Genomic DNA, 53,529 nt, shown 5'->3' with positions numbered 1-53,529 from the left:
ACGCCCGGCCGCAGCCCGCCGGCCATCGCCGCGAGCCGGGCGAGCCGGGCCGGGTCGTCACCGTCCGTGTGCAGGTCGACGGCGCAGCCGTGGCGGGCGGCGATGTCGAGTACGGCCTCCACATGGCCGGTCGGGTCGGGGTCGAGGTCGGGGCAGCCGCCGATGACCCCGGCGCCCATCTTCACGGCGTCCCGCAGCACCGCCAGGCCGTCCGCCCCGGCCGCGCCGGTCAGTACCCGGGGCACCGCCACGGAGGACAGGTCGGTGAGCCCGCGCAGCGCCTCCCGGGCGCTCAGCACGGCCTCCAGGGACCGCAGCCCGTGCACCCCGCCGATGGGTACGTGCGTGCGCAGCGCGGTCGCCCCGTGGCCGAGCTGGAGCAGGGCGGCCTCGGTGGTGCGGCGCTGGACGTCCTCGGGCAGATACGAGACGGGCCCGGGGGCGTCGGCGGTGAGGGCGGTGTCGCAGTGGGCGTGCGGCTCGGCGGGGGCGGGGAGCAGCAGATAGCCGTCGAGGTCGAGGCGGGTGCCGGGGACCAGGCTGCCCGCCGTGCCGACCGCCTCGATGCGCCCGCCGCGGACCCGTACGTCCACGGTCCGGCCGTCGGCGAGCCGGACGCCGCCGAGCACCAGGGCGGGGGCGGCCTCGGGCGCCCGGCCGTCGTGCGTGGGCGGCTGCTGCTGCGGATGGCTGTCGGGCATCGCGCTCCTGGATGTCCGGTGGGATGTCCTGTGGCTGTCCTGGGCTTTCAAGATCGCTCGGCGTGGTCAGAGGCCGAGCCTAGGGCGCGCCGCGGGCGGCTTCCGGGAGGAGCCGAATAGTCGTACCGGTGTGGTGCCTGAGCGGGCGGTGGCGGACCGTGACGACGCCCGGATACGGATTTCACCTTCGGCGCCCGAGCGTGTAATGTCTTCATCGCTCGCCCCAATAGCTCAGTCGGCAGAGCGTCTCCATGGTAAGGAGAAGGTCTACGGTTCGATTCCGTATTGGGGCTCTGATGTGTGAGGTGTCCCGCTCGGCTCCGGTCGGGTGGGGGCCAATCGCATCGAAGCGGTGTAGCTCAGTCGGTAGAGCAAGCGGCTCATAATCGCTGTGTCACCGGTTCAAGTCCGGTCACCGCTACACACCGTAGCCGATTGTGGGGTCGGTCCTTCGATCGGCTACTATTTCTGCGTTCATCCATCCGTTCGTCAAGGAGCACTCACGTGGCTGCCACCGACGTCCGCCCGAAGATCACGCTGGCCTGCGTGGAGTGCAAGGAGCGGAACTACATCACCAAGAAGAACCGGCGTAACGACCCGGATCGTCTTGAGCTGAAGAAGCACTGCCCGCGTTGCAACGCGCACACCGCGCACCGCGAGACGCGATAAAGCGCGACGATCAGATAGATCGAACCGCACAGACCGTATTCAAGGTCGCCCCCCATACGCGGGGGCGGCCTTGTTTCGTTCCGTAAGCACATCCCCAGCAACATCAACCGCAGGACTACCGCAGGAGGTGCCGAGTCGATGGCGCTCGACCAGTCGTTCGTCGGGCGGTCCTACCCGCCCACCGCGCCTTACGAGGTCGGCCGGGAGAAGATCCGCGAATTCGCCGAGGCGATCGGCGACACCAATCCGGTCTACACCGATCCGGAGGCGGCCAGGGCATTCGACCACCCGGATGTGATCGCCCCGCCGACGTTCGTCTTCGCGATCACTTTCAAGGCCGCCGGGGAGCAGGTGATCGAGGACCCGCAGCTGGGCCTGGACTACAGCCGGGTGGTGCACGGCGACCAGAGGTTCGTCTACACCCGCCCGGTGCGCGCGGGCGACCGCCTCACGGTCACCTCGACGATCGACTCGATCAAGTCGCTGGCCGGCAACGACGTCCTGTCCGTCCGCGGCGAGGTGCACGACGAGGCCGGGGAGCACGTGGTGACCGCCCACACGACCCTCGTCGCCCGCGCCGTCGAGGCCCGGGACACCCCGGCGCCGGCCCAGGAAACCCAGGCAGCGGAGGACAACGGATGACAGCCAAGGTCTCGTACGACGACGTCGAGGTCGGCACCGAGCTGCCCGGACAGGAGTTCCCGGTGACCCGCGCCGCGCTCGTCCAGTACGCGGGCGCCTCCGGCGACTTCAACCCGATCCACTGGAACGAGAAGTTCGCCAAGGAGGTCGGCCTCCCCGACGTCATCGCCCACGGCATGTTCACCATGGCCGAGGCGGGCCGCGTGGTGACCGACTGGGCGGGGGACCCGGCGGCCGTGCTGGAGTACGGGGTGCGCTTCACCAAGCCGGTCGTCGTGCCGAACGACGAGAAGGGCGCGGTCATCGAGGTGACCGCGAAGGTCGCCGCCAAGCTGGACGACGAGGCCCGTACGGTCCGTGTGGACGTCGTGGCGACCAGCGCGGGGCAGAAGGTGCTGGGCCGGGCCCGCGCCGTCGTCTGCCTGGCCTGAGGCCCTGAGGGGCCCCGAGATACGCGAGGCGCGCCCCGTGCCCCGTGGGCCGCGGCACCGCCGCCCGGCCCCGCCGGGGCGCCCCCTTACGACCTGGGGGGCGAGAGGGATCGGCGTCGCGACGCCCTGCACGGCCGCTCGCGGCGTTGCCAAAAAGCCCTAGTAGCTCCGCTACGAGGGCTTTCCGGCGCCTTGCGACCGTCCTCCCCCAGCTACCGCTGGGAGGTGCCCCCAGGACGCCGCTCCTTCTCCCGATCCCCCTCGCCCCCCAGGTCGTTACTCTTGAGCGCGTGCAGGAACTCCACGACGCGCCCCTGGCCCCCTTGACCACCTTCCGGCTCGGCGGCCCGGCGGGCCGGCTGCTCACGGCCACCACCGACGACGAGGTGATCACGGCGGTCCGGGAGGCCGACGCGGCCGGGACCCCGCTGCTGGTCATAGGCGGCGGCAGCAACCTGGTCATCGCCGACAAGGGCTTCGACGGCACCGCCCTGCGCATCGCGACCAGCGGCTTCGCCCTCGACGGCGACACGCTGGAGCTGGCCGCGGGCGAGAACTGGTCGGACGCGGTGGCCCGTACGGTCCGGGCCGGTCTCGCCGGGATCGAGTGCCTGGCCGGAATCCCCGGGTCCGCGGGGGCGACCCCGATCCAGAACGTGGGGGCGTACGGCCAGGAGGTCTCGGCCACGATCACCGAGGTCGTCGCCTACGACCGGCGCGCCGAGACCGTCGTGACCATCCCGAACGCCGACTGCGGCTTCGCCTACCGCCACAGCCGCTTCAAGGCCGATCCGCAGCGCCATGTGGTGCTGCGGGTGCGCTTCGCGCTGGAGGACGCGGGCGGCCTGTCCGCGCCCGTCAAGTACGCGGAGACCGCCCGCGCCCTCGGCGTGGCGGTCGGGGAGCGGGTGCCCGTCGCCACCGCCCGCGACACGGTGCTGAAGCTCCGCGCCGGGAAGGGCATGGTCCTCGACCCCGACGACCACGACACCTGGTCCGCCGGCTCCTTCTTCACCAACCCGGTCCTGGCCGAGGACGCCTACGCGGCCTTCCTGGCCCGCGCCGCCGAGCGCCTGGGCCCCGACGTCACCCCGCCCGCCTACCCGGCCGGCGAGGGGCGGATCAAGACCTCCGCCGCATGGCTGATCGACAAGGCGGGCTTCGCCAAGGGCTACGGCACCGGCCCGGCCCGCATCTCCACCAAGCACACCCTCGCCCTGACCAACCGCGGCGCCGCCACCACCGAGGACCTGCTCGCGCTCGCCCGCGAGGTCGTCGCCGGGGTCGAGGCCGCGTTCGGCGTCACGCTCGTCAACGAGCCCGTGACGGTCGGCGTCAGCCTCTGACGCCCGCTTCCCCGGTCACCCGGCCGCCAGCCAGCCGTCGATGTCGGCGAGCAGCCGCGCGGTCACGTCCTTCGGGGCCGCCGAGCCGCGCACGGACTGCCGGGCCAGCTCGGCCAGCTCGGCGTCCGTGAAGCCGTGGTGCTCGCGTGCCAGCTCGTACTGGGCCGCCAGCCGCGACCCGAACAGCAGCGGGTCGTCGGCGCCCAGCGCCATCGGCACCCCGGCCTCGTACAGCGTGCGCAGCGGCACGTCCTCCGGCTTCTCGTAGACCCCCAGGGCCACGTTCGAGGACGGGCACACCTCGCAGGTCACGCCCCGCTCGGCGAGCCGGCGCAGCAGCCGCGGGTCCTCGGCGGCCCGCACGCCGTGGCCCACCCGCTGCGCGCCGAGGTCGTCCAGGCAGTCGCGGACGCTGCTGGCACCCGACAGCTCGCCGCCGTGCGGGGCCGCCAGCAGGCCGCCGTCCCGGGCGATGGCGAAGGCCCGGTCGAAGTCCCGGGCCAGGCCGCGCCGCTCGTCGTTGGACAGCCCGAAGCCGATCACGCCCCGGTCGGCGTAGCGGACCGCCAGCCGGGCCAGCGTGCGCGCCTCCAGGGGGTGCTTCATGCGGTTGGCGGCGATCAGCACGCGCATCCCGAGCCCGGTGTCCCGGGAGGCGGTCTCGACCGCGTCCAGGATGATCTCGATCGCCGGGATCAGGCCGCCGAGCCGAGGGGCGTACGAGGTGGGGTCGACCTGGATCTCCAGCCACCCGGCGCCGTCCCGCACATCCTCCTCGGCGGCCTCGCGCACCAGCCGCCGGATGTCCTCGGCGTCGCGCAGACAGGACCGCGCGATGTCGTACAGCCGCTGGAACCGGAACCAGCCGCGCTCGTCGGTGGCCCGCAGCCTGGGGGGCTCGCCGCCGCTCAGTGCCTCCGGCAGGTGGACGCCGTACTTGTCGGCCAGTTCGAGCAGCGTGGCGGGGCGCATCGAGCCGGTGAAGTGGAGGTGCAGATGCGCTTTGGGGAGCAGATGTACGTCACGTGCCATCTGGAGATATTGCCCCACCCCGGCGCGCCCCGGTACCGCTTTCGCCGAACGGGGCCTTGCCCGCACATGAATCCGAGGTGCCGGGCAGCCCGGCACCACGCCCCGGGCCGGGACAGCCCGGGAAAAGCGGAAGGCGGGCCGGGGTGCCTTTCAAAGGCACGGCCGGCCCGCCCGGGGGAGCGCACCGTCAGGCGCGCGCCTCGCCCAGCAGCTTCTGCAACCGGGAGACGCCCTCGACGAGGTCCTCGTCGCCCAGCGCGTACGACAGACGCAGATAACCCGGGGTGCCGAAGGCCTCACCCGGGACGACCGCGACCTCGGCCTCCTCCAGGATCAGCTCGGCCAGCTCCACGGAGCTCTGCGGGCGCTTGCCGCGGATCTCCTTGCCGACCAGCCCCTTCACCGAGGGGTAGGCGTAGAAGGCGCCCTCGGGCTCCGGGCACTCCACGCCGTCGATCTCGTTCAGCATCCGCACGATGGTGCGGCGGCGCCGGTCGAAGGCCTGGCGCATCGTGGCCACGGCCTCCAGGTCGCCGGAGACGGCGGCCAGCGCGGCGGCCTGTGCGACATTGCTCACGTTCGACGTGGCGTGCGACTGGAGGTTGGTCGCGGCCTTGACGACGTCCTTGGGGCCGATGACCCAGCCCACGCGCCAGCCGGTCATGGCGTACGTCTTCGCCACGCCGTTGACCACGATGCACTTGTCCCGCAGCTCGGGCACCACGACCGGGAGCGAGTGGAATTCCGCGTCCCCGTAGACCAGGTGCTCGTAGATCTCGTCGGTGAGCACCCACAGCCCGTGCTCGGCCGCCCAGCGCCCGATCGCCTCGACCTGCTCGCGCGAGTAGACGGCGCCCGTGGGGTTGGACGGGGAGACGAAGAGCACCACCTTGGTGCGCTCGGTGCGGGCTGCCTCCAGCTGCTCCACGGAGACCCGGTAGCCGGTGGTCTCGTCGGCGACGACCTCGACCGGCACGCCGCCCGCGAGCCGGATCGACTCGGGGTAGGTGGTCCAGTACGGCGCGGGGACGATGACCTCGTCACCCGGGTCCAGGATCGCCGCGAACGCCTCGTAGATCGCCTGCTTGCCGCCGTTGGTCACCAGCACCTGCGCCGCCTCGACCTCGTAGCCGCTGTCGCGCAGCGTCTTCGCGACGATCGCGGCCTTGAGCTCGGGCAGCCCGCCGGCCGGCGTGTAGCGGTGGTACTTGGGGTTGCGGCAGGCCTCCACGGCGGCCTCGACGATGTAGTCGGGCGTGGGGAAGTCGGGCTCGCCCGCGCCGAAGCCGATCACCGGGCGCCCGGCGGCCTTGAGGGCCTTGGCCTTGGCGTCGACGGCCAGCGTGGCGGACTCGGAGATCGACCCGATACGGGCGGAGACGCGGCGCTCGGTCGGGGACTGTGCATGGGGAGAAGCAGCGGTCATAGGTGCATGGTCCCAGACCGCCGAATACGGCGGCACGCGGGTTTCCGGGCGCCATGAGGGCTATTCGTTCGACGCCCGGCCCCGGACCACGTACACTCATCCGTCGTTGGCCGCTCAACAGCCGTTCCGTCCCGCGCACTCCATGGAGCCGGGTGGATGCGGTAGGTTGGGTGGAGCCGCAAAGGGTCGTAGCTCAATTGGTAGAGCACTGGTCTCCAAAACCAGCGGTTGGGGGTTCAAGTCCCTCCGGCCCTGCTACCACGCACGTTTTTCAAGGTGCGTGCGCGCGTAGTGAGTAATGAATGCACCGCTGTGCGGCCGGCCGGACGCGGCACGGCCACGACCCGGATTCAGGTGAGGACGAGTGACGGAAGCCCTAGGCTCCACCGCGACGCCTGAGAGCGGCCGTCCCGAGGACGAGGTGGCGGCCAAGAAGGGCCGCCGTGGTGGAAAGCGGGCGAAGAAGGGCCCCCTCGGCAGGCTCGCGCTCTTCTACCGCCAGATCATCGCTGAGCTGCGCAAGGTCGTGTGGCCCACGCGTGGCCAGCTTTCGACGTACACCACTGTGGTGATCGTCTTTGTGCTCATCATGATCGGCATCGTTACCGTGATTGACTATGGGTTCAACCAAGCCATCAAGTACGTCTTCGGCTGAGCCCTCGAAGGGTGGCGCTGTTTCCGAGTTGCCCCTTTCGCACGTTCCACCACCTTGAAGCCAGGAAGAAGCAGCCACCGTGTCTGACCCGAACCTGAACAAGGCCGCCGAGGCCGTCGAGTCCGTCGAGGACGAGCTCGACATCGTCGAGGCTGCCGATGAGGACCAGGCCGAGGCTGCGGACGCTGAGGCGGGAGAGTCGGCCGAGAAGGCCGCGGTCCGCGTCGAGGACGAGGCCGCTGTCCTGGGGGCCGAGGAAGCCGCCGAGGCCGACGCAGAAGCGGCCGAAGAGGCTGAAGAGGTTGAAGAAGAGGCAGCGGTCGACCCGGTCGAGGCGCTGCGCGAGGAGCTGCGTACCCTCCCCGGCGAGTGGTACGTCATCCACACCTACGCGGGGTACGAGAACCGCGTGAAGACCAACCTCGAGCAGCGCGCCGTGTCGCTGAACGTCGAGGACTACATCTTCCAGGCCGAGGTGCCGCAGGAAGAGGTCGTCCAGATCAAGAACGGCGACCGCCGCACCGTGCGCCAGAACAAGCTCCCCGGCTATGTGCTGGTGCGCATGGACCTGACGAACGAGTCCTGGGGCGTGGTCCGGAACACCCCGGGTGTCACCGGCTTCGTGGGCAACGCGTACGACCCGTACCCGCTGACCCTGGACGAGATCGTCAAGATGCTCGCCCCGGAGGCCGAGGAGAAGGCCGCCAAGGCCGCCGCCGAGGAGGCGGGCCTGCCGGCGCCGAGCCGCAAGGTCGAGGTCCAGGTGCTGGACTTCGAGGTGGGCGACTCGGTCACGGTCACCGACGGCCCCTTCGCGACGCTCCAGGCGACGATCAACGAGATCAACGCCGACTCGAAGAAGGTCAAGGGCCTGGTGGAGATCTTCGGCCGGGAGACCCCGGTCGAGCTGAGCTTCGACCAGATCCAGAAGAACTGACCATACGAACCTTCCGATCAGGTCAGACGGGCTTTCGCAGCCGGTCTGACCTGCTCGGTTTTAGGCCGCACAGGTATACCCGTTATTGTTGTGCGGTATGCCTCCATCCGGACGAAACCGGTTCGGGGGCGAACCACCTCTCATAGGACCCGGAGAGAGCATGCCTCCCAAGAAGAAGAAGGTCACGGGGCTGATCAAGCTCCAGATCCAGGCCGGCGCCGCGAACCCGGCCCCGCCGGTCGGCCCCGCGCTGGGTCAGCACGGCGTCAACATCATGGAGTTCTGCAAGGCCTACAACGCCGCGACCGAGTCGCAGCGCGGCATGGTCGTGCCGGTGGAGATCACGGTCTACGAGGACCGTTCCTTCACCTTCGTCACCAAGACTCCGCCGGCCGCCAAGCTGATCCTCAAGGCCGCAGGTGTGGAGAAGGGCTCCGGCGAGCCGCACAAGACCAAGGTCGCCAAGATCACCCGCGACCAGGTCCGCGACATCGCCACCACCAAGATGCCCGACCTGAACGCCAACGACCTGGACGCCGCCGAGAAGATCATCGCCGGCACCGCCCGTTCCATGGGCATCACGGTCGAGGGCTGACACCCCCGTAGCACCGCCGTGGCAGGGCCGAGCGCGGCCCGGACCACGACTCCACACGAATTTCATCAGGAGCAGCAGTGAAGCGCAGCAAGACTTTCCGCAGCGCGGACGCCAAGATCGACCGGGAGCGCGTGTACGCCCCGCTCGAGGCCGTCCGGCTCGCGAAGGACACTTCCGCGTCGAAGTTCGATGCGACCGTCGAGGTGGCCATGCGCCTGGGTGTCGACCCGCGCAAGGCCGACCAGATGGTCCGCGGCACCGTGAACCTTCCGCACGGCACCGGTAAGACCGCCCGGGTCCTGGTCTTCGCGACCGGTGACCGTGCTGCGGCCGCGGAGGCCGCCGGCGCCGACATCGTCGGCTCCGACGAGCTCATCGACGAGGTTTCCAAGGGCCGGCTGGACTTCGACGCCGTCGTCGCCACCCCGGACCTCATGGGCAAGGTCGGCCGCCTGGGCCGGGTGCTCGGTCCGCGTGGTCTGATGCCGAACCCGAAGACCGGCACCGTCACCCCCGACGTGGCCAAGGCCGTCACCGAGATCAAGGGCGGCAAGATCGAGTTCCGCGTCGACAAGCACTCGAACCTGCACTTCATCATCGGCAAGGTCTCCTTCGACGAGGCCAAGCTGGTGGAGAACTACGCCGCGGCGCTGGAGGAGATCAACCGTCTCAAGCCGTCCGCCGCGAAGGGCCGCTACATCAAGAAGGCGACCCTGACCACCACGATGGGCCCTGGCATCCCGCTGGACGCCAACCGCACCCGCAACCTGCTGGTCGAGGAAGAGGCCGTCTGAGCACGTGCTGAACGTGTTCTGAGCGCGCTCTGAGCGCCGTCCGAGACGGCGTGGCACTCCCGCGAGCCGGGTTCCCGTACTTCCCCTGTGAAGTGCGGGAACCCGGCTCGCGGCGTTGAGCGTCCCGTCATATACAGTCACAGCAGTCGTAAAAGATAAATAAGAAGCAAAGACATAGGGGGACCTGTGCGCGGTACTCGATTTGGTGCTCGGTGCGCGGCGGTGCTCAGTGGTGTGGTCCTGGTGGCCGGCCTGACCGCCTGTGGGGGTGACAAGGGCGACAGCGACAAGTCGTCCTCGGACAAGGCCAAGGAGGCGGCAGGCAGCCCGCTGGCCGCGCTGAAGCTCGCGTCGAAGCAGACCGACCAGCAGCACTCGGCCAAGGTCGAGGGCACCACGCAGATGGGCACGCAGAACTCGACCATGTCCGGCGCGATGGACTGGGCGAACGGCATGCACGCCAACATGACCATCACGCAGAAGGGCGGGGCCGTCGAGTCCTCGCCGCTGGCCGGCAAGCCCATGCAGGCGCGCTACACCCCCGACGCGATGTTCATGAACCTCGGCCCCGAGTTCGCGGCGCAGGCCGGCGGCAAGCACTGGATGAAGTACGACTACGACACCCTGGCCAAGCAGGCCGGCGCCTCCGGTGAGTTCCTCAAGGACCAGATGCAGAACACCGACCCGGCGCGTTCGGTGCAGCTGCTGATCGCCACCGGCAAGGTCAAGAGCGTGGGCACGGAGACGGTCAAGGGCGTCAAGGCGACGCACTACACCGGCACCGTGGAGGTCTCGGAGCTGGCCAAGATGCAGTCCAAGGACCTCTCCCAGTCGGACCTCGAGGCCCTTCAGAAGCAGCTGGAGACCTCGGGCATGGAGACCGAGACCATCGACCTGTGGATCGACGGTGACAACCTCCTGGTCAAGAAGCGGGAGCAGGCCGAGAGCAACAACGGGAAGTACGACTCGACGGTCTTCTACTCGGACTACGGCACCAAGGTCACCGTCGAGGAGCCGCCGGCCTCGGACACCATGAACTTCGAGGACGCCCTGGCCCAGCAGAGCTGACCCCCGGAGCCGATTTGCCTGGCCGCGGCCCGTTCGCGTAGCCTTCTACAGAAGCCAAAGACCGCTGGTCGCTGCTGCGCTCCCGCAAGGGGTGCGGCGGCCGAAGGATCCGCTAGCTGCGGACGACCTGCGCAGGTGATTGTGGATTGACTCCCGATCGGGCCCGCCTGGCCCTTACGGTCGAGTCACGCCCCGAGCGCCTGCGCCGGGGCGTTTCGTTTTGTTCAGCCTCCTTTCCCAACCGATGCGGTCCTCATCACCCGGAAGGAGGCCGAGGCTCATGGCGAGGCCTGACAAGGTCGCGGCCGTCGAGGAGATGACGGACAAGTTCCGTAACTCCAACGCTGCTCTCGTGACCGCGTACACCGGTCTCACCGTGGCACAGCTCAAGGAGCTGCGCCGTTCGCTCGGTGAGAACGCTCAGTACCGTGTGGTGAAGAACACGCTGACCAAGATCGCGGCCAACGAGGCCGGGATCACCACGCTCGACGACCTGTTCGCGGGTTCGTCGGCCGTCGCCTTCGTGACCGGTGACCCGGTCGAGGCGGCGAAGGGTCTTCGTGACTTCGCCAAGGACAACCCCGCTCTCGTCATCAAGGGCGGTGTCCTTGACGGCAAGGCGCTGTCCGCTGACGAGATCAAGAAGCTCGCGGACCTCGAGTCCCGCGAGGTGCTGCTCGCCAAGCTGGCGGGCGCCATGAAGGGCAAGCAGTCCCAGGCTGCGGCGCTCTTCCAGGCGCTCCCGTCGAAGTTCGTCCGCACCGCGGAGGCGCTTCGCGTCAAGAAGGAAGAGCAGGGCGGTGCCGGCGAGCCGGCTCCCGCCGAGGCCGCGGAGTAACTCTCCCGCTGCCCAGCGGGCCCGCGCCCGCCGACATGTACATCCGGCACCAGCCGACTTAGTGGAAGGACCGCCATCATGGCGAAGCTCAGCCAGGACGACCTGCTCGCGCAGTTCGAGGGCATGACCCTCATCGAGCTCTCCGAGTTCGTGAAGGCCTTCGAGGAGAAGTTCGACGTCACCGCCGCCGCCCCGGCCGCCGTCGCCATCGCCCCGGGTGCCCCGGGTGCCGCGGCCGAGGCCGAGCCGGAGAAGGACGAGTTCGACGTCATCCTCACCGGCGCCGGAGAGAAGAAGATCCAGGTCATCAAGGTCGTGCGTGAGCTGACCTCGCTGGGTCTGAAGGAGGCCAAGGACCTCGTCGACGGCACCCCGAAGCCGGTCCTGGAGAAGGTCAACAAGGAGCAGGCCGAGAAGGCCGCCGAGTCCCTCAAGGGCGCCGGCGCCTCCGTCGAGGTCAAGTGACCCGAGGGGTTCAGGGGCCCTGCCGGGCCCGCTGACCCGCTCCGTTCCGTGAGGGCGATCACCCGTTGGGGTGGTCGCCCTTCGGCGCTTCCGTGACGGCTGCGTTGCCTTGTCGGTCCCTGCGGGTATGGTGATCTTCGTTGCCCGCCGCCACGCCCTGTGACGATCTCGCCGGAGTGGGGGGCCTTGACGAACGGCACGCAGCGCGCAATTCTCAGGACGCGACGTCACACCGATCCAAGTCCGAGGCATGGATCGTCGGCGAAGCGGGCAGTATCGATATGCGCCTGAGGCGCATGGTCGGCTGCAGGCGTTCGAAAACAACGAGAAGACAACGAGGGGGAGCGGCCCCCTCAGCGGAGGGAGAGATTGGCTCTGCCGGTCTCAGAAACTCGGAGCTGGACATCAGTGTGCCAAGTGGCTACACTGACCCTTTGCGCTGCCTGTTAGCTGCCTCCTGCCCGTCACCAGGGGCATGCCCACCCTAGAGCACGGCCGAGAAAATCTCTCTGACCAGGGATTTCCTCCATGGCTTGAGGTGGGACCGGCACGCGCGTAGTGAGTCCGAGCCCTCGGAAGGACCCCCTCTTGGCCGCCTCGCGCAACGCCTCGACTGCCAATACGAACAACGGCGCCAGCACCGCCCCGCTGCGCATCTCATTTGCGAAGATCAAGGAGCCTCTCGAGGTTCCGAACCTCCTCGCGCTGCAGACCGAGAGCTTCGATTGGCTGCTCGGCAATGCCGCGTGGAAGGCTCGCGTCGAGGCTGCGCTGGACAGCGGTCAGGACGTCCCCACCAAGTCCGGTCTGGAAGAGATCTTCGAGGAGATCTCCCCGATCGAGGACTTCTCCGGGTCGATGTCCCTGACCTTCCGTGATCACCGCTTCGAGCCCCCGAAGAACTCGATCGACGAGTGCAAGGAGCGCGACTTCACGTACGCGGCTCCGCTCTTCGTCACGGCCGAGTTCACCAACAACGAGACCGGTGAGATCAAGTCCCAGACGGTCTTCATGGGCGACTTCCCGCTCATGACCGACAAGGGCACCTTCTGCATCAACGGCACCGAGCGTGTCGTCGTCTCGCAGCTGGTCCGCTCGCCGGGTGTCTACTTCGACTCCTCCATCGACAAGACCTCCGACAAGGACATCTTCTCCGTCAAGGTCATCCCGTCCCGGGGTGCCTGGCTGGAGATGGAGATCGACAAGCGCGACATGGTCGGTGTGCGTATCGACCGCAAGCGCAAGCAGTCCGTCACCGTCCTCCTGAAGGCGCTCGGCTGGACGACCGAGCAGATCCTGGAGGAGTTCGGCGAGTACGAGTCCATGCGCGCCACCCTGGAGAAGGACCACACCCAGGGGCAGGACGACGCGCTGCTCGACATCTACCGCAAGCTGCGCCCGGGCGAGCCCCCGACGCGTGAGGCCGCGCAGACGCTGCTCGAGAACCTCTACTTCAACCCGAAGCGCTACGACCTCGCGAAGGTCGGCCGCTACAAGGTCAACAAGAAGCTGGGTTCGGCCGCTCCGCTGGACGCGGGCGTCCTGACGGTCGAGGACGTCATCGCCTCGATCAAGTACCTGGTGAAGCTGCACGCCGGTGAGACCGAGACCGTCGGCGACAACGGCCAGAGCGTGGTCGTCGAGACCGACGACATCGACCACTTCGGCAACCGTCGTATCCGTAACGTCGGCGAGCTGATCCAGAACCAGGTCCGCACGGGTCTGGCCCGTATGGAGCGCGTCGTCCGCGAGCGCATGACGACTCAGGACGTCGAGGCGATCACGCCGCAGACCCTGATCAACATCCGGCCGGTCGTCGCCTCCATCAAGGAGTTCTTCGGCACCAGCCAGCTGTCGCAGTTCATGGACCAGACGAACCCGCTGTCGGGTCTGACCCACAAGCGCCGTCTGAACGCCCTGGGCCCCGGTGGTCTGTCCCGTGAGCGGGCGGGCTTCGAGGTCCGTGACGTGCACCCGTCGCACTACGGCCGCATGTGCCCGATCGAGACGCCCGAAGGCCCGAACATCGGTCTGATCGGCTCGCTCGCCTCGTACGGCCGGGTCAACGCGTTCGGTTTCATCGAGACCCCGTACCGCAAGGTCGTCGACGGTGTCGTCACCGACGACGTCGACTACCTGACGGCCGACGAAGAGGACCGCTTCGTCATCGCGCAGGCCAACGCGCCGCTGACGGACGACCTGCACTTCGCCGAGAACCGCGTCCTGGTCCGCCGCCGTGGCGGCGAGGTCGACTACATCCCCGGCGACGACGTCGACTACATGGACGTCTCGCCGCGCCAGATGGTGTCGGTCGCGACCGCGATGATCCCCTTCCTGGAGCACGACGACGCCAACCGCGCGCTCATGGGATCGAACATGATGCGCCAGGCCGTGCCGCTGATCAAGGCGGAGTCCCCGCTGGTCGGCACCGGCATGGAGTACCGCTGTGCGGTCGACGCCGGCGACGTCATCAAGGCCGACAAGGACGGTGTCGTCCAGGAGGTCTCCGCCGACTACGTGACGGTGGCCAACGACGACGGCACCTACACCACCTACCGCGTGGCCAAGTTCTCCCGCTCGAACCAGGGCACCTCCTTCAACCAGAAGGTGGTCGTGGACGAGGGCGCCCGCGTGATCGCCGGCCAGGTGCTGGCCGACGGCCCGTCCACCGAGGACGGCGAGATGGCGCTCGGCAAGAACCTGCTCGTGGCGTTCATGCCGTGGGAGGGCCACAACTACGAGGACGCGATCATCCTCAGCCAGCGTCTGGTGCAGGACGACGTCCTCTCCTCGATCCACATCGAGGAGCACGAGGTCGACGCCCGTGACACCAAGCTCGGCCCCGAGGAGATCACCCGGGACATCCCGAACGTCTCCGAGGAGGTCCTGGCCGACCTCGACGAGCGCGGCATCATCCGCATCGGCGCCGAGGTCATCGCCGGCGACATCCTGGTCGGCAAGGTCACCCCGAAGGGTGAGACCGAGCTGACCCCGGAGGAGCGCCTGCTGCGCGCGATCTTCGGTGAGAAGGCCCGTGAGGTCCGTGACACCTCGCTGAAGGTGCCGCACGGCGAGACTGGCAAGGTCATCGGCGTGCGCGTCTTCGACCGCGAGGAGGGCGACGAGCTGCCCCCGGGCGTGAACCAGCTGGTCCGCGTCTACGTGGCGCAGAAGCGCAAGATCACCGACGGTGACAAGCTCGCCGGCCGCCACGGCAACAAGGGCGTCATCTCCAAGATCCTGCCGGTCGAGGACATGCCGTTCCTGGAGGACGGCACCCCGGTCGACATCATCCTCAACCCGCTGGGCGTCCCGTCCCGGATGAACCCGGGACAGGTCCTCGAGATCCACCTCGGCTGGCTGGCCTCCCGCGGCTGGAAGGTCGAAGGCTCCGAGGACTGGATGCAGCGGCTGAAGGCGATCGGCGCCGACGAGGTGGCTCCGGGCACCAATGTCGCGACCCCGGTCTTCGACGGCGCCCGCGAGGACGAGATCTCCGGTCTCTTCGACTCGACGATCCCGAACCGCGACGGCGACCGCCTGGTCCAGTCGTCCGGCAAGGCCCGGATGTTCGACGGCCGCTCCGGCGAGCCGTTCCCGGACCCGATCTCCGTCGGCTACATGTACATCCTCAAGCTGCACCACCTGGTGGACGACAAGCTGCACGCCCGCTCCACCGGTCCGTACTCGATGATCACCCAGCAGCCGCTGGGCGGTAAGGCTCAGTTCGGTGGCCAGCGCTTCGGTGAGATGGAGGTGTGGGCGCTGGAGGCTTACGGCGCCGCGTACGCCCTCCAGGAGCTGCTGACCATCAAGTCCGACGACGTCACCGGCCGTGTGAAGGTCTACGAGGCCATCGTCAAGGGCGAGAACATCCCCGAGCCCGGCATCCCTGAGTCCTTCAAGGTCCTCATCAAGGAGATGCAGTCCCTGTGCCTCAACGTGGAGGTGCTGTCGTCCGACGGCATGTCCATCGAGATGCGCGACACCGACGAGGACGTCTTCCGCGCTGCGGAGGAGCTCGGTATCGACCTGTCGCGGCGCGAGCCGAGCAGCGTCGAAGAGGTCTGACGGGTCTGACCGGGGCGCAGGACTCCACCCCTCGCCCCGGTCTCTCCCCGGACCCCCAGTCAGACCCGAAGACACGACCCTGAAAGAGGGATTGACGACAAGTGCTCGACGTCAACTTCTTCGACGAGCTGCGGATCGGCCTCGCCACTGCTGACGACATCCGTCAGTGGTCCCACGGTGAGGTCAAGAAGCCGGAGACCATCAACTACCGCACCCTGAAGCCCGAAAAGGACGGACTCTTCTGCGAGAAGATCTTCGGTCCGACCCGGGACTGGGAGTGCTACTGCGGAAAGTACAAGCGCGTCCGCTTCAAGGGCATCATCTGTGAGCGCTGTGGCGTCGAGGTCACCCGCGCCAAGGTGCGCCGTGAGCGGATGGGCCACATCGAGCTGGCCGCTCCCGTCACCCACATCTGGTACTTCAAGGGCGTTCCGTCGCGTCTGGGCTACCTGCTCGACCTCGCCCCGAAGGACCTCGAGAAGGTCATCTACTTCGCCGCCTACATGATCACGTGGGTGGACGACGAGCGCCGCACGCGCGACCTGCCCTCGCTGGAGGCCCATGTCTCCGTCGAGCGCCAGCAGATCGAGCAGCGCCGCGACGCCGACCTGGAGGCTCGCGCCAAGAAGCTCGAGGCGGACCTCGCCGAGCTGGAGGCCGAGGGCGCCAAGGCCGATGTGCGCCGCAAGGTGCGCGAGGGCGCCGAGCGCGAGATGAAGCAGCTGCGCGACCGCGCCCAGCGCGAGATCGACCGTCTCGACGAGGTGTGGAACCGCTTCAAGAACCTCAAGGTCCAGGACCTGGAGGGCGACGAGCTGCTCTACCGCGAGCTGCGTGACCGCTTCGGCACGTACTTCATGGGTGGCATGGGCGCCGCCGCGCTTCAGAAGCGCCTGGAGTCCTTCGACCTCGACGAGGAGGCCGAGCGCCTCCGCGAGATCATCCGGACCGGCAAGGGCCAGAAGAAGACCCGTGCGCTCAAGCGCCTCAAGGTCGTCTCCGCCTTCCTCCAGACCCGCAACAGCCCCAACGGCATGGTGCTGGACTGCATCCCGGTGATCCCGCCGGACCTGCGTCCGATGGTGCAGCTGGACGGTGGCCGCTTCGCGACCTCCGACCTGAACGACCTGTACCGCCGCGTCATCAACCGCAACAACCGCCTCAAGCGTCTCCTTGACCTCGGTGCCCCCGAGATCATCGTGAACAACGAGAAGCGGATGCTCCAGGAGGCCGTCGACGCGCTGTTCGACAACGGCCGCCGCGGTCGCCCGGTGACCGGCCCCGGTAACCGCCCGCTGAAGTCCCTCAGCGACATGCTGAAGGGCAAGCAGGGTCGTTTCCGTCAGAACCTGCTCGGTAAGCGAGTCGACTACTCGGCCCGTTCGGTCATCGTCGTCGGCCCGCAGCTCAAGCTGCACCAGTGCGGTCTACCCAAGGCCATGGCGCTGGAGCTCTTCAAGCCGTTCGTGATGAAGCGCCTGGTGGACCTGAACCACGCGCAGAACATCAAGTCGGCCAAGCGCATGGTCGAGCGCGGCCGCACGGTCGTGTACGACGTGCTCGAAGAGGTCATCGCCGAGCACCCGGTGCTGCTGAACCGTGCGCCGACCCTGCACCGCCTGGGCATCCAGGCCTTCGAGCCGCAGCTGGTCGAGGGCAAGGCCATTCAGATTCACCCGCTCGTCTGCACCGCGTTCAACGCGGACTTCGACGGTGACCAGATGGCCGTGCACCTGCCGCTGTCCGCGGAGGCCCAGGCCGAGGCCCGCATCCTGATGCTGTCCTCGAACAACATCCTCAAGCCGGCCGACGGCCGCCCGGTGACCATGCCCACCCAGGACATGGTGCTCGGCCTCTTCTTCCTCACCACCGACGAGGAGGAGCGCGAGGTCATCGGTGAGGGGCGGTCCTTCGCCTCGGCCGCCGAGGCGATCATGGCGTTCGACGCCCGGGAGCTCTCGCTCCAGGCGAAGATCGACATCCGCTTCCCGATCGGCACCGTCCCGCCGCGCGGCTGGACCCCGCCGGTTCCGGAAGAGGGCGAGCCCGCCTGGACGCCGGGTGACAGCTTCCGGCTGCGCACCACGCTGGGCCGCGCGCTCTTCAACGAGCTGCTGCCCGAGGACTACCCGTTCGTCGACTACTCGGTGGGCAAGAAGCAGCTCTCCGAGATCGTCAACGACCTCGCCGAGCGCTACCCCAAGGTCATCGTCGCGGCGACGCTGGACAACCTGAAGGCGTCCGGTTTCCACTGGGCCACCCGCTCCGGTGTCACCGTCGCCATCTCCGACGTGGTCGTGCCCGAGGCCAAGAAGGCCATCATCGAGGGCTACGAGGCGCAGGACGAGAAGGTCCAGAAGCAGTACGAGCGTGGTCTGATCACCAAGGACGAGCGCACCCAGGAGCTGATCGCGATCTGGACCAAGGCGACCAACGAGGTTGCCGAGGCGATGAACGCGAACTTCCCGAAGACCAACCCGATCTTCATGATGGTCGACTCGGGCGCGCGCGGAAACATGATGCAGATGCGTCAGATCGCCGGTATGCGTGGTCTGGTGTCCAACGCGAAGAACGAGACCATCCCGCGGCCCATCAAGGCGTCGTTCCGTGAGGGTCTGTCCGTGCTGGAGTACTTCATCTCCACCCACGGTGCCCGTAAGGGTCTCGCGGACACCGCCCTGCGTACCGCCGACTCGGGTTACCTGACCCGTCGTCTGGTGGACGTCTCGCAGGACGTGATCATCCGCGAGGAGGACTGCGGCACCGAGCGTGGTCTGAAGCTCGCGATCGCGACCAAGGGCGCCGACGGCGTGCTGCGCAAGACCGACGACGTCGAGACCAGCGTGTACGCGCGCATGCTCGCCGAGGACGTCGTCGTGGACGGCAAGGTCATCGCGCCGGCCAACGTCGACCTGGGCGATGTGCTCATCGACCAGCTCGTGCGGCACGGCGTGGAGACGGTCAAGACCCGCTCGGTCCTCACCTGCGAGTCCGCCGTGGGCACCTGTGCCTACTGCTACGGCCGCTCGCTGGCGACCGGCAAGCTGGTGGACATCGGCGAGGCGGTCGGCATCATCGCCGCCCAGTCCATCGGTGAGCCCGGCACCCAGCTGACGATGCGGACCTTCCACACCGGTGGTGTGGCCGGTGACGACATCACCCAGGGTCTGCCGCGTGTCGTCGAGCTCTTCGAGGCCCGTACGCCCAAGGGTGTCGCCCCGATCTCGGAGGCGGCCGGCCGCGTCCGGATCGAGGAGACCGAGAAGACCAAGAAGGTCGTCGTCACTCCGGACGACGGCTCGGACGAGACGGCTTACGGCGTCTCCAAGCGAGCCCGTCTGCTGGTGGGCGAGGGCGACCACGTCGAGGTCGGCCAGCCGCTGACCCTCGGTGCGGTCAACCCGCACGACGTGCTGCGCATCCTCGGCCAGCGCGCCGTCCAGGTGCACCTGGTCGGCGAGGTCCAGAAGGTCTACAACTCGCAGGGTGTGTCGATCCACGACAAGCACATCGAGATCATCATCCGGCAGATGCTGCGCCGCGTGACGATCATCGAGTCCGGCGACGCGGAGCTGCTGCCGGGCGAGCTCGTGGAGCGCTCGCGCTTCGAGTCCGAGAACCGTCGTGTGGTCCAGGAAGGCGGCCACCCGGCCTCCGGCCGTCCGCAGCTGATGGGTATCACCAAGGCCTCGCTGGCGACCGAGTCGTGGCTGTCGGCGGCGTCCTTCCAGGAGACGACCCGGGTGCTCACCGACGCGGCGATCAACGCCAAGTCGGACTCCCTGATCGGCCTCAAGGAGAACGTGATCATCGGTAAGCTCATCCCGGCCGGTACGGGCCTGTCCCGCTACCGCAACATCCGGGTCGAGCCGACCGAGGAGGCGAAGGCCGCGATGTACTCGGCCGTCGGTTACGACGACATCGACTACTCGCCCTTCGGCACGGGCTCCGGCCAGGCGGTCCCGCTGGAGGACTACGACTACGGTCCGTACAACCAGTAGGTTCCAGGCCGGTAAAACCGGTCCTGACCTGCGCAGGGCGGCCACCCCATGGCGGGGTGGCCGCCCTGCGGCTATGCTGGCGGGCCGGTGTGCCTTGCCGCGTGTGCATTTGTTTTGACCGGAGCCGATGCGGTAGGTACGCTCTGACCTTGTGCCTGGGGTGTCCCTGGGCTCCCGTATGCGCACTCTTCAGCGGCCTCAGGGCCCGGAAGGGGCTCCCGGGAGACCGAGGTGTCGACACCAACAATCTGCACTCTCCCGCAATCTGCGCGGGGGTCTGCAGTGCGCGACACACCCGACCTCGTGGGTCGGAGAAACCCCAGGTTAGCTTTATCGAGACTGGCACACAGAAACCGGAGAAACGGTGCCTACGATCCAGCAGCTGGTCCGCAAGGGCCGGCAGGACAAGGTCGAGAAGAACAAGACGCCCGCGCTCGAGGGTTCCCCCCAGCGTCGTGGCGTCTGCACGCGTGTGTTCACGACCACCCCGAAGAAGCCGAACTCGGCCCTGCGTAAGGTCGCGCGTGTGCGTCTGACCAGTGGCATCGAGGTCACCGCTTACATTCCGGGTGAGGGCCACAACCTTCAGGAGCACTCCATCGTGCTCGTGCGTGGCGGTCGTGTGAAGGACCTGCCGGGTGTTCGTTACAAGATCATCCGTGGCTCCCTCGACACGCAGGGCGTCAAGAACCGCAAGCAGGCTCGCAGCCGCTACGGCGCCAAGAAGGAGAAGTAAGAATGCCTCGTAAGGGCCCCGCCCCGAAGCGCCCGGTCATCATCGACCCGGTCTACAACTCTCCTCTGGTGACCTCCCTCATCAACAAGGTGCTGCTGAACGGCAAGCGCTCCACCGCTGAGCGCATCGTCTACGGCGCCATGGAGGGTCTGCGCGAGAAGACCGGCAACGACCCGGTCATCACGCTGAAGCGCGCGCTGGAGAACGTGAAGCCGACCCTCGAGGTCCGCTCCCGCCGCGTCGGTGGCGCCACGTACCAGGTCCCGGTCGAGGTTCGCCCCGGCCGCTCCTCCACCCTCGCTCTGCGCTGGCTCGTGGGTTACTCCCGCGCCCGCCGCGAGAAGACCATGACCGAGCGCCTGCTGAACGAGCTGCTGGACGCCAGCAACGGTCTGGGCGCCTCCGTCAAGCGTCGCGAGGACACCCACAAGATGGCCGAGTCCAACAAGGCCTTCGCGCACTACCGCTGGTAGTCGCTACCCCCATCGAGAACCGAGAGAAGACTGAGCCATATGGCCACCACTTCACTTGACCTGGCCAAGGTCCGCAACATTGGGATCATGGCCCACATCGACGCGGGCAAGACGACCACCACCGAGCGGATCCTGTTCTACACCGGTGTGAGCTACAAGATCGGTGAGGTCCACGATGGCGCTGCCACCATGGACTGGATGGAGCAGGAGCAGGAGCGCGGCATCACGATCACGTCGGCCGCGACGACCTGTCACTGGCCGCTCGAGAACGTCGATCACACCATCAACATCATCGACACCCCGGGTCACGTCGACTTCACCGTCGAGGTGGAGCGCTCGCTGCGCGTGCTCGACGGCGCCGTGACGGTGTTCGACGGTGTGGCCGGTGTGGAGCCGCAGTCGGAGACTGTGTGGCGTCAGGCGGACCGCTACGGCGTTCCGCGTATCTGCTTCGTCAACAAGCTCGACCGCACCGGTGCCGAGTTCCACCGCTGTGTGGACATGATCGTGGACCGCCTGGGCGCGGTTCCGCTGGTCATGCAGCTGCCCATCGGTACCGAGGCCGACTTCAAGGGCGTCGTCGACCTCGTCACCATGAAGGCGTTCGTCTGGTCCGCCGAGGCGACCAAGGGCGAGATGTACGACACCGTCGACATCCCCGACACCCACCTCGAGGCCGCCGACGAGTGGCGCGGCAAGCTCCTCGAGGCCGTCGCCGAGAACGACGAGCAGATGATGGAGCTGTACCTGGAGGGCGAGGAGCCCACCGTGGAGCAGCTGAACGCGGCGATCCGCCGTATCACCATCGCCTCCACCGGCACCGAGGGCTCGCCGACGATCACCCCCGTGTTCTGTGGCACCGCCTTCAAGAACAAGGGTGTGCAGCCGCTGCTCGACGCGGTCGTGCGCTACCTGCCTTCGCCGCTGGACATCGAGGCCGTCGAGGGCCACTCGGTGAAGGACCCCGACGAGATCATCAAGCGCAAGCCGTCCGAGGACGAGCCGTTCGCGGGCCTTGCGTTCAAGATCATGAGCGACCCGCACCTCGGCAAGCTCACCTTCGTCCGGGTCTACTCGGGCCGCATGGAGACCGGCACCCAGGTGCAGAACTCCGTGAAGGGCAAGAAGGAGCGCATCGGCAAGATCTACCGGATGCACGCCAACAAGCGTGAGGAGATCGACTCGGTGGGTGCCGGCGACATCGTCGCCGTCATGGGTCTCAAGCAGACCACCACCGGCGAGACCCTCTGCGACCCGGCGAACCCGGTGATCCTGGAGTCGATGGACTTCCCGGCCCCGGTCATCGAGGTCGCCATCGAGCCCAAGTCGAAGGGCGACCAGGAGAAGCTGGGTGTGGCCATCCAGCGCCTCGCTGAGGAGGACCCGTCCTTCCGGGTCAAGACCAACGAGGAGACCGGCCAGACCATCATCGCGGGTATGGGCGAGCTGCACCTCGATGTGCTGGTCGACCGTATGAAGCGCGAGTTCAAGGTCGAGGCCAACGTCGGTAAGCCGCAGGTGGCCTACCGCGAGACGCTCCGCAAGAGCGTCGACCGGGTCGACTACACGCACAAGAAGCAGACCGGTGGTTCGGGCCAGTTCGCGAAGGTCCAGATCGCCATCGCGCCGCTCGAGGGCGACGGCTACGAGTTCGAGAACAAGGTCACCGGTGGCCGTATCCCGCGGGAGTACATCCCGTCCGTGGACGCGGGCTGCCAGGAGGCCATGGAGTTCGGCGTGCTCGCGGGCTACCCGCTGACCGGCGTCAAGGTCACGCTTCTCGACGGTGGCTACCACGAGGTCGACTCCTCCGAAATGGCCTTCAAGATCGCCGGCTCGATGGCCTTCAAGGAGGCCGCCCGCAAGGCCTCCCCGGCCCTGCTGGAGCCGATGATGAAGGTCGAGGTCACCACGCCCGAGGACTACATGGGCGACGTGATCGGTGACATCAACTCCCGCCGTGGACAGATTCAGTCCATGGAGGACCGCAGTGGCGCCAAGCTGGTCACCGGCCTGGTTCCGCTGTCGGAGATGTTCGGTTACGTGGGTGACCTCCGGAGCAAGACCTCCGGTCGCGCCAGCTACTCCATGCAGTTCGACTCCTACGCCGAGGTTCCCAAGAGCGTCGCCGAGGAGATCATCGCGAAGGCCAAGGGCGAGTAAGGCGGATTCATCCGCGTTTCTCACCCTTTAGGCTGGAGCAAAGGCATCGGGGCAATCCGTCGCAGATCGCTCATCGTGGCGTCTGTGACGGGCCCCGGCCGCCGGCCCCCACACGAATACGGCGAAGGGCATCCCCCTCGGGGTCCTGGCCGGTTCGGTAAGACCACCTGAACCCATCCGCAAAGTGTGGATGCGTACAGAACCACTCCACAGGAGGACCCCAGTGGCGAAGGCGAAGTTCGAGCGGACTAAGCCGCACGTCAACATCGGCACCATCGGTCACATCGACCACGGTAAGACGACCCTTACCGCGGCGATCACCAAGGTGCTGCACGACAAGTACCCGGACCTGAACGAGGCCTCGGCCTTCGATCAGATCGACAAGGCTCCTGAGGAGCGTCAGCGCGGTATCACCATCTCCATCGCGCACGTCGAGTACCAGACGGAGTCGCGTCACTACGCGCACGTCGACTGCCCGGGTCACGCGGACTACATCAAGAACATGATCACCGGTGCCGCGCAGATGGACGGCGCCATCCTCGTGGTCGCCGCCACCGACGGCCCGATGCCGCAGACCAAGGAGCACGTGCTCCTGGCCCGCCAGGTCGGCGTTCCGTACATCGTTGTCGCCCTGAACAAGGCCGACATGGTGGACGACGAGGAGATCATGGAGCTCGTCGAGCTGGAGGTGCGTGAGCTCCTCTCCGAGTACGAGTTCCCGGGCGACGACCTTCCGGTCGTCAAGGTCTCGGCGCTCAAGGCGCTCGAGGGCGACAAGGAGTGGGGCGAGTCCGTCCTCAAGCTGATGGAGGCCGTGGACGAGGCCATCCCGCAGCCCGAGCGCGACGTTGACAAGCCGTTCCTGATGCCGATCGAGGACGTCTTCACCATCACCGGTCGCGGTACGGTCGTCACCGGCCGTATCGAGCGCGGTGTGCTGAAGGTCAACGAGACCGTCGACATCATCGGCATCAAGACCGAGAAGACCACCACCACGGTCACCGGCATCGAGATGTTCCGCAAGCTGCTCGACGAGGGCCAGGCCGGTGAGAACGTCGGTCTGCTGCTCCGTGGCATCAAGCGCGAGGATGTCGAGCGCGGCCAGGTCATCATCAAGCCCGGTTCGGTCACCCCGCACACCGAGTTCGAGGCCCAGGCCTACATCCTGTCGAAGGACGAGGGTGGTCGCCACACCCCGTTTTTCAACAACTACCGTCCGCAGTTCTACTTCCGTACCACGGACGTGACGGGCGTTGTGACCCTCCCCGAGGGCACCGAGATGGTCATGCCGGGCGACAACACCGAGATGTCGGTCCAGCTGATCCAGCCGATCGCCATGGAGGAGGGCCTGAAGTTCGCCATCCGTGAGGGTGGTCGGACCGTCGGCGCCGGCCAGGTCACCAAGATCAACAAGTGACCTGACGCTCCACGGAGCGGGCTGTTCCAAGGCCCCGCACCCCCGTCCGCGAGGACGGTGGCGCGGGGCCTTTGGCGTCTTTCCGGAACGGCGGTGCCTACGCCCGGGAGGTGGGGCGGGGGTGCCAGATCCACGGGGTGGAGCCGGGGGACATGCCCACGACCCGCACCTGCTCGCCCTCGCCCGGCAGCAGCGCGGGCGTGCCCACGGGGACCAGCCGGCTCGCGGAGCGCAGCGGCCTGGCGCCGGGGGACGTGCCGTACTGGACCTGGACCTCGCCGTCCAGGCCCCGGCCCAGCAGCAGGAGCGGCCCCTGGCGGCCGCCGGAGGTGGCCAGGGCGTGGGCGGTGACCGGGCCATAGCCCTCGAACTGGCGCAGCGGCAGGTCCGCGCCGTTGCCGTGGAGGTACGGCACCGGGTCGGCGGGGGAGCGGTACACGAGCGCGATCGACCCGTCCGGGGCGGGCACGGCGCCCGGCTGCACGCCGGGCAGCGGCAGGCCCGCGAGCGGCCGGAGCGCCACCGGGCCGCCCGGCCGGTCCTGGGCCCAGTGGTGCACGGTGTCGCGGCCCGCGGCGACGACATGCACCCGCGCCTGCTGGTCGAGCAGCACGGTCAGCCCGTCCTGGATCTCGGCTCCGCCCAGCCGCTCCCAGGGCCCCCAGCGCCCGGCCGCGTCCCGTACCCGGGTGGCCAGGCCCTTGTCTGCGGTGCGCACGAAGAGGTGGACCCGCCCATCGGGGGTGGCCACGGCCGTCGGACAGCCGACCCGGCGCCCCCGCTCGGGGTCGCCCTCGGGGGTGCCGAGGCCCGTCCAGGCCCGGAACTGTCCGCCCGGGGTGTGCTGTTCCAGCGCCACCAGCTCGCGGGTGTTGGCGCCCCCCTGCCCGTCCAGTGCGGAGAAGCGCAGCGCGATCAGCACCTCGCGGCCCCGGGAATCCCGCACCGCGCACAGCGCCGGGGCCAGCGGCCCGCCGCCCAGGCCCCGCGGGGGGCCGAAGCGCCCGCTGCCGGGGGCGGTCTCGCGCCACCGGACGGCCTGGGCGCCCAGCACCCCGTACGCGACGACCGCGCCGTCGCGGTCGGCGAGGGGCGTGGGCAGGGCGCCGGGGTAGCGGTAGTGGGTGGAGCGGATCCAGCCCTTGCGGTTGGTCAGCGGCCGGGTGCCGCCCTGGCCGTAGTCGCCGCAGCCCGCCTGGTTGCCGCAGTTCCACAGCGGGCTGCCGCCGTACGCCGCCACGGCGCGGGCCTTCTGCGTGACCACGGCGGGCGGCAGATTGTGCGGCCAGCGCTGGTTGTAGTAGCCGCGGAACGAGGTGGTCGTGAAGCGCGGCGCCCGCCTCCCGCGCCCCGGGCCACCCCCGTCCGCCCACTGCGCGATGGCCTTCCAGGCGAACAGCGCGACCGGGGTGTGGTCCCGGTGGTCGGAGCAGCCCGGCTGGTCGTTGTCGCGGGGGTGGGTTGCGTCGTGCACCTGGAAGTCGGGGTCCGGGTCCAGGGTGTGGATCACGGTGGGCCGGTAGCGGTCCATGATCCTGACGAGCACGTCGACCAGGGTCTGGTGGCCGTAGGTGCTGGGGGTCCTGACCGGGGAGCCGGTGGCGACCAGCGTGCGCATGACGATGCCCGGGACGTCCCACAGCTGGGGAATCCGCACCTGGCCCGCGGACAGCATGGCGATGTTGAGAAAGATCAGCCGCACGCTGCGCCCGCCGCTCGCCAGCACATTGGTCTCCGCGGTCACCCCGCGGGGCAGCTCCAGCACCGAGCGCTCCCAGCGGGTGAACCGGTCGACCCCCAGCATCTGGGCGTATGCCTGGCGCAGCCCCTGGTGGCGGGCGGAGGAGTAGGCCGCCTTGTCCACGTGCGGCAGCGGCGTACCGGCCTCGCGGTTGATCCCCGCCGCCTCGCCCGCCGTCACATACACGCAGACCACGGGCACCCCGGCGGTCAGCATGTGCTCGGCGTCCGGGTTCATGAAGTACAGGTCGTCGTCGGGGTGGGCCAGGATCTGAAGCAGCAGCGCGTTCTCCTCGCCCGCGAACGACTCCGCGGCGCGCGGCGACAGCGGCCGGGCCGGGATGGTGGGGGCGGGCGAGGCACCCGAAGAACGGCTACAGGCCGCGGTGGTGGCGGCGGTGAGGGCGGCCAGCGCGGCGAGCGCCTGCCTGCGGCTGGGCTTGTGCCCAGCGGCAGGCGAGGAGGTTCGAATGTTCAACCTGGTGACCCCGTCCCTTTGCGCAGCACGTTGTATCCGGCTGCTTCTCCGTGCTATGGGACGGCTGGTGATCTTGAGAGGTTGTCCAGGTTGGGCATGGTGTCGGTCACGAATCGGGCAAGAGTTGGTTTGTCGCTGCCCGGTCGCTGTCCGGTCGGTGCCCGGTCCGGGCAGGATTGCGCGCCGCGATGGGCCGGAGCAACGCCGCCCGGCCTCGCGGCAGTCGCGGCAGAGGCCGGGCAGGGTGGTGCGCGGAAGGGGCGCGAGCCTCGGGACGGGAGCGGGTCAGGCCGTCCAGGTTTCGTCGTCCGGGTACGCGATGTAGTTGCCCTCTGTCAGGGCCACCATGAAGCTGTACTTACGGCCCTCGACGAGGTTCCATCCGGCGACGGAGGCGTCACGGCGCTTGCAGTTGCCGTTGCCGCCGACGGTGAGAGTGCGGGTCTGGCCGGTTTTGGGGTCGTAGATCTCGGCGTAGGCGGCGAAGCCGTCGGCCTCGATGTCGCAGAGCTCGATGATGTCGCCGTCGGCCTCGAACCGCAGGCGGGCACCGGGGTCCCCGTCGTCCGAGTGGATCGTGTGGTCCCAAGCGATGGCGTGGGCGTTCGGCGAGGCCAGGACAGGCAGCGCGACGGCGGCGGCGAGGACCGCGCCGGCCCGCAGGACGGATCCCTTGGCGGGTCTCCGAAGCTTGGGCATAGGTGCTCCTTGATCTTCCCCCATCACGGGCCACGTCAACGGGCCCGTGATGCAGTGGACTTGTGGCGGAAGACTAGCCAGGGTGTTTCCGGCCATGAACAACTTCCCGCGCTTGTTGAGCATCTCCTGAGCTAGTGCCTGCGGTATCAGGCAAGTAGCGCCGGATCGCGCTGGATGCCGCCGGCTCCCGGATTGCGGCGGCCGCCGACGGGAGGCACGGTGGTGTCGAGGCCGTTTGGGCGAGGCCGAAGGCACACGGCCTCCATTCGGGCAGGCTTACGGAGGTGTGGTACATGCCAGCGAAGAACCCAGAGCACGCCCACGAGGTCTCCTTGCCGCCTGAAGTCAAGTTGCTCCAGGAAGTCACTCCACCCTTCTTTCCCGAAGGTGGTTCGGGAATGACCATTCTCGTCGAGTGGCCTCCCGGTCACCCCGGGCTCCCTCCGCATCGCCACTCGGGCCCGTCGTTCGGCTACGTGATGGAGGGCGCGCTCCGGTTCGAGCTCGAGGGTGAGCCGGAGCGTGTGGTCGAGGCCGGTGGGACGTTCTGGGAGCCAGGCGGTGACGTGATCCACTACCAGGACGGCAACGCCCTGTCGGACGCACAGACCAAGTTCGTGGTGATCATGGTGTGCGCGCCGGGTCAGCCGATGCTCACGCTGGTCGACGAGGAGGAGCTGAAGGAACGGGCGCACCTGCGCGCCCCGCGTCCCTCGTAGTAGCGGCTTCGGCCGTCACGCCGTTGAACGCCATGGCGGCCCGTGCCGGAGCCTGCTCGGTCTCTCGGCAGTCGCGGCAGAAGCCGGGGCTGGGTGCGCGGAAGGCGCGGTCGCAGCCGTCGCAGTTCTGGAGGGGAACGGGGCGCGATCCGGGCTCGGCCGCGGGAAGCGGTGGTGGCAGCAGCGCGGTGAGGCGGTGCGTGAGCAGAGCGGCCGGGTGGCGCAGGTCGGGTGGGAGGCCCGCGGTCAGGGCACGGCGTACGGCGTCGGGGGCGGCGCCGCGCTCCAGCCAGGCGGCGACGCCCGGGGCGAGGCGGCGTACGTCGTGCTCGGAGAGCAGTAAGCGGGCGTCGTCGCCGCGCAGTTCGGCGAGGAGCGCGGTGGCGGTGTGGTGGCGCTGTGGGGCGGGTGCGTTGGGGTGGGGGAGCGGTGGCGGCGCGGGGCGGTCGGGCCGCGCGGGGGCGGCATCGCTGCTCGGCGGTGGTGTGGTGGCTGCCGGGGGCGGTACGGCGCGCTCGGGCGCGACCGGCTTGGTCACGGGCTCGGCCGCGCGGCGAGTGCCAGTCGCTCGGGGGACGTTGTAGGAGAGCGTCCGCGTGACGATCCGCCCCTCGGGCGTACGCTCCCGGATCCGCCTGATGTACCCGTACTCCTCCAACTCTCGCAGCGCGGCGGCGACCCGGTCCCGCCCTTCCGTGAACTTCCCGGCCAGCGTGCGGATGTCCACGGCGGCCCCGTCGGGCAGCGACTGGATGTGCGCGCCGAGCCCGATCGCGGTCAGGGAAAGGTCGCGGTTCTGGGTGAGGTGATCGCCGATGATCGTGTATCGCTTGGGCTGGTAGTCACTGATCTGGGTGACGCCGCCTGCGGATCGGCGAACCTCGGAACGGGCGCGCGGGCGCGCGCTAAGCTGCTGCTCAGCCATCGGGAAGTTGCTTCTTCCTCGTTGGTCAGGCCCTCGATCGGGATCGCTAGTCCCGGCCGGGGGCCGTCGCATGTCTGGGGTTGTTGAGCCCGAGCCTGCCCCGCCGAACCGCTTGAGCGCCAGCCCGGTCGGGCGGAATCACCCGCGCGGGTGACGGGGGTGGGGTTTGGTTGGGTTGGGTGGGTTCTTTCCAGGGGTTCTTTGTCTTTGACCACCCGAGGCCGAGGCGCCCAGGCCGCCGGGGCCCGTCTTTCCGGGCTTCGGTGACGCTGCTGGCTCGGCGTGCGAACATCCACGCGTTTTGCCGGATTGATCGCTTCCGCTGCCAGTTGATCACCAATTTCGGTGATTGTCGTATCTCGGTAGTAGGGTCGTGCGCCACGGCGGTTGACGGACAACCACCCATGTCGGTCAAGGCTGTTGGGGAGGGCGTGCATGGTCGGGCGGGAGCTGTCTGCCGCGGATCATCCGACTGCCCGCGCGAGGGGCGCTGCCTGGCCATTCCCGTGCCGGGCACGCCGCAGACCGCCGCGCTGCCACGCAGTATGGCCACCGTGGGCGATCTGCTGCTGGTGCTGTCCAGCCGCTCCGTCGCCCCCACGACGCCACTCGCGCTGGTCTGAGCTGCCGCATGGACTTGTGGTGAGTTTGAGACGGCGACACGCCGAAGCGGAGGCGTGTCGCCGTCTCAAACTCACCACAAAGTCGCTGACATTGGGGCTGGCGGGCGTGATAGGCGGCCCGGGATGCCGGACGCCGCTTCGGACGGACGAGGTCAGGGGCGGAGGGTGAGTTCAGCCCACACCGTCTTGCAGATCAGCTCGGGTGCGACGCCCCAGCGGTCCGCCAACTCCTCGACGAGCAGAAGTCCGTGACCGTTCTCGCGGGGGGTCGTTCGCACCTTCTTTGGGGCGGATGGTCGGCAGCCGTTCCGGGCAGGGGTCCCGCATCTCGATGTGGAGGGTGTCGCCGGTGACGCTGAGCGTGAGACGGAAGTTCCGGCCCGGTACGCGGCCGTGCATTCGTCGATGACCTTGACACGATTGCGGCAGTAAGCGTCGGCACGATGACCCGCATGGCTATGGCGGCCCTGACACCTGCCATGCCCTCTACTGTGCGCTTCCTCGCGCCGAGTTCACAGGTATGCCCATTCTGCTGACGGACAATGAGGGCGGGTATCCGCCCGGGGTTCTGACCGTCGATATCGACTCGCCCGGCATGCTGGGATTCCACTGATCTGGTCTGCGCGCCTGAGAGGGCGCGAACGAGTCAGGAGAGCCAGTCGGCGTAGCGGGTGGGGGCGAGGTGGGCGTCCGGGTCGGTGAGGACGTCGCCCTTGACGGCGGCGAACATGCCGGCGGTGGGGTCGGTGACGACGGTGCGGTTGTCGCCCTTGTGGGAGAGGGTGATCCGGCCCAGCTCGTCCAGAGGGAAGATCTCGGGGCCGCCGATGTTGCGGATGCCGTTCAGCGGGGCGCCCGCGGCGACCTCCGCCACCGCGTTGGCCACGTCCTTGGCGGCGATCGGCTGGATCGGCGTGGCGGGCAGCCGGACGGTGTCGGCGTCGGCGGTCCAGGACATCGCCGCGTCCATGAACTCCATGAACTGCGTCGCCCGGACGATCGAGTAGGGGATCGGCCCGGCCGCGAGAATCTGCTCCTGGAGCGCCTTGGCCTGGTAGTAGTCCAGCTCCGGCACCTGGTCCGTGCCGACGATCGAGAGGATGACGAAGTGGCCGACGCCGCCCTTGTGGGCCGCGGCCAGGAGGTTGTCCATCGAGGTCTGGAAGAAGGCCGGGGAGGCTTCGTCGAAGGTCGGGGAGTTGGTCAGGTTGACGACGACGTCGGCTCCCGCCACCGCCTCGTCCAGCCCCTGGCCGCTGATGACGTCGACTCCGGTGGACTGCGAGTGCGGTATCGCCTCGTGCCCGGCGGCGTTCAGATTCTTGACGACCTGCGACCCGATCAGCCCGGTACCGCCGATGACTGCGAACCTCATGATGTTCCTTTCGGTGTGATATGTGGGTAATGCGCCATATGAACAACTATGCGGGCGCGACGAGAAACAGCGACTCGATCAGCTGAGGCGGGCGGTGTCAGTGACCATCGAGGAACGTGACCGTCTCGTCGAGCGGCGCCCGGTGCGTACGGGCGTCATCCGCCGTGTCGTCCTCGTACCCGATCGACATGCCGCAGAAGAGGATGAGCTCGTCCGGGGGTGACAGGACCTCCGCGACGCTCCTGTGGAACTTCGCCCATGCCATCTGTGGGCAACTGTGCAGCCCTTCGGCGCGGAGCAGCAGCATGACGGTCTGTAGGAACATGCCGGCGTCGGCCCATTGGGGCGAGCCCATGTCGCGGTCGATGTAGCAGAACAGTGCGGCGGGCGCGCCGAAGCAGTTCCAGTTCGCGGAAGCGGCTCTCTGGCGCGCCTCCAGGTCCTCGCGCGGAATGCCGAGTGCGCCGTAGCGCTGCTCACCGAAGGCGGATCGGCGCTCGCGGTACGGGGACTTCAGTGCGGGCGGGTACTGCTCGTACTCCGGCTCGTCCCAGGGGTCGCCCGTGGCCAGGCGCTCGCAGGCGCGCTTCTTGACCTCGGCCAGCGGTCCGCCGGTCAGTACGTAGGCGTGCCACGGCTGAATGTTCGATCCGGACGGCGACCAGGCCGCGGCGGAGAGCACGCGCTCCAGCGTCTCCCTCGGGACGGGCCGGTCGGCGAATCCACGCACCGCCCGTCGGCTCGTGACTGCCTCGTAGACGTCCATGATCGCCTGCCTCCCAGCTGCTCGACGTGTCCGTCTCCGTTACACTCGCAATTGTATCATTCGATACCGTCGCGACCGTAACTAACATCGAGCGCGAATCCTCAGCCCCGGGTTCCCCGCCTCGGGCGCCACTCTTTGGAGAAAGTCCATGGTCACGCTGTTGCACCTCGACTCGTCCGTGCTCCCCGGCGAGGTGTCCTCGTCCCGTTCGATCACGAACGTCTTCCGCAAGGCGTGGGAGGAGCAGCACCCGCAGGGCACGGTGATCTACCGCGACCTCGCCGCCGACCCTGTGCCGCACATCACCGCCGCCGCCTGGTCCGCTGGTTTCACCGCCCCGTCCGAGCGCACTCCGGAGCAGTCCGCCGCGTTCGCCGCGCGCGAGAAGCTCATCGAGGAACTGGAGCAGGCGGACGCCGTCCTGATCGGCGCTCCCATGCACAACTACTCGATCCCGTCGACCCTCAAGGCGTGGCTGGACAACGTGTTCCTGATGGGCCGCACCGCGGGCGAGGCCCCCTCCGCCCAGGGCACCCCGGTCACCGTCGTCGCCAGCCGCGGCGGCTCCTACGCGCCGGGCACCCCGCGCGAGGGCTTCGAGTTCGTGCTGAACTACCTGGAGGCCGTATTCAAGGGCGCCCTCGGCCTGGACCTCGACTTCATCGTCCCGGAGCTCACCATGGCCCCCCGCAACCCGGCCATGTCGGAACTGGTCCCCCTCTACGAGGCCTCCCGCGAGCGCGCCTTCGAGGAAGCGGCCGGCATGGCCAAGGAACTCGCGGAGCGCTTCGCCGCGAAAACCGCGTGAGACGAAGCGCGCCTGTGCGGCCGGCTGCCCGCCGGCCGCACAGGCGCGCTTATGCGATGCCGCCTGAGGGGTGAGCGAACCGGGTCAGCAGATCCGTCAGCCGCTCGGGCTCACCGGGACCCAGTTCGGCAACCAGGCGCTCACCCAGCGGCTCCGCCGCCACATGAGCCGCTTCGAAAAGTTCGAGTCCCTGAGGCGTGATCTCCACCGCCCGCACCCGCCGGTCTCCCGGAACGGTCTTGCGTGCGACCAGCCCCTTGCGCTCCAGGTCGTCCACGACCCGCATGATTCCCGCTTTGTCCGACCCTGTTGCCGCCGCCAGGTCGCGCTGCACCGTGGCCCCCCGGTTGACCAGCTCGATCAGCACGGCGAAATGCCGCAACTCGATGCCGAGCGGCCGCAGCGCCTCCGTCATCACCGAGGCCGCGTGCCAGTGCGCCCGGCGGAGCAGCAAGCCGAGGGCGAACGGCGATTCGTCCCCGGGGCGGTCGGTCGCGCGCGAGGCGGTGGGTCGGTGAGGAACGTCGGCGGTCATGAGGCCACGGTACAGCTGCCCATTCATTCGATACGGTTTCGTTTGAAACTGCTTGATCGGCAGCCGACGTGCGGTTATGCCTCGGCCTTCTGCATGATCTCCAGCAGGCTGGAGAAGCTGTCTGCCGCGTGGCCCGCCTCCATGCCGCGCCGAAAGAGGCCGGTGACCGCGGCCGGGAGGGCAGTGTCGACGCCGGCGTCGGCGTTCGTGTGCAGGACGTGCTCGACGCTGGCCATGCCCATCGCCAGCCGGTCCACGTCACCGACGTGGTTGCCCGCGTCGATGCGCTCGGCGTAGAAGGCGAAGAAGCCGGGCAGCGAGTTCGCCGTGTCAGTGGCGTGCCGCAGAACGTCGGCCGCCGCCAGGCCGTTCGCCTTGGCGAGGGCGATCGCCTGCCAGTAGCTCAGCATCGAGGTCCAGAACATGACCATGCCGAGTTGGTAGAAGAGCGCGGCGAGCCCCGGGTCCTCGCCCCGGTAGTCGGTCCGGCCGGTCACGACTTCCAGTACATCCCGGTGCTTGTCGAAGGCCTCGCGCGGGCCGCTGTAGAAGGTGAGCGACTCGGACTGCCCGACCCCGGAGGGTGACACGGTGACGCCGCCGGTGAGGTGCGTGGCGCCCCGCTCGGCCGCCCAGCGAGCGGCGGCGCGGGCCCGCTCGGGGGTGTCGGAGCTGAGGTTGACCAGGACGCGGCCGGTCAGCGCGGTCTCGGCGGGGCCGAGTACGTCGTACACGGCCGCATAGTCGGTGAGGCTGAGGATCGCCATCTCGTTGGCAGCGAGCGCCTCCTCGACGCTCGGCGCGAGCGTCGCGCCGCGGGCCACCAGGGCGTCCGCGCGGGACGGGGTGCGATTCCACAGGGTGACCTCGTATCCGCGGTCCAGGAAGGCCGTGGCCATCGCCTGGCCCATGGGGCCGAGCCCGATGACGGTGACCGACTGCTGCGTGGTGTTGCTGCTCATGCCGGGATCTGGACCTCTCGCTAAAACGAACGCTCTATTTAGAGAATGCCGGGAACGTACCACAGCTCTGGAATGAACGCTCTACTCAGTCGCGCCGGTACGGTGATCACATGCAGACCAGCACCCGGGACCGGATCGTCGTCGCGGCGGCACGCCTCCTGCAACGGCAGGGGTACGTCGGCACGGGGATCAAGCAGATCGCCAAGGAGGCGCAGGCCACCCTCGGCTCCGTGTACCACTTTTTCCCCGGCGGCAAGGAGGCCGTCGCCGTGGCGGCGATCAAGTACAGCGACCAGGAGTTCGCGACGCTCCTACGGAAGGCGCTGGACGGCGAAGAGGACCCGGCGGAGGCGGTGGACGCCTGCGCCCGGCGGCTCGCGACGGAGCTGCGCGAGTCGGGCTGGGTCGACGGCTGCCCCGTCACGGCAGCCGCCCTGGAGACGCTCGGCACGGACTCGGAGATCCAGCAGGCGTGCGCGGACGCGCTGCGCGGCTGGGAGGGGTTGGTCCTCGACAAACTGCTGCGTAGCGGCCTCGTGGCCGAAGGGGCGCGGGAGCTGGCGACCACGATCATCAGCGCCTTGGAGGGGGCGGAGGTCACGGCGCAGGTCCTCCGTAGTGAGGAGCCTTTGCTGGCGGCGGGTCGGCAGATGGCCCGCCTGGTGCGCTCGTACGACGTCCGGCCATCCCGCTAGCGAGCCCCCGAAGGTGGTTCTGAGGGCAATGCGTACCGCACGCCGGTGAGCTGCTCCGAGAGCACCCACAGCCGACGGGCCGTAGCGGAGTCCTGGATGGCGCGTTCGCGGCCGCGGAGGACGGGCTCGCCACGGAGCTGGAACGGGCCATCGGGCACGACGTAGCTCCCCCCGGGCAGGCCGGGGACGGTCGAGGCGTACAGGGAGCTCTTGGCGCCGGCCGGTGTGGGGCGGAAGGCGATGCGCAGGAGCAGACGTGTGAGGGTTCCGTATACGCGGCCCCGGGTGCCGTTGGCGCCGCCGGTGAGCACGTTGGAGCGGGTGAGGCCGGGAGCGACGGCCATGCTGCGCAGCCTCAGCCCGGCGGCCTCGGCCCTTCGCTGTAGCTCCATGGCGAAGTAGAGATTGGCCCGCTTGGACTGCACGTAGGCGAACGCCGTTCGGTAGCGGCGCTCGGCGTTGAGGTTGGTCATGTCGAATCGGGCGAACCGCTGGCCCTCGCTGCTGACGGTGACCACACGGGGGTCGGGGGCGGCCAGCAGGTGGGGCATGAGGAGGCCGGTGAGTGCGAATGTGCCGAGGTGGTTGATGCCGAACTGGGACTCGAAGCCGTCGGCGGTCCGGGAGAACGGCACCATGGCGACGCCGGCGTTGTTGACCAGGAGATCGAGCCGGTCGTGGCTCCAGCGCTCGGCGAAGTCGCGGATGGATTTCAGGTCTGCGAGGTCGAGCATGCGCAGTTCGGTGCGGGCACCGGGGACTTCGGTCCGCAGCCGCTCCACCGCGTACCGGCCGCGCTCGTGGCTGCGGCAGGCGAGGACGACATGGGCGCCCCGGCGGGCGAGTTCGCGAGCGGTGACGTACCCGATGCCGCTGTTGGCGCCGGTGACGACGGCCAGTCGCCCCGACTGGTCAGGGATGGAATCCGGTGTCCAGCTCGGACGCGGAACCTCACGGGTCATGGGGGCCTCGATCCATGGGTCGGACGTATTGCAACTCTCAGTTGCGATAGCCTGATCCTGTCGCATGTTTCACCACCAACGCAACTGGGAGTTGCAATGGAGTCTGCTGGGTCGCCCTCAAGGCGCGTCCCCGCTGTCGGGCGAGGCAACAAGATGCGCGTCGCCGTGCTGGAGGCGGCCATCGCCGAGCTCACGGAGACCGGGTACGCGGCCCTGACCGTCGAAGGCGTCGCCCGGCGGGCCGGTGTGCACAAGACGACGATCTACCGGAACTGGAAAGACGCTGACGGCCTTGTCGCCGACGCGCTGGCCGGCCGCTTCTCCGCGGACATCCCGATCCCTGACACCGGGGCGGTGGAGAGTGACCTGCGCGCGCTGGCCCGCTCCCTCGTCGCCACCATGACCACGCGAGCGGGCCGGGCCCTGCTCGTCACCGTCCTCTCGGACGCCGTACGCATCCCCCAACTCGCCGACGTCAAGCGCGCGCTCTTCGACGACCGCTTCCGGCGGGCGGAACCCGTTGTCACCCGAGCCGTTGAGCGGGGCGAACTCCCCGCGGACACCGACCCCGCCGAACTCCTGAAGGCCCTCGCCGCGCCGATCTACTTCCGGCTCGTGTTCACCGGCGAGCCGGTCGACGAGGCGACCGCGGACCAGGCCGTGCGCGTTGCGCTGGCCGCCGCGCACGCCGGCGTGCTGTCGGCGGGCGGGCCGGGGGCCGGGTAGTCGTCACGTGTCGTCACGGGACCGCCGGGCCCCCGATGTACTCGCCGTCCCTGTCATAGGGCCACTCGTTGGCGACGCAGCCCTTGAGCCCGTATATCTGCTGCATCATCACCGGCGCCCGCTCGCCCTTCCCCGGGCAGGTCTCGTGGCCGCGGCCGATGCGGTGGCCGACCTCGTGGTTGATGATCAGGGCCCGGTAGCCGCTGATGGGGCCGGAGAACTCCGGCGAGCCGGTGTTCCAGCGCTTGAGGTTGACCATGATCTGGGTGCCGGCGTCGCAGTTGACCTCGCCGTGGGTGTCCAGGCCCACGGCGCCGCAGATCTTGTCGACCGTGTCCGGGGTGGCGATCTTCACCTCGAAGTCGGAGGGGCCGTCGGACACCAGCTGGAAGGAGTGACGGCCGTCCCCGGTCCAGCCGCGCTTGTCGGCCAGGACCGCCGCGATCTCGGCCGCCGCGCGCTTCGGATCGATGCCGGTGCCGTTCTCCACCTGCACCTTGTACCGCCGCAGATCACTTCCCTCGCCGATCACCGCGCCGGAGGACTTCGCGGTGACGAAGACGCCGGTTGCGGTGGCGGGCGAGTCCGCGCGGGACGAGGGCGAGGGTCTCGACGTGGCCGAGATGGCGTCGGGCGGCGGGGTCGACGGGTCCGCGGCGCGGGCCGTGCCGTTGCCGCCGTCGTCGCGTAAGGCGAACACGACACCGGCGATCAGGGCCGCACCGGCGGCCAGCGCCACCACCACGTTCCGGGGGCGGGTGCTCGGGGCGCGCCGCCGTCGCGAGGACGAGGCGGACGGGCCGGGGGTCTGCTCGGGGGCCTGCGCGGTGAAGGTCATGGGGGCACTTCCAGCGGGTGAGGGCGGGGCGGGCGAATGGGCCGCGGCGTTCGGCCCGCGTGAGCGTGCCCGTGGCCCCCGGAGTGAAAATGCGTCGTGCGTTCCCCCGTTTCGGCTCCCCCTGAGAAAGACGGACGGGGAGGGGCGCTGGTTGGCCTTTGCGCGCCCGCTGTGCGCGGCGTCACACGCCGGGGCGCGCGACCAGGGCGCGCGACCAGGGCGCGCGACCCGAGCGCGGGAGGGGTCGCGGAGGCCCGCGAGGCCTGCACGGGGAAGCGGGGATTCGGCGCGGCGTCGGCCGGGTATCCTTCACGGCCGATTAGCGGCCGCAAGGCCTCGTGTGGCAGACTGTCCGGGTTGCTCGGTTGAGTGCCGATGCTGCGCGCCTCCCGCCGGGAGGACCGGAAGCGAGTCCCACAGTACTCGTCGCCCCTTATCAGGGGCGGACGTACGGGAATCTTCCGGGAAGTGTCAGCGGGGCCCCGGCCAGGCGCCCGGTGGGTGTTCTTCCCCCACAACCCCCTTCCATGAGGGAACTCCCCTGCGGAGATTTGTCCGGAAGGGGCGCGCGACACGCCCGACCGCGTGGGTCGGAGGTGGAGCAGGGAAGGGCGGAGCCGACCGGGTTCCGGAGCGTTACGAGAGACAGGACTACGAAGCAGCCATGGCGGGACAGAAGATCCGCATCCGGCTCAAGGCCTACGACCACGAGGTCATCGACTCCTCGGCGAAGAAGATCGTCGAGACGGTGACCCGCACTGGTGCGTCGGTCGCGGGCCCGGTGCCGCTGCCCACAGAGAAGAACGTGTACTGCGTCATCAAGTCGCCGCACAAGTACAAGGACTCGCGCGAGCACTTCGAGATGCGTACGCACAAGCGCCTCATCGACATCCTCGACCCCACGCCGAAGACCGTCGACTCGCTCATGCGTCTCGACCTGCCGGCCGGCGTCGACATCGAGATCAAGCTCTGAGGTGACGCGCGAGATGGCTAAGCAGATCAAGGGCGTCCTGGGCGAGAAGCTCGGCATGACCCAGGTGTGGGACGAGAACAACCGCATCGTCCCGGTCACCGTCGTCAAGGCCGGTCCCTGTGTCGTGACGCAGGTCCGTACCGCTGACTCGGACGGCTACGACGCCGTCCAGATCGCCTTCGGCGAGATCGACCCGCGCAAGGTGAACAAGCCCCTCAAGGGCCACTTCGCCAAGGCCGAGGTCACCCCGCGCCGCCACCTGGTGGAGCTGCGTACCGCTGACAGCAGCGAGTACACGCTCGGCCAGGAGGTCACCGCCGAGGTGTTCGAGTCCGGTGTGAAGGTCGACGTGACCGGCACCAGCAAGGGCAAGGGCACCGCCGGTGTCATGAAGCGCCACGGCTTCAAGGGCCTCGGCGCCGGCCACGGCACCCAGCGCAAGCACCGCTCGCCGGGCTCCATCGGTGGCTGCGCCACCCCGGGCCGCGTGTTCAAGGGCCTGCGCATGGCCGGCCGCATGGGCAACGAGCGGGTCACCACCCAGAACCTGACCGTCCACGCCGTTGACGCGGAGAAGGGTCTGCTCCTGATCAAGGGAGCGGTTCCTGGTCCGAACGGCGGCCTCGTCCTGGTCCGTACCGCGGCCAAGGGGGCCTGAGGTAACCGATGAGCACCATTGACATCCTTTCGCCGGCAGGCGACAAGGCCGGGACCGTCGAGCTCCCCGCGGAGATCTTCGACGCGCAGGTCAGCGTTCCGCTGATCCACCAGGTCGTCGTCGCGCAGCTGGCCGCTGCCCGTCAGGGCACGCACAAGACCAAGACCCGCGGCGAGGTCCGTGGCGGTGGCAAGAAGCCTTACCGCCAGAAGGGCACCGGCCGCGCCCGTCAGGGCTCGACCCGCGCGCCGCAGTTCGCCGGCGGTGGCGTCGTGCACGGCCCCGTGCCGCGCGACTACAGCCAGCGCACCCCGAAGAAGATGAAGGCCGCCGCGCTGCGCGGTGCCCTCTCGGACCGGGCGCGCCACAGCCGCATCCACGTCGTGACCGGCGTGATCGAGGGCGAGGTCTCCACCAAGGCCGCCAAGACCCTGCTGGGCAAGATCAGCGAGCGCAAGAACCTGCTCCTGGTCGCCGAGCGGAGCGACGAGGCCGCGTGGCTGTCCGCCCGCAACCTGCCCCAGGTGCACATCCTGGAGCCGGGCCAGCTGAACACGTACGACGTGCTCGTCTCCGATGACGTGGTCTTCACCAAGGCCGCCTTCGAGTCCTTCGTGGCTGGTCCCAAGGCCGCTGAGAAGACCGAAGGGAGCGCCGCCTGATGAGTGAGGCGACCGCTGTCACCAGCAAGACCTTCACGGACCACCGCGACGTTCTCGTCAAGCCGGTCGTGTCCGAGAAGAGCTACGCGCTGCTCGACGAGAACAAGTACACGTTCATCGTCGCGCCCGGCGCCAACAAGACCCAGATCAAGCAGGCCGTCGAGGCGGTCTTCTCGGTCAAGGTCACTGGGGTCAACACGATCAACCGGCAGGGTAAGCGCAAGCGCACCAAGACCGGTTTCGGCAAGCGCAAGGACACCAAGCGCGCCATCGTGACCCTCGCCGAGGGCGACCGAATCGACATCTTCGGCGGCCCGGTCTCCTAACGGAGATCGGAGCGTCCAGAAGTCCGGAATCTTCCGAGGACTGAGAAATGGGTATCCGCAAGTACAAGCCGACGACCCCGGGCCGTCGTGGCTCCAGCGTCGCCGACTTCGTCGAGATCACGCGGTCCACGCCGGAGAAGTCGCTGGTCCGCCCGCTGCACAGCAAGGGTGGTCGTAACAACGCCGGCCGCATCACGGTCCGCCACCAGGGTGGCGGTCACAAGCGTGCGTACCGCGTGATCGACTTCCGCCGTCATGACAAGGACGGCGTCCCGGCGAAGGTCGCACACATCGAGTACGACCCCAACCGCACCGCGCGCATCGCGCTGCTGCACTACGCCGACGGCGAGAAGCGCTACATCATCGCGCCGCGCGGCCTGTCGCAGGGCGACCGCATCGAGAACGGCCCCGGGGCCGACATCAAGCCGGGCAACAACCTGGCGCTGCGCAACATCCCGGTCGGTACCACGATCCACGCCATCGAGCTGCGGCCCGGCGGCGGCGCGAAGTTCGCCCGCTCCGCGGGTGCCTCCGTGCAGCTGCTGGCCAAGGAGGGCTCCTTCGCGCACCTGCGCATGCCCTCCGGTGAGGTCCGCCTGGTCGACATCCGCTGCCGCGCCACCGTCGGCGAGGTCGGCAACGCCGAGCAGTCGAACATCAACTGGGGCAAGGCCGGCCGTATGCGCTGGAAGGGCGTCCGCCCGACCGTGCGTGGTGTCGTGATGAACCCGGTTGACCACCCGCACGGTGGTGGTGAGGGCAAGACCTCCGGTGGCCGTCACCCGGTGTCGCCGTGGGGCCAGAAGGAGGGTCGTACTCGCTCGCCGAAGAAGGCCAGCAACAAGTACATCGTCCGCCGCCGCAAGACGAACAAGAAGCGCTAGGAGCGGGTTTAGATGCCGCGCAGTCTCAAGAAGGGGCCCTTCGTCGACGACCACCTCATCAAGAAGGTGGATGTCCAGAACGAAGCCGGCACCAAGAACGTCATCAAGACCTGGTCCCGCCGCTCGATGATCGTCCCGGCCATGCTCGGCCACACGATCGCGGTGCACGACGGCCGCAAGCACGTCCCGGTGTTCGTCACCGAGTCGATGGTCGGCCACAAGCTCGGCGAGTTCGCGCCGACCCGCACCTTCCGCGGCCATGAGAAGGACGACCGCAAGTCGCGTCGTCGCTGATCTGCGGAACAAGCGAATGACTCAGACAGACACCGAAGGGACAACCATGGAAGCCAGGGCCCAGGCGCGGTACATCCGCGTCACGCCCATGAAGGCCCGCCGCGTGGTGGACCTCATCCGTGGCATGAGTGCCACGGAGGCTCAGGCGGTCCTGCGATTCGCTCCGCAGGCCGCGAGCGTGCCGGTGGGCAAGGTGCTGGACAGCGCCATCGCCAACGCCGCGCACAACTACGACCACACCGACGCCGACAGCCTTGTCATCTCCGAGGCCTACGTCGACGAGGGCCCGACCCTGAAGCGGTTCCGTCCGCGCGCCCAGGGCCGCGCCTACCGGATCCGCAAGCGGACCAGCCACATCACCGTGGTCGTCAGCAGCAAGGAAGGAACCCGGTAATGGGCCAGAAGGTTAACCCGCATGGGTTCCGGCTCGGCATCACCACGGACTTCAAGTCCCGCTGGTACGCCGACAAGCTGTACAAGGACTACGTCAAGGAAGACGTCGCCATCCGCCGGATGATGACGAAGGGCATGGAGCGCGCGGGTATCTCCAAGGTGGAGATCGAGCGCACCCGTGACCGCGTCCGCGTCGACATCCACACCGCCCGGCCGGGCATCGTCATCGGCCGCCGCGGCGCGGAGGCCGACCGTATCCGCGGCGAGCTGGAGAAGCTCACCGGCAAGCAGGTGCAGCTGAACATCCTCGAGGTCAAGAACCCCGAGGTGGACGCTCAGCTGGTGGCCCAGGCCGTCGCCGAGCAGCTGTCCTCCCGCGTCTCCTTCCGTCGTGCGATGCGCAAGTCGATGCAGAGCACGATGAAGGCCGGCGCCAAGGGCATCAAGATCCAGTGTGGCGGCCGTCTCGGCGGCGCCGAGATGTCCCGCTCGGAGTTCTACCGCGAGGGCCGCGTGCCCCTGCACACGCTCCGCGCGAACGTCGACTACGGCTTCTTCGAGGCCCGTACGACCTTCGGCCGCATCGGCGTCAAGGTCTGGATCTACAAGGGCGACGTCAAGAACATCGCCGAGGTCCGCGCCGAGAACGCCGCCGCCCGCGCCGGCAACCGCCCGTCGCGCGGTGGCGGCAGCGACCGCCCGCAGCGTGGCCGTGGCGGCGAGCGCGGTGGCCGCGGCCGTAAGCCGCAGCAGCAGTCTGCCGCAGCCGAGGCCCCCAAGGCCGAGGCCGCGACCGCTGCTCCGGCTGCTGAGAGCACCGGAACGGAGGCCTGACCGACATGCTGATCCCTCGCAGGGTCAAGCACCGCAAGCAGCACCACCCGAAGCGGTCGGGTATGGCCAAGGGCGGCACCGAGCTGGCGTTCGGCGAGTACGGCATCCAGGCCGTCACCGCCGCGTACGTCACCAACCGCCAGATCGAGGCCGCGCGTATCGCGATGACCCGCCACATCAAGCGTGGCGGCAAGGTCTGGATCAACATCTACCCGGACCGTCCGCTGACGAAGAAGCCGGCCGAGACCCGCATGGGTTCCGGTAAGGGTTCGCCGGAGTGGTGGATCGCGAACGTCAAGCCCGGTCGGGTGATGTTCGAGCTGTCCTACCCGAACGAGAAGACTGCGCGTGAGGCGCTCACCCGCGCTGCTCACAAGCTCCCGATGAAGTGCCGGATCGTGCGGCGCGAGGCAGGTGAGTCGTGATGGCGGCCGGTACCAAGGCGTCCGAGCTGCGTGAGCTGAACAACGAGGACCTCGTTGGCAAGCTCCGTGAGGCCAAGGAAGAGCTGTTCAACCTCCGCTTCCAGGCGGCGACCGGACAGCTCGAGAACCACGGCCGGCTGAAGGCCGTCCGCAAGGACATCGCCCGGATCTACACCCTGATGCGGGAGCGCGAGCTCGGCATCGAGACGGTGGAGAGCGCCTGATGAGCGAGACGAATGTGACTGTAGAAGACAACGAGAAGCGCGGCTTCCGCAAGACCCGTGAGGGTCTGGTCGTCAGCGACAAGATGGACAAGACCGTCGTCGTCGCCGTCGAGGACCGCGTCAAGCACGCCCTGTACGGCAAGGTCATCCGCCGTACGAACAAGCTCAAGGCGCACGACGAGCAGAACGCCGCGGGTGTCGGCGACCGCGTCCTCCTCATGGAGACCCGGCCGCTGTCCGCGACCAAGCGCTGGCGCGTCGTCGAGATCCTCGAGAAGGCCAAGTAATCCCCTGAGGGCAGCAGCCCTCAGGCCAGTTCCGCCAGGCTCGGCAGGGGTCCGTACCACACGGCCCCTGCCGGGAACCGGCAGACGATCAGGAGATAGACGTGATCCAGCAGGAGTCGCGACTGCGTGTCGCCGACAACACAGGGGCGAAGGAGATCCTTTGCATCCGTGTTCTCGGTGGTTCCGGTCGCCGCTACGCGGGCATCGGTGACGTCATCGTCGCCACCGTCAAGGACGCGATCCCCGGTGGCAACGTGAAGAAGGGCGAGGTCGTCAAGGCGGTCATCGTGCGCACCGTCAAGGAGCGCCGCCGCCCGGACGGCTCGTACATCCGCTTCGACGAAAACGCGGCCGTCATCCTCAAGAACGATGGCGACCCCCGCGGCACCCGCATTTTCGGCCCGGTGGGCCGTGAGCTGCGCGAGAAGAAGTTCATGAAGATCGTCTCGCTCGCGCCGGAGGTGCTGTAACCGATGAAGATCAAGAAGGGCGACCTGGTTCAGGTCATCACCGGCAAGGACAAGGGCAAGCAGGGCAAGGTCATCCAGGCCTACCCCCGCGAGGACCGCGTCCTGGTCGAGGGTGTCAACCGGGTCAAGAAGCACACCAAGGCCGGGCAGACCGCTCGTGGCTCGAAGACCGGCGGCATCGTGACCACCGAGGCTCCGGTCCACGTGAGCAACGTTCAGCTCGTGGTGGAGAAGGACGGCAAGAAGGTCGTCACCCGCGTCGGATACCGCTTCGACGACGAGGGCAACAAGATCCGCGTTGCCAAGCGGACCGGTGAGGACATCTGATGACTGCCACCACCACTGCACCGCGCCTCAAGCTGCGCTACCGCGAAGAGATCCAGGGCAAGCTGAAGGACCAGTTCTCCTACGAGAACGTCATGCAGATCCCCGGTCTCACCAAGATCGTGGTCAACATGGGTGTGGGCGACGCCGCCCGCGACTCCAAGCTGATCGAGGGCGCCATCCGCGACCTCGCCACGATCACCGGCCAGAAGCCGGCCGTCACCAAGGCCCGTAAGTCCATCGCGCAGTTCAAGCTGCGCGAGGGCCAGCCGATCGGTGCCCACGTCACCCTCCGCGGTGACCGCATGTGGGAGTTCCTGGACCGCCTGCTGTCGCTGGCGCTGCCGCGCATCCGCGACTTCCGCGGTCTGTCGCCCAAGCAGTTCGACGGCCGGGGCAACTACACCTTCGGTCTCACGGAGCAGGTCATGTTCCACGAGATCGACCAGGACAAGATCGACCGGGTGCGGGGCATGGACATCACCGTGGTGACCACGGCGTCCAACGACGAGGAAGGCCGTGCCCTGCTTCGTCTCCTCGGCTTCCCGTTCAAGGAGAACTGACCGTGGCGAAGAAGGCTCTGATCGCGAAGGCCGCCCGTAAGCCGAAGTTCGGTGTGCGCGGGTACACCCGCTGCCAGCGCTGCGGCCGGCCCCACTCCGTGTACCGCAAGTTCGGCCTGTGCCGCGTGTGCCTCCGTGAGATGGCTCACCGTGGCGAGCTGCCGGGCGTGACCAAGAGCTCCTGGTAATCCCTCAAGAGGGATGAACCAGGACTCTCGGTAAGCAAATGGATGGCGGGAGCCCGCCCCACGATCCCGTAGGCTTGTGGGGTTGGGCACCCGCTGCCCAATATCGTCTTACTACGCCGTAGGTCCCCGCGCCGCACCCGTGCCCACAGTTGAGTTGGGTGAGAGGGATGGCGCAGATAGGAAACCCCGGCGAGAGAGGCCGAAGGCCATCATGACCATGACCGATCCGATCGCAGACATGCTGACCCGTCTGCGAAACGCGAACTCGGCGTACCACGACTCCGTCGTGATGCCGCACAGCAAGATCAAGTCGCACATCGCGGAGATCCTCCAGCAGGAGGGCTACATCACCGGCTGGAAGGTCGAGGACGCCGAGGTCGGCAAGAACCTCGTCCTCGAGCTGAAGTTCGGCCCCAACCGCGAGCGCTCGATCGCCGGCATCAAGCGGATTTCGAAGCCGGGTCTGCGGGTCTACGCAAAGTCCACCAACCTGCCGAAGGTGCTCGGCGGCCTGGGCGTGGCGATCATCTCCACGTCGCACGGGCTGCTCACCGACAAGCAGGCAGGCAAGAAGGGTGTGGGCGGGGAAGTCCTCGCCTACGTCTGGTAACCAGGGAACGGAGGAAGAGCCATGTCGCGAATTGGACGGCTGCCCATCCAGGTTCCCGCTGGTGTGGACGTCACCATCGATGGCCGTACGGTCGCAGTGAAGGGCCCCAAGGGTTCTCTCTCGCACACCGTCGCCGCGCCCATCGAGGTCGCCAAGGGTGAGGACAACACTCTCGTTGTCACCCGCCCGAACGACGAGCGTCAGAACAAGGCCCTGCACGGCCTGTCCCGCACGCTGGTGGCGAACATGATCACCGGCGTGACCCAGGGCTACAGCAAGGCGCTCGAGATCAGCGGTGTCGGTTACCGCGTCCAGGCGAAGGGTTCCAACCTGGAGTTCGCCCTGGGCTACAGCCACCCGATCGTGGTTGAAGCCCCCGAGGGCATCTCTTTCAAGGTGGAGTCCCCGACCAAGCTGAGTGTCGAGGGCATCGACAAGCAGAAGGTCGGCGAGGTCGCCGCGAACATCCGCAAGCTGCGCAAGCCCGACCCGTACAAGGCCAAGGGCGTGAAGTACGCGGGCGAGGTCATCCGCCGCAAGGTCGGAAAGGCTGGTAAGTAAGCCATGGCATACGGTGTGAAGATCGCCAAGGGCAACGCCCGCAAGGCCGCTGCCATCAAGCGCCGTCACATCCGCGTCCGCAAGCGGATCTCCGGCACCACCGAGCGCCCCCGCCTCGTGGTGACGCGCTCGAACCGTCACATGGTGGCGCAGGTCATCGACGACATCGCGGGCCACACGCTGGCCTCGGCGTCGACCCTGGACACGTCCATCCGTGGCGGCGAGGGTGACAAGAGCGCGCAGGCCAAGCAGGTCGGCGCCCTGGTGGCCGAGCGGGCCAAGGCGGCGGGCGTCGAGGCCGTCGTGTTCGACCGCGGTGGCAACCAGTACGCCGGGCGTATCGCCGCTCTGGCGGACGCCGCCCGCGAGGCCGGGCTGAAGTTCTAGCCCAGGTCCCTACGCACAGCGGACATAAACGAGAGAGGTAAATCCAATGGCTGGACCCCAGCGCCGCGGTGGCGGCGCCGGTGGCGGCGAGCGGCGGGACCGGAAGGACCGGCGGGACGGCGGCGCTGCTGCCGAGAAGACCGCTTACGTCGAGCGCGTTGTCGCGATCAACCGCGTCGCCAAGGTTGTGAAGGGTGGTCGTCGCTTCAGCTTCACCGCGCTGGTCGTGGTGGGCGACGGTGACGGCACCGTGGGTGTCGGTTACGGCAAGGCCAAGGAGGTGCCGGCCGCCATCGCCAAGGGTGTGGAGGAGGCCAAGAAGCACTTCTTCAAGGTCCCCCGGATCGCCGGCACCATCCCCCACCCGATCCAGGGTGAGAAGGCCGCGGGCGTTGTGCTGCTCAAGCCGGCTTCGCCCGGTACCGGTGTGATCGCCGGTGGCCCGGTGCGCGCCGTGCTGGAGTGCGCGGGCATCCACGACGTGCTCAGCAAGTCGCTCGGCTCGTCGAACCCGATCAACATCGTGCACGCCACGGTGACCGCTCTCCAGGGCCTTCAGCGCCCCGAGGAGATCGCGGCCCGCCGTGGTCTGCCGCTCGAGGACGTCGCCCCCGCCGCTCTGCTGCGGGCGCGTGCCGGGGTGGGTGCGTAAGCATGGCCCGCCTGAAGATCACGCAGACGAAGTCGTACATCGGCAGCAAGCAGAACCACCGCGACACCCTGCGTTCGCTCGGCCTCAAGCGGCTCGGCGACACGGTTGTCAAGGAGGACCGCCCCGAGTTCCGCGGCATGGCGCAGACCGTGCGGCACCTCGTGACGGTCGAGGAGGTCGACTGACATGGCGGAGAGCAACCCGCTGAAGGTCCACAACCTCCGGCCCGCCCCGGGCGCCAAGACCGCCAAGACCCGTGTCGGTCGTGGTGAGGCGTCCAAGGGTAAGACCGCCGGTCGTGGTACCAAGGGCACCAAGGCCCGCTACCAGGTTCCGGAGCGCTTCGAGGGTGGGCAGATGCCCCTCCACATGCGGCTCCCGAAGCTCAAGGGCTTCAAGAACCCGTTCCGCACCGAGTACCAGGTCGTGAACCTGGACAAGCTGACCGCGCTCTACCCGCAGGGTGGCGAGGTCACGGTGGCCGACCTGGTCGCCAAGGGCGCGGTTCGCAAGAACCAGCTCGTCAAGGTGCTTGGCTCCGGTGAGGTCTCCGTGGCGCTCCAGGTGACGGTCGACGCCGTCTCCGGCTCCGCCAAGGAGAAGATCACCGCTGCCGGAGGCACGGTCACCGAGCTCGTCTGAGAACGGTGGCACACCTGGCCGGGGATGCCCCAGATACGGGGCATCCCCGGTTGGTCGTTCCAAGGGGGGCCAGGTCGCCGGTAAGGTGGCGTGCGTTGTTACCTTCCGCGCGGCCCGTGCTTGCGCGGGCCCTGGCCGATAAGTATTCGTCGATCCTCAAGACCGTCACCTCTCGCGCCTGACGCGGGGGGCGCAGGAGGCACCGTGCTCACCGCGTTCGCCCGGGCGTTCAAGACGCCCGACCTGCGCAAGAAGCTGCTGTTCACGCTGGGCATCATCGTGCTGTTCCGGCTCGGGCAACATATCCCGATCCCGGGCATTAACTATTCGAACGTCCAGACCTGCATCGATCAGGCCAAGGGTCAGCAGGGGCTCTTCGGCCTGGTCAACATGTTCAGCGGCGGCGCGCTGCTGCAGATCACCATCTTCGCGCTCGGGATCATGCCGTACATCACGGCGAGCATCATCCTTCAGCTGCTGACCGTGGTGATCCCGCGCCTCGAGGCCCTCAAGAAGGAGGGCCAGTCGGGTCAGGCGAAGATCACACAGTACACCCGCTACCTGACCGTGGCGCTCGCCATCCTTCAGGGCACCGGCCTGGTGGCCACCGCCCGTAGCGGCCAGCTGTTCCAGGCCTGCACGGTCGGCAACCGGATCGTCAAGGACGATGCGATCTTCACCACGGTCGTCATGGTGATCACGATGACCGCGGGCACCGCGCTGATCATGTGGCTCGGTGAGCTGGTGACCGACCGCGGCATCGGCAACGGCATGTCGATCCTGATGTTCGTCTCGATCGCGGCCGGGTTCCCGAGCGCCATGTGGACGATCAAGCAGCAGGGCAAGATCATGGGGGGCTGGCTGGAGTTCGGCCTGGTCGTCCTGGTCGGCCTGGTCATGGTCGGCCTGGTGGTCTTCGTCGAGCAGGCCCAGCGCCGTATTCCGGTCCAGTACGCGAAGCGCATGATCGGCCGTCGCTCGTACGGCGGTACGTCGACCTACATTCCGATGAAGGTCAACCAGGCGGGTGTGATTCCCGTCATCTTCGCGTCCTCGCTGCTCTACATTCCCGCGCTGATCGTTCAGTTCAGCGGGTCCAAAGCGAGCTGGGCGACGTGGATCCAGACCAACTTCGTCAGGGGCGATCACCCCTACTACATCACTACGTACTTCCTGCTCATTGTCTTCTTCGCTTTCTTCTATGTGGCCATCTCCTTCAACCCCGAAGAAGTTGCCGACAACATGAAGAAGTATGGTGGGTTCATCCCGGGTATCCGGGCGGGTCGTCCCACGGCGGAGTATCTGAGCTACGTGCTGAACCGTATTACGTGGCCGGGTTCGCTCTATCTGGGACTGATCGCCCTGGTGCCCACGGTGGCGCTGGTGACGCTCAAGGCGAATCAGAACTTCCCGTTCGGCGGAACCAGCATCCTGATCATCGTGGGCGTCGGCCTGGAGACCGTGAAGCAGATCGAGAGCCAGCTTCAGCAGCGACACTACGAAGGGTTCCTCCGCTGATGCGAATCGTCCTCGTCGGGCCTCCTGGGGCTGGCAAGGGTACGCAGGCCGCGTACCTCGCCAAGAACCTGTCGATCCCGCACATCTCCACGGGGGACCTCTTCCGCGCGAACATCAGCCAGGGCACTCCGCTCGGCCGGCAGGCGCAGGAGTACATGCGGGCCGGGCAACTGGTGCCGGACGAGGTCACCATCGGCATGGCCGAAGACCGGATGCGCCAGCCGGACGCCGCGCCGGGCTTTCTCCTGGACGGCTTCCCGCGCAACCTGGCCCAGGCCGAGGCACTGGACGAGTTCCTCCGGGACAACCAGATCTCGCTGGACGCGGTGCTGGACCTGGAGGTCCCCGAGGACGAGGTCGTCCGGCGCATCGCCGGGCGGCGGATCTGCCGCAACGACAGCAGCCATGTCTTCCATGTCACCGGCGCCCCGCCGAAGACCGAGGGCGTGTGCGATGCGTGCGGCGGCGAGCTGTACCAGCGCGAGGACGACAGCGAGGAGACGGTTCGCAAGCGGCTGGAGGTCTACCACCGCGAAACCGAGCCGATCATCGACTACTACAAGGCCAAGGGCCAGGTCGTGACGATCCCCGCGCTGGGCAAGGTCTCCGAGGTCACCCAGCGGGCCATGGACGCGCTGGCGGCCAAGGCGGCCTGAGGCAGCCTGGAAAGATCCGGCCAACGGCCGCGGTGCCCATCGGGCGTCGCGGCCGTACTGTTGAGCAGGCGGCGTCAGCGCGCCGACACACAGCAACGACGGAAAAGCGGGAAGGCAGTCCTAGTGGTGGAGATAAAGACCCCCGAGCAGATCGCGAAGATGCGTGAGGCGGGACTGGTCGTCGCGGCCATCCACCAGTCGACGCGCGAGGCGGCCGTCCCGGGCGCGTCGACCAAGGACCTGGACGATGTCGCCCGCAAGGTGATCGCCGACCACGGCGCCAAGTCGAACTTCCTCGGCTACGGGGGCTTCCCCGCGACCATCTGCACCTCGGTGAACGATGTCGTGGTGCACGGCATCCCGGACCGCGAGACCGTCCTCAAGGACGGCGACATCATCTCCATCGACGCGGGCGCGATCGTGGACGGCTGGCACGGCGACGCCGCCTTCACCGTCTTCGTGGGCGAGGGCCACGCGCCCGAGCTGTTCGAGCTGAGCCGGGTGACCGAGGAGTCCATGTGGGCCGGCATCGCCGCGGTCCGCAAGGGCAACCGCCTGATCGACATCTCCAAGGCCATCGAGGGCTACATCCGGCGCCAGCCGCGCCCGGCCTCCGGCAAGTACGGGATCATCGAGGACTACGGCGGCCATGGCATCGGCAGTCAGATGCACATGGACCCGCACCTGCTGAACTATGTCTCGAAGAAGCGCGGCAAGGGCCCGCGGCTGGTGCCCGGCTTCTGCATCGCGATCGAGCCCATGGTGAGCCTGGGTACCGCGAAGACCCACGTCCTGTCCGACGACTGGACGGTCAAGACGGACGACGGCACCTGGTCCAGCCACTGGGAGCACTCGGTCGCGCTGACCGAGGAGGGCCCGCTGGTGCTGACGGCCGTGGACGGCGGGGCCGCGAAACTGGCCGAGTACGGCATCCAGACGGCGCCGGACCCCCTGGCGTAAGATCCCGACCGGCTTAATGATCTATGGGACCGGGCAGACTGCCCTGGATTCGTGTTTCTCGAGGCGCTGACGTAGACTGACACGTCGGCTCACGCGTGTCCTTCGGCATGTCGCGAACCGATCAAGGTAGCCGATCCCGAAAGCAGGACATGGCCAAGAAGCAAGGCGCCATCGAAATCGAGGGCACCGTGATCGAGTCTCTGCCGAACGCGATGTTCAAGGTGGAGCTCCAGAACGGTCACAAGGTCCTCGCGCACATCAGCGGCAAGATGCGCATGCACTACATCCGCATCCTGCCCGATGACCGGGTCGTCGTGGAGCTGTCTCCGTACGACCTGACGCGCGGACGGATCGTCTACCGCTACAAGTAGATCTCAAGACCCGGAGAACCTCACACCCATGAAGGTCAAGCCGAGCGTCAAGAAGATCTGCGACAAGTGCAAGGTGATCCGCCGCCACGGCCGGGTCATGGTCATCTGCGACAACCTGCGCCACAAGCAGCGCCAGGGCTGACGTACGCCTGGCCGCACGACCTGCACTTCGCAGTATCTTCGCGCGACGCGTAACAACACGTACATACGCAGTCACCCGTGCCCGCTCCGGCGGGGACGACACCCCCGGTCGGAGGCCGGGGACCCGGCGGCCGCCGCGCGGCGGCCGGGAGTGGTGCTGCGGAAGACCTCCGACAACCATCTGGAGCCAGATTCATGGCACGCCTCGCAGGCGTAGACCTCCCGCGCGAGAAGCGCGTCGAGGTCGCCCTCACCTATGTCTTCGGCATCGGCCGCACCCTTGCCCAGCAGACCCTCGCCAGCACCGGCGTGAACCCGGACACCCGCGTTCGCGACCTGGCGGAAGAGGACCTGGTCAAGATCCGCGAGTACGTGGACAACAACATCAAGACCGAGGGTGACCTCCGTCGCGAGATCCAGGCCGACATCCGCCGCAAGGTCGAGATCGGCTGCTACCAGGGTCTGCGTCACCGCCGCGGCCTGCCGGTCCACGGTCAGCGCACCAGCACCAACGCCCGCACCCGTAAGGGCCCGCGTCGCGCCATCGCCGGTAAGAAGAAGCCGGGCAAGAAGTAGTCCGCATCGGACGCTGTTCAAGCGGTCCGGCTGTAGGACCGACCACCTCCACGGGAGATACACCGAATGCCTCCGAAGAGCCGTACGGCCGGCGCCAAGAAGGTGCGCCGCAAGGAGAAGAAGAACGTCGCCCACGGGCACGCTCACATCAAGAGCACGTTCAACAACACCATCGTCTCGATCACCGACCCGACCGGGAACGTGATCTCTTGGGCCTCGGCCGGCCACGTCGGCTTCAAGGGCTCGCGCAAGTCGACTCCGTTCGCCGCGCAGATGGCCGCCGAGTCGGCCGCCCGCCGCGCGCAGGAGCACGGCATGCGCAAGGTCGACGTGTTCGTCAAGGGTCCGGGCTCCGGCCGTGAGACCGCGATCCGCTCGCTCCAGGCCACCGGCCTGGAGGTGGGTTCGATCCAGGACGTCACTCCGACTCCGCACAACGGATGCCGCCCGCCCAAGCGTCGGCGCGTCTGACCAGCTGAAGTAGGAGAGATACCAGAAAATGGCGCGTTATACCGGGGCCGACTGCAAGCGTTGCCGTCGGGAGAAGCAGAAGCTCTTCCTCAAGGGGAGCAAGTGCGAGAGCGCGAAGTGCCCGATCGAGATCCGTCCTTACCCCCCGGGTGAGCACGGTCGCGGGCGCACCAAGGACAGCGAGTACCTGCTGCAGCTCCGTGAGAAGCAGAAGGCCACCCGCATCTACGGTGTCCTTGAGAAGCAGTTCCGTGGTTACTACGCGGAGGCGAACAAGAAGACCGGCAAGACTGGTGAGAACCTTCTTCGCATCCTCGAGTCGCGGCTGGACAACGTGGTCTACCGGGCCGGCTTCGCCAAGTCCCGCGACCACGCCCGGCAGCTGGTCCGCCACGGCCACATCAACGTGAACGGCCGCAAGACCGACATCCCGTCGGCCCGCGTCGCCGTGAACGACATCATCGAGGTTCGCCCGAAGTCCCGGACCATGACCCCCTTCCAGGTGGCTCAGGCCGAGGCCGGCGAGCGCACCGTGCCGGCGTGGCTGGAGGCCATTCCGTCGCAGCTGCGGATCCTCGTGCACTCGCTGCCCGAGCGCCAGGTGATCGACACCCAGGTGCAGGAGCAGCTGATCGTCGAGCTCTACTCGAAGTAAGCACTACTCGAGGTAGTAGCTCGGGTTACGGGCGGTACGAGCCGTTTGGCCCGTGCCGCCCGTACCATCGTCAGTACAGAGGGCGTCATATAGCGGGCGCCCACGACTGAAGGACCGAACACCATGCTGATCGCTCAGCGTCCCTCGTTGACCGAAGAGGTCGTCGACGAGTTCCGCTCCCGGTTCGTGATCGAGCCGCTGGAGCCGGGCTTCGGCTACACCCTCGGCAACTCCCTCCGTCGTACGCTCCTGTCGTCGATCCCCGGTGCGGCTGTCACCAGTATCCGGATCGACGGGGTCCTGCACGAGTTCACCACCGTGCCGGGCGTCAAGGAGGACGTCACCGACCTGATCCTCAACATCAAGCAGCTGGTCGTCTCCTCGGAGCACGACGAGCCGGTCGTGATGTACCTGCGCAAGCAGGGCCCGGGTCTGGTCACCGCCGCCGACATCGCGCCCCCGGCCGGTGTCGAGGTGCACAACCCCGACCTGGTCCTGGCCGCGCTGAACGGC

At 68.1% G+C, this 53,529-nt stretch carries 64 protein-coding genes and 3 tRNA genes (2 of these 67 running past the window's edge); 54 read left to right on the top strand and 13 right to left on the bottom strand.

Annotated elements, in window-relative coordinates; all coding sequences use genetic code 11:
• A protein-coding gene (locus ACZ4WQ_RS41435) for an amidohydrolase family protein (RefSeq protein WP_385347820.1) crosses the window boundary here: on the bottom strand, positions 1-701 show its 5' portion. The gene continues 559 nt to the left of window position 1, outside the view; the window shows 701 of its 1,260 coding nt (coding positions 1-701); its start codon is at positions 699-701; the stop codon falls past the left edge of the window.
• Positions 702-921: 220 nt separating this feature from the next.
• Here ACZ4WQ_RS41435 and ACZ4WQ_RS41430 point away from each other — a divergent pair.
• The 6 genes from ACZ4WQ_RS41430 (at position 922) to ACZ4WQ_RS41405 (ending at position 3,789) form a co-directional block, all read left to right on the top strand.
• Positions 922-994 (top strand) — tRNA-Thr (locus ACZ4WQ_RS41430).
• A 55-nt stretch (positions 995-1,049) separates the two neighbouring features.
• A tRNA-Met gene (locus ACZ4WQ_RS41425) sits at positions 1,050-1,122 on the top strand.
• A gap of 83 nt (positions 1,123-1,205) precedes the next feature.
• Positions 1,206-1,370: a 50S ribosomal protein L33 gene (gene rpmG / locus ACZ4WQ_RS41420; protein WP_065962933.1), complete on the top strand. Its 165-nt coding sequence runs from the start codon at positions 1,206-1,208 to the stop codon at positions 1,368-1,370.
• 138 nt (positions 1,371-1,508) lie between these two features.
• Complete coding sequence (locus ACZ4WQ_RS41415) at positions 1,509-2,012, top strand: MaoC family dehydratase N-terminal domain-containing protein (protein WP_311726626.1); 504 nt, start codon at positions 1,509-1,511, stop codon at positions 2,010-2,012.
• The gene (locus ACZ4WQ_RS41410; protein WP_398377134.1) at positions 2,009-2,443 is read left to right on the top strand and encodes a MaoC family dehydratase; all 435 of its coding nucleotides are present in this window, start codon (positions 2,009-2,011) and stop codon (positions 2,441-2,443) included. The genes ACZ4WQ_RS41415 and ACZ4WQ_RS41410 overlap by 4 nt, the downstream gene beginning before the upstream one ends.
• 290 nt (positions 2,444-2,733) lie before the next feature.
• On the top strand, positions 2,734-3,789 hold the full coding sequence (locus ACZ4WQ_RS41405; RefSeq protein ID WP_311726628.1) for a UDP-N-acetylmuramate dehydrogenase: 1,056 nt from the start codon (positions 2,734-2,736) through the stop codon (positions 3,787-3,789).
• A gap of 15 nt (positions 3,790-3,804) precedes the next feature.
• On the opposite strand, the gene ACZ4WQ_RS41400 is transcribed toward ACZ4WQ_RS41405, so the two are convergent.
• On the bottom strand, positions 3,805-4,821 hold the full coding sequence (locus tag ACZ4WQ_RS41400; RefSeq protein ID WP_385347815.1) for an adenosine deaminase: 1,017 nt from the start codon (positions 4,819-4,821) through the stop codon (positions 3,805-3,807).
• Between the two features lie 187 nt (positions 4,822-5,008).
• Positions 5,009-6,247 (bottom strand): pyridoxal phosphate-dependent aminotransferase, encoded by a 1,239-nt coding sequence (locus tag ACZ4WQ_RS41395; RefSeq protein WP_311726630.1) that lies wholly within the window; start codon positions 6,245-6,247, stop codon positions 5,009-5,011.
• A gap of 182 nt (positions 6,248-6,429) precedes the next feature.
• Here ACZ4WQ_RS41395 and ACZ4WQ_RS41390 point away from each other — a divergent pair.
• From ACZ4WQ_RS41390 to tuf, 14 genes are all read left to right on the top strand, one after another.
• Positions 6,430-6,502, top strand: a tRNA-Trp gene (locus ACZ4WQ_RS41390).
• A 109-nt stretch (positions 6,503-6,611) separates the two neighbouring features.
• Positions 6,612-6,902 carry a preprotein translocase subunit SecE gene (gene secE / locus ACZ4WQ_RS41385; RefSeq protein ID WP_311726631.1) on the top strand — a complete coding sequence of 97 codons (291 nt, stop codon included), beginning with the start codon at positions 6,612-6,614 and terminating at the stop codon, positions 6,900-6,902.
• Between the two features lie 79 nt (positions 6,903-6,981).
• Positions 6,982-7,839, top strand: a complete 858-nt coding sequence (gene nusG, locus ACZ4WQ_RS41380; RefSeq protein WP_311726632.1) for a transcription termination/antitermination protein NusG — start codon at positions 6,982-6,984, stop codon at positions 7,837-7,839.
• 160 nt (positions 7,840-7,999) lie between these two features.
• Positions 8,000-8,434, top strand: a complete 435-nt coding sequence (gene rplK, locus ACZ4WQ_RS41375) for a 50S ribosomal protein L11 (RefSeq protein ID WP_030412999.1) — start codon at positions 8,000-8,002, stop codon at positions 8,432-8,434.
• A 77-nt stretch (positions 8,435-8,511) separates the two neighbouring features.
• Positions 8,512-9,228: a 50S ribosomal protein L1 gene (gene rplA, locus ACZ4WQ_RS41370; RefSeq protein WP_311726633.1), complete on the top strand. Its 717-nt coding sequence runs from the start codon at positions 8,512-8,514 to the stop codon at positions 9,226-9,228.
• A 186-nt stretch (positions 9,229-9,414) separates the two neighbouring features.
• Positions 9,415-10,296, top strand: coding sequence for an SCO4651 family lipoprotein (locus ACZ4WQ_RS41365; RefSeq protein ID WP_468022809.1), 882 nt, complete (start codon positions 9,415-9,417; stop codon positions 10,294-10,296).
• Positions 10,297-10,576: 280 nt separating this feature from the next.
• Positions 10,577-11,134 carry a 50S ribosomal protein L10 gene (gene rplJ / locus ACZ4WQ_RS41360; protein ID WP_311726635.1) on the top strand — a complete coding sequence of 186 codons (558 nt, stop codon included), beginning with the start codon at positions 10,577-10,579 and terminating at the stop codon, positions 11,132-11,134.
• 78 nt (positions 11,135-11,212) lie between these two features.
• Complete coding sequence (rplL, locus tag ACZ4WQ_RS41355) at positions 11,213-11,599, top strand: 50S ribosomal protein L7/L12 (RefSeq protein ID WP_311726636.1); 387 nt, start codon at positions 11,213-11,215, stop codon at positions 11,597-11,599.
• Positions 11,600-12,187: 588 nt separating this feature from the next.
• Positions 12,188-15,670, top strand: a complete 3,483-nt coding sequence (gene rpoB / locus ACZ4WQ_RS41350; protein ID WP_311726637.1) for a DNA-directed RNA polymerase subunit beta — start codon at positions 12,188-12,190, stop codon at positions 15,668-15,670.
• A 101-nt stretch (positions 15,671-15,771) separates the two neighbouring features.
• Positions 15,772-19,671: a DNA-directed RNA polymerase subunit beta' gene (locus tag ACZ4WQ_RS41345; protein ID WP_311726638.1), complete on the top strand. Its 3,900-nt coding sequence runs from the start codon at positions 15,772-15,774 to the stop codon at positions 19,669-19,671.
• 364 nt (positions 19,672-20,035) lie between these two features.
• Positions 20,036-20,407: a 30S ribosomal protein S12 gene (gene rpsL / locus ACZ4WQ_RS41340; RefSeq protein ID WP_003948652.1), complete on the top strand. Its 372-nt coding sequence runs from the start codon at positions 20,036-20,038 to the stop codon at positions 20,405-20,407.
• A 2-nt stretch (positions 20,408-20,409) separates the two neighbouring features.
• Positions 20,410-20,880, top strand: coding sequence for a 30S ribosomal protein S7 (rpsG, locus tag ACZ4WQ_RS41335; RefSeq protein WP_311726639.1), 471 nt, complete (start codon positions 20,410-20,412; stop codon positions 20,878-20,880).
• 39 nt (positions 20,881-20,919) lie between these two features.
• Entirely contained in the window at positions 20,920-23,043 is a 2,124-nt protein-coding gene (gene fusA / locus ACZ4WQ_RS41330) for an elongation factor G (RefSeq protein ID WP_385347807.1), read from the top strand.
• A gap of 223 nt (positions 23,044-23,266) precedes the next feature.
• Positions 23,267-24,460 (top strand): elongation factor Tu, encoded by a 1,194-nt coding sequence (gene tuf / locus ACZ4WQ_RS41325; RefSeq protein ID WP_311726641.1) that lies wholly within the window; start codon positions 23,267-23,269, stop codon positions 24,458-24,460.
• 97 nt (positions 24,461-24,557) lie between these two features.
• Here the strand turns inward: tuf and ACZ4WQ_RS41320 are convergent, their stop codons facing one another.
• Both ACZ4WQ_RS41320 and ACZ4WQ_RS41315 read right to left on the bottom strand, forming a co-directional pair.
• The gene (locus ACZ4WQ_RS41320; RefSeq protein WP_468022813.1) at positions 24,558-26,672 is read right to left on the bottom strand and encodes a PIG-L family deacetylase; all 2,115 of its coding nucleotides are present in this window, start codon (positions 26,670-26,672) and stop codon (positions 24,558-24,560) included.
• A 291-nt stretch (positions 26,673-26,963) separates the two neighbouring features.
• Positions 26,964-27,377 carry a hypothetical protein gene (locus ACZ4WQ_RS41315; protein ID WP_311726643.1) on the bottom strand — a complete coding sequence of 138 codons (414 nt, stop codon included), beginning with the start codon at positions 27,375-27,377 and terminating at the stop codon, positions 26,964-26,966.
• Between the two features lie 293 nt (positions 27,378-27,670).
• Between ACZ4WQ_RS41315 and ACZ4WQ_RS41310 the strand changes: the two genes are divergently transcribed.
• Positions 27,671-28,096, top strand: a complete 426-nt coding sequence (locus tag ACZ4WQ_RS41310) for a cupin domain-containing protein (protein WP_468022808.1) — start codon at positions 27,671-27,673, stop codon at positions 28,094-28,096.
• Here the strand turns inward: ACZ4WQ_RS41310 and ACZ4WQ_RS41305 are convergent.
• The 4 genes from ACZ4WQ_RS41305 to ACZ4WQ_RS41290 all read right to left on the bottom strand — a co-directional run bounded on the left by ACZ4WQ_RS41305 (position 28,032) and on the right by ACZ4WQ_RS41290 (position 31,785).
• Positions 28,032-29,021, bottom strand: coding sequence for a helix-turn-helix domain-containing protein (locus tag ACZ4WQ_RS41305; protein ID WP_468022807.1), 990 nt, complete (start codon positions 29,019-29,021; stop codon positions 28,032-28,034). The genes ACZ4WQ_RS41310 and ACZ4WQ_RS41305 overlap by 65 nt on opposite strands.
• Positions 29,022-29,796: 775 nt before the next feature.
• Positions 29,797-29,922, bottom strand: a complete 126-nt coding sequence (locus tag ACZ4WQ_RS41300; RefSeq protein WP_361187597.1) for an ATP-binding protein — start codon at positions 29,920-29,922, stop codon at positions 29,797-29,799.
• 368 nt (positions 29,923-30,290) lie between these two features.
• Entirely contained in the window at positions 30,291-31,019 is a 729-nt protein-coding gene (locus ACZ4WQ_RS41295) for an SDR family oxidoreductase (RefSeq protein WP_468022806.1), read from the bottom strand.
• Between the two features lie 97 nt (positions 31,020-31,116).
• On the bottom strand, positions 31,117-31,785 hold the full coding sequence (locus ACZ4WQ_RS41290; protein WP_311726647.1) for a nitroreductase: 669 nt from the start codon (positions 31,783-31,785) through the stop codon (positions 31,117-31,119).
• A gap of 148 nt (positions 31,786-31,933) precedes the next feature.
• On the opposite strand from ACZ4WQ_RS41290, the gene ACZ4WQ_RS41285 reads away from it, so the two are divergent.
• On the top strand, positions 31,934-32,593 hold the full coding sequence (locus tag ACZ4WQ_RS41285; RefSeq protein WP_398377145.1) for an FMN-dependent NADH-azoreductase: 660 nt from the start codon (positions 31,934-31,936) through the stop codon (positions 32,591-32,593).
• A gap of 49 nt (positions 32,594-32,642) precedes the next feature.
• Here the strand turns inward: ACZ4WQ_RS41285 and ACZ4WQ_RS41280 are convergent, their stop codons facing one another.
• On the bottom strand, positions 32,643-33,128 hold the full coding sequence (locus ACZ4WQ_RS41280; protein ID WP_398377146.1) for a MarR family winged helix-turn-helix transcriptional regulator: 486 nt from the start codon (positions 33,126-33,128) through the stop codon (positions 32,643-32,645).
• A 74-nt stretch (positions 33,129-33,202) separates the two neighbouring features.
• Positions 33,203-34,090, bottom strand: coding sequence for an NAD(P)-dependent oxidoreductase (locus ACZ4WQ_RS41275; protein WP_398377147.1), 888 nt, complete (start codon positions 34,088-34,090; stop codon positions 33,203-33,205).
• A 110-nt stretch (positions 34,091-34,200) separates the two neighbouring features.
• Here ACZ4WQ_RS41275 and ACZ4WQ_RS41270 point away from each other — a divergent pair, with 110 nt between their 5' ends.
• Positions 34,201-34,785 (top strand): TetR/AcrR family transcriptional regulator, encoded by a 585-nt coding sequence (locus tag ACZ4WQ_RS41270; protein WP_311726651.1) that lies wholly within the window; start codon positions 34,201-34,203, stop codon positions 34,783-34,785.
• Here ACZ4WQ_RS41270 and ACZ4WQ_RS41265 read toward each other — a convergent pair.
• Positions 34,782-35,747 carry an oxidoreductase gene (locus ACZ4WQ_RS41265; RefSeq protein ID WP_311726652.1) on the bottom strand — a complete coding sequence of 322 codons (966 nt, stop codon included), beginning with the start codon at positions 35,745-35,747 and terminating at the stop codon, positions 34,782-34,784. The genes ACZ4WQ_RS41270 and ACZ4WQ_RS41265 overlap by 4 nt on opposite strands.
• 153 nt (positions 35,748-35,900) lie before the next feature.
• Between ACZ4WQ_RS41265 and ACZ4WQ_RS41260 the strand changes: the two genes are divergently transcribed.
• Positions 35,901-36,473 carry a TetR/AcrR family transcriptional regulator gene (locus tag ACZ4WQ_RS41260; protein ID WP_311726653.1) on the top strand — a complete coding sequence of 191 codons (573 nt, stop codon included), beginning with the start codon at positions 35,901-35,903 and terminating at the stop codon, positions 36,471-36,473.
• A gap of 13 nt (positions 36,474-36,486) precedes the next feature.
• On the opposite strand, the gene ACZ4WQ_RS41255 is transcribed toward ACZ4WQ_RS41260, so the two are convergent.
• Positions 36,487-37,311, bottom strand: a complete 825-nt coding sequence (locus tag ACZ4WQ_RS41255) for a DUF3152 domain-containing protein (RefSeq protein ID WP_311726654.1) — start codon at positions 37,309-37,311, stop codon at positions 36,487-36,489.
• Positions 37,312-37,975: 664 nt separating this feature from the next.
• On the opposite strand from ACZ4WQ_RS41255, the gene rpsJ reads away from it, so the two are divergent.
• The 30 genes from rpsJ to ACZ4WQ_RS41105 all read left to right on the top strand — a co-directional run.
• Positions 37,976-38,284 (top strand): 30S ribosomal protein S10, encoded by a 309-nt coding sequence (gene rpsJ / locus ACZ4WQ_RS41250; protein ID WP_003948644.1) that lies wholly within the window; start codon positions 37,976-37,978, stop codon positions 38,282-38,284.
• A gap of 13 nt (positions 38,285-38,297) precedes the next feature.
• Entirely contained in the window at positions 38,298-38,942 is a 645-nt protein-coding gene (gene rplC, locus ACZ4WQ_RS41245; RefSeq protein WP_311726655.1) for a 50S ribosomal protein L3, read from the top strand.
• A gap of 8 nt (positions 38,943-38,950) precedes the next feature.
• Complete coding sequence (rplD, locus tag ACZ4WQ_RS41240; RefSeq protein WP_311726656.1) at positions 38,951-39,604, top strand: 50S ribosomal protein L4; 654 nt, start codon at positions 38,951-38,953, stop codon at positions 39,602-39,604.
• Positions 39,604-39,930, top strand: coding sequence for a 50S ribosomal protein L23 (gene rplW, locus ACZ4WQ_RS41235; protein WP_311726657.1), 327 nt, complete (start codon positions 39,604-39,606; stop codon positions 39,928-39,930). The genes rplD and rplW overlap by 1 nt, the downstream gene beginning before the upstream one ends.
• A 47-nt stretch (positions 39,931-39,977) precedes the next feature.
• Complete coding sequence (gene rplB / locus ACZ4WQ_RS41230; RefSeq protein ID WP_089509694.1) at positions 39,978-40,814, top strand: 50S ribosomal protein L2; 837 nt, start codon at positions 39,978-39,980, stop codon at positions 40,812-40,814.
• A gap of 12 nt (positions 40,815-40,826) precedes the next feature.
• Positions 40,827-41,108, top strand: coding sequence for a 30S ribosomal protein S19 (gene rpsS / locus ACZ4WQ_RS41225; protein ID WP_014178772.1), 282 nt, complete (start codon positions 40,827-40,829; stop codon positions 41,106-41,108).
• 46 nt (positions 41,109-41,154) lie between these two features.
• A complete protein-coding gene (rplV, locus tag ACZ4WQ_RS41220; protein ID WP_014054168.1) occupies positions 41,155-41,502 on the top strand; it encodes a 50S ribosomal protein L22 in 348 nt (115 codons plus the stop codon).
• Complete coding sequence (rpsC, locus tag ACZ4WQ_RS41215) at positions 41,502-42,335, top strand: 30S ribosomal protein S3 (protein ID WP_311726658.1); 834 nt, start codon at positions 41,502-41,504, stop codon at positions 42,333-42,335. The genes rplV and rpsC overlap by 1 nt, the downstream gene beginning before the upstream one ends.
• A 5-nt stretch (positions 42,336-42,340) precedes the next feature.
• Complete coding sequence (gene rplP / locus ACZ4WQ_RS41210) at positions 42,341-42,760, top strand: 50S ribosomal protein L16 (RefSeq protein ID WP_311726659.1); 420 nt, start codon at positions 42,341-42,343, stop codon at positions 42,758-42,760.
• A complete protein-coding gene (gene rpmC, locus ACZ4WQ_RS41205; RefSeq protein WP_009715874.1) occupies positions 42,760-42,984 on the top strand; it encodes a 50S ribosomal protein L29 in 225 nt (74 codons plus the stop codon). Before rplP ends, rpmC begins: the two co-directional genes overlap by 1 nt.
• Positions 42,984-43,271 carry a 30S ribosomal protein S17 gene (rpsQ, locus tag ACZ4WQ_RS41200; RefSeq protein ID WP_311726660.1) on the top strand — a complete coding sequence of 96 codons (288 nt, stop codon included), beginning with the start codon at positions 42,984-42,986 and terminating at the stop codon, positions 43,269-43,271. Before rpmC ends, rpsQ begins: the two co-directional genes overlap by 1 nt.
• Positions 43,272-43,372: 101 nt before the next feature.
• The gene (rplN, locus tag ACZ4WQ_RS41195) at positions 43,373-43,741 is read left to right on the top strand and encodes a 50S ribosomal protein L14 (protein WP_014178776.1); all 369 of its coding nucleotides are present in this window, start codon (positions 43,373-43,375) and stop codon (positions 43,739-43,741) included.
• A 3-nt stretch (positions 43,742-43,744) separates the two neighbouring features.
• Entirely contained in the window at positions 43,745-44,068 is a 324-nt protein-coding gene (gene rplX / locus ACZ4WQ_RS41190; RefSeq protein WP_014178777.1) for a 50S ribosomal protein L24, read from the top strand.
• A complete protein-coding gene (gene rplE, locus ACZ4WQ_RS41185; RefSeq protein ID WP_311726661.1) occupies positions 44,068-44,628 on the top strand; it encodes a 50S ribosomal protein L5 in 561 nt (186 codons plus the stop codon). Before rplX ends, rplE begins: the two co-directional genes overlap by 1 nt.
• A 2-nt stretch (positions 44,629-44,630) precedes the next feature.
• Complete coding sequence (locus ACZ4WQ_RS41180) at positions 44,631-44,816, top strand: type Z 30S ribosomal protein S14 (RefSeq protein WP_003948630.1); 186 nt, start codon at positions 44,631-44,633, stop codon at positions 44,814-44,816.
• A 211-nt stretch (positions 44,817-45,027) separates the two neighbouring features.
• Positions 45,028-45,426, top strand: coding sequence for a 30S ribosomal protein S8 (gene rpsH / locus ACZ4WQ_RS41175; protein ID WP_014178779.1), 399 nt, complete (start codon positions 45,028-45,030; stop codon positions 45,424-45,426).
• A 21-nt stretch (positions 45,427-45,447) separates the two neighbouring features.
• A complete protein-coding gene (gene rplF, locus ACZ4WQ_RS41170; protein WP_311726662.1) occupies positions 45,448-45,987 on the top strand; it encodes a 50S ribosomal protein L6 in 540 nt (179 codons plus the stop codon).
• A gap of 3 nt (positions 45,988-45,990) precedes the next feature.
• On the top strand, positions 45,991-46,374 hold the full coding sequence (gene rplR / locus ACZ4WQ_RS41165) for a 50S ribosomal protein L18 (RefSeq protein ID WP_311726663.1): 384 nt from the start codon (positions 45,991-45,993) through the stop codon (positions 46,372-46,374).
• Positions 46,375-46,420: 46 nt separating this feature from the next.
• A complete protein-coding gene (rpsE, locus tag ACZ4WQ_RS41160; RefSeq protein WP_311726664.1) occupies positions 46,421-47,026 on the top strand; it encodes a 30S ribosomal protein S5 in 606 nt (201 codons plus the stop codon).
• A 2-nt stretch (positions 47,027-47,028) separates the two neighbouring features.
• Positions 47,029-47,211 (top strand): 50S ribosomal protein L30, encoded by a 183-nt coding sequence (gene rpmD / locus ACZ4WQ_RS41155; protein WP_311726665.1) that lies wholly within the window; start codon positions 47,029-47,031, stop codon positions 47,209-47,211.
• A gap of 1 nt (position 47,212) precedes the next feature.
• The gene (gene rplO / locus ACZ4WQ_RS41150; protein ID WP_311726666.1) at positions 47,213-47,668 is read left to right on the top strand and encodes a 50S ribosomal protein L15; all 456 of its coding nucleotides are present in this window, start codon (positions 47,213-47,215) and stop codon (positions 47,666-47,668) included.
• 204 nt (positions 47,669-47,872) lie between these two features.
• Positions 47,873-49,186: a preprotein translocase subunit SecY gene (gene secY, locus ACZ4WQ_RS41145; protein ID WP_311726667.1), complete on the top strand. Its 1,314-nt coding sequence runs from the start codon at positions 47,873-47,875 to the stop codon at positions 49,184-49,186.
• Positions 49,186-49,842: an adenylate kinase gene (locus ACZ4WQ_RS41140; RefSeq protein ID WP_311726668.1), complete on the top strand. Its 657-nt coding sequence runs from the start codon at positions 49,186-49,188 to the stop codon at positions 49,840-49,842. The genes secY and ACZ4WQ_RS41140 overlap by 1 nt, the downstream gene beginning before the upstream one ends.
• Positions 49,843-49,965: 123 nt before the next feature.
• On the top strand, positions 49,966-50,802 hold the full coding sequence (map, locus tag ACZ4WQ_RS41135) for a type I methionyl aminopeptidase (protein WP_398377153.1): 837 nt from the start codon (positions 49,966-49,968) through the stop codon (positions 50,800-50,802).
• A 149-nt stretch (positions 50,803-50,951) separates the two neighbouring features.
• Positions 50,952-51,173, top strand: a complete 222-nt coding sequence (gene infA / locus ACZ4WQ_RS41130; protein WP_003956442.1) for a translation initiation factor IF-1 — start codon at positions 50,952-50,954, stop codon at positions 51,171-51,173.
• A 28-nt stretch (positions 51,174-51,201) separates the two neighbouring features.
• Positions 51,202-51,315 (top strand): 50S ribosomal protein L36, encoded by a 114-nt coding sequence (gene rpmJ / locus ACZ4WQ_RS41125; protein WP_003956441.1) that lies wholly within the window; start codon positions 51,202-51,204, stop codon positions 51,313-51,315.
• Between the two features lie 194 nt (positions 51,316-51,509).
• Positions 51,510-51,890: a 30S ribosomal protein S13 gene (rpsM, locus tag ACZ4WQ_RS41120; protein WP_089509683.1), complete on the top strand. Its 381-nt coding sequence runs from the start codon at positions 51,510-51,512 to the stop codon at positions 51,888-51,890.
• A 66-nt stretch (positions 51,891-51,956) separates the two neighbouring features.
• Positions 51,957-52,361: a 30S ribosomal protein S11 gene (gene rpsK, locus ACZ4WQ_RS41115; RefSeq protein ID WP_009715860.1), complete on the top strand. Its 405-nt coding sequence runs from the start codon at positions 51,957-51,959 to the stop codon at positions 52,359-52,361.
• Positions 52,362-52,389: 28 nt separating this feature from the next.
• Positions 52,390-53,016, top strand: a complete 627-nt coding sequence (rpsD, locus tag ACZ4WQ_RS41110) for a 30S ribosomal protein S4 (protein ID WP_311726670.1) — start codon at positions 52,390-52,392, stop codon at positions 53,014-53,016.
• A gap of 123 nt (positions 53,017-53,139) precedes the next feature.
• Positions 53,140-53,529 carry the start of a DNA-directed RNA polymerase subunit alpha gene (locus tag ACZ4WQ_RS41105; RefSeq protein WP_311726671.1) on the top strand. 633 nt of this gene lie beyond the right edge of the window, so only the first 390 of its 1,023 coding nucleotides appear in the window; it begins with the start codon at positions 53,140-53,142; its stop codon lies off the right edge, out of view.

The sequence above is a fragment of the Streptomyces sp. NPDC028305 genome (genome assembly GCF_055569495.1).
This window is presented reverse-complemented; position numbering and strand designations above follow the sequence as displayed.

Excerpts from the sequence above, each read along its gene's own strand:
- ACZ4WQ_RS41400 (WP_385347815.1), bottom strand. The coding sequence starts at position 4,821 with ATGGCACGTGACGTACATCTGCTCCCCAAAGCGCATCTGCACCTCCAC.
- rplC (WP_311726655.1), top strand. The coding sequence starts at position 38,298 with ATGGCTAAGCAGATCAAGGGCGTCCTGGGCGAGAAGCTCGGCATGACC.
- rplK (WP_030412999.1), top strand. The coding sequence starts at position 8,000 with ATGCCTCCCAAGAAGAAGAAGGTCACGGGGCTGATCAAGCTCCAGATC.
- rpsQ (WP_311726660.1), top strand. The coding sequence starts at position 42,984 with ATGAGCGAGACGAATGTGACTGTAGAAGACAACGAGAAGCGCGGCTTC.
- rplL (WP_311726636.1), top strand. The coding sequence starts at position 11,213 with ATGGCGAAGCTCAGCCAGGACGACCTGCTCGCGCAGTTCGAGGGCATG.
- rplF (WP_311726662.1), top strand. The coding sequence starts at position 45,448 with ATGTCGCGAATTGGACGGCTGCCCATCCAGGTTCCCGCTGGTGTGGAC.
- rplR (WP_311726663.1), top strand. The coding sequence starts at position 45,991 with ATGGCATACGGTGTGAAGATCGCCAAGGGCAACGCCCGCAAGGCCGCT.
- rpmJ (WP_003956441.1), top strand. The coding sequence starts at position 51,202 with ATGAAGGTCAAGCCGAGCGTCAAGAAGATCTGCGACAAGTGCAAGGTG.
- infA (WP_003956442.1), top strand. The coding sequence starts at position 50,952 with ATGGCCAAGAAGCAAGGCGCCATCGAAATCGAGGGCACCGTGATCGAG.
- ACZ4WQ_RS41410 (WP_398377134.1), top strand. The coding sequence starts at position 2,009 with ATGACAGCCAAGGTCTCGTACGACGACGTCGAGGTCGGCACCGAGCTG.
- rplX (WP_014178777.1), top strand. The coding sequence starts at position 43,745 with ATGAAGATCAAGAAGGGCGACCTGGTTCAGGTCATCACCGGCAAGGAC.
- rpsH (WP_014178779.1), top strand. The coding sequence starts at position 45,028 with ATGACCATGACCGATCCGATCGCAGACATGCTGACCCGTCTGCGAAAC.
- rpmC (WP_009715874.1), top strand. The coding sequence starts at position 42,760 with ATGGCGGCCGGTACCAAGGCGTCCGAGCTGCGTGAGCTGAACAACGAG.
- ACZ4WQ_RS41260 (WP_311726653.1), top strand. The coding sequence starts at position 35,901 with ATGCGCGTCGCCGTGCTGGAGGCGGCCATCGCCGAGCTCACGGAGACC.
- ACZ4WQ_RS41140 (WP_311726668.1), top strand. The coding sequence starts at position 49,186 with ATGCGAATCGTCCTCGTCGGGCCTCCTGGGGCTGGCAAGGGTACGCAG.
- ACZ4WQ_RS41395 (WP_311726630.1), bottom strand. The coding sequence starts at position 6,247 with ATGACCGCTGCTTCTCCCCATGCACAGTCCCCGACCGAGCGCCGCGTC.
- rpsG (WP_311726639.1), top strand. The coding sequence starts at position 20,410 with ATGCCTCGTAAGGGCCCCGCCCCGAAGCGCCCGGTCATCATCGACCCG.
- fusA (WP_385347807.1), top strand. The coding sequence starts at position 20,920 with ATGGCCACCACTTCACTTGACCTGGCCAAGGTCCGCAACATTGGGATC.
- rplD (WP_311726656.1), top strand. The coding sequence starts at position 38,951 with ATGAGCACCATTGACATCCTTTCGCCGGCAGGCGACAAGGCCGGGACC.
- rpsS (WP_014178772.1), top strand. The coding sequence starts at position 40,827 with ATGCCGCGCAGTCTCAAGAAGGGGCCCTTCGTCGACGACCACCTCATC.
- ACZ4WQ_RS41295 (WP_468022806.1), bottom strand. The coding sequence starts at position 31,019 with ATGAGGTTCGCAGTCATCGGCGGTACCGGGCTGATCGGGTCGCAGGTC.
- ACZ4WQ_RS41270 (WP_311726651.1), top strand. The coding sequence starts at position 34,201 with ATGCAGACCAGCACCCGGGACCGGATCGTCGTCGCGGCGGCACGCCTC.
- rplW (WP_311726657.1), top strand. The coding sequence starts at position 39,604 with ATGAGTGAGGCGACCGCTGTCACCAGCAAGACCTTCACGGACCACCGC.
- ACZ4WQ_RS41315 (WP_311726643.1), bottom strand. The coding sequence starts at position 27,377 with ATGCCCAAGCTTCGGAGACCCGCCAAGGGATCCGTCCTGCGGGCCGGC.
- ACZ4WQ_RS41310 (WP_468022808.1), top strand. The coding sequence starts at position 27,671 with ATGCCAGCGAAGAACCCAGAGCACGCCCACGAGGTCTCCTTGCCGCCT.
- ACZ4WQ_RS41280 (WP_398377146.1), bottom strand. The coding sequence starts at position 33,128 with ATGACCGCCGACGTTCCTCACCGACCCACCGCCTCGCGCGCGACCGAC.
- rplB (WP_089509694.1), top strand. The coding sequence starts at position 39,978 with ATGGGTATCCGCAAGTACAAGCCGACGACCCCGGGCCGTCGTGGCTCC.
- rplV (WP_014054168.1), top strand. The coding sequence starts at position 41,155 with ATGGAAGCCAGGGCCCAGGCGCGGTACATCCGCGTCACGCCCATGAAG.
- rpsD (WP_311726670.1), top strand. The coding sequence starts at position 52,390 with ATGGCGCGTTATACCGGGGCCGACTGCAAGCGTTGCCGTCGGGAGAAG.
- rpsJ (WP_003948644.1), top strand. The coding sequence starts at position 37,976 with ATGGCGGGACAGAAGATCCGCATCCGGCTCAAGGCCTACGACCACGAG.
- rpsC (WP_311726658.1), top strand. The coding sequence starts at position 41,502 with ATGGGCCAGAAGGTTAACCCGCATGGGTTCCGGCTCGGCATCACCACG.
- rpsE (WP_311726664.1), top strand. The coding sequence starts at position 46,421 with ATGGCTGGACCCCAGCGCCGCGGTGGCGGCGCCGGTGGCGGCGAGCGG.
- rpmD (WP_311726665.1), top strand. The coding sequence starts at position 47,029 with ATGGCCCGCCTGAAGATCACGCAGACGAAGTCGTACATCGGCAGCAAG.
- ACZ4WQ_RS41255 (WP_311726654.1), bottom strand. The coding sequence starts at position 37,311 with ATGACCTTCACCGCGCAGGCCCCCGAGCAGACCCCCGGCCCGTCCGCC.
- rplP (WP_311726659.1), top strand. The coding sequence starts at position 42,341 with ATGCTGATCCCTCGCAGGGTCAAGCACCGCAAGCAGCACCACCCGAAG.
- ACZ4WQ_RS41265 (WP_311726652.1), bottom strand. The coding sequence starts at position 35,747 with ATGACCCGTGAGGTTCCGCGTCCGAGCTGGACACCGGATTCCATCCCT.
- ACZ4WQ_RS41275 (WP_398377147.1), bottom strand. The coding sequence starts at position 34,090 with ATGAGCAGCAACACCACGCAGCAGTCGGTCACCGTCATCGGGCTCGGC.
- ACZ4WQ_RS41290 (WP_311726647.1), bottom strand. The coding sequence starts at position 31,785 with ATGGACGTCTACGAGGCAGTCACGAGCCGACGGGCGGTGCGTGGATTC.
- rplO (WP_311726666.1), top strand. The coding sequence starts at position 47,213 with ATGGCGGAGAGCAACCCGCTGAAGGTCCACAACCTCCGGCCCGCCCCG.
- ACZ4WQ_RS41415 (WP_311726626.1), top strand. The coding sequence starts at position 1,509 with ATGGCGCTCGACCAGTCGTTCGTCGGGCGGTCCTACCCGCCCACCGCG.
- rplJ (WP_311726635.1), top strand. The coding sequence starts at position 10,577 with ATGGCGAGGCCTGACAAGGTCGCGGCCGTCGAGGAGATGACGGACAAG.
- ACZ4WQ_RS41285 (WP_398377145.1), top strand. The coding sequence starts at position 31,934 with ATGGTCACGCTGTTGCACCTCGACTCGTCCGTGCTCCCCGGCGAGGTG.
- rpsM (WP_089509683.1), top strand. The coding sequence starts at position 51,510 with ATGGCACGCCTCGCAGGCGTAGACCTCCCGCGCGAGAAGCGCGTCGAG.
- ACZ4WQ_RS41305 (WP_468022807.1), bottom strand. The coding sequence starts at position 29,021 with ATGGCTGAGCAGCAGCTTAGCGCGCGCCCGCGCGCCCGTTCCGAGGTT.
- rplE (WP_311726661.1), top strand. The coding sequence starts at position 44,068 with ATGACTGCCACCACCACTGCACCGCGCCTCAAGCTGCGCTACCGCGAA.
- rpsK (WP_009715860.1), top strand. The coding sequence starts at position 51,957 with ATGCCTCCGAAGAGCCGTACGGCCGGCGCCAAGAAGGTGCGCCGCAAG.